The sequence below is a fragment of the Micromonospora sp. NPDC004704 genome (assembly GCF_053601675.1).
Map to the genome: position 1 here is coordinate 1 of NZ_JBSGCD010000036.1, position 57,671 is coordinate 57,671.

General features: G+C 70.1%; 39 protein-coding genes and 1 pseudogene (1 of these 40 running past the window's edge). 12 read left to right on the top strand and 28 right to left on the bottom strand.

Features of this window, described 5'->3' with window-relative positions; all coding sequences use genetic code 11:
* Positions 1–202: hypothetical protein (locus ACWEFB_RS31825; RefSeq protein WP_452291359.1), on the top strand; the 202-nt coding region annotated here is incomplete at its 5' end.
* A gap of 222 nt (positions 203–424) precedes the next feature.
* Here the strand turns inward: ACWEFB_RS31825 and ACWEFB_RS31830 are convergent.
* The 5 genes from ACWEFB_RS31830 to ACWEFB_RS31850 all read right to left on the bottom strand — a co-directional run bounded on the left by ACWEFB_RS31830 (position 425) and on the right by ACWEFB_RS31850 (position 5,595).
* Positions 425–1,819 (bottom strand): endo-1,4-beta-xylanase, encoded by a 1,395-nt coding sequence (locus ACWEFB_RS31830; protein ID WP_452291360.1) that lies wholly within the window; start codon positions 1,817–1,819, stop codon positions 425–427.
* A 585-nt stretch (positions 1,820–2,404) separates the two neighbouring features.
* Positions 2,405–2,566: a hypothetical protein gene (locus ACWEFB_RS31835; RefSeq protein WP_452291361.1), complete on the bottom strand. Its 162-nt coding sequence runs from the start codon at positions 2,564–2,566 to the stop codon at positions 2,405–2,407.
* 23 nt (positions 2,567–2,589) lie between these two features.
* Positions 2,590–4,095: a tripartite tricarboxylate transporter permease gene (locus tag ACWEFB_RS31840; RefSeq protein WP_452291362.1), complete on the bottom strand. Its 1,506-nt coding sequence runs from the start codon at positions 4,093–4,095 to the stop codon at positions 2,590–2,592.
* Between the two features lie 20 nt (positions 4,096–4,115).
* Positions 4,116–4,577, bottom strand: coding sequence for a tripartite tricarboxylate transporter TctB family protein (locus ACWEFB_RS31845; protein WP_326559256.1), 462 nt, complete (start codon positions 4,575–4,577; stop codon positions 4,116–4,118).
* Between the two features lies 1 nt (position 4,578).
* A complete protein-coding gene (locus tag ACWEFB_RS31850) occupies positions 4,579–5,595 on the bottom strand; it encodes a tripartite tricarboxylate transporter substrate-binding protein (RefSeq protein ID WP_452291365.1) in 1,017 nt (338 codons plus the stop codon).
* A 175-nt stretch (positions 5,596–5,770) separates the two neighbouring features.
* Between ACWEFB_RS31850 and ACWEFB_RS31855 the strand changes: the two genes are divergently transcribed.
* Together ACWEFB_RS31855 and ACWEFB_RS31860 are read left to right on the top strand one after the other, a co-directional pair.
* Positions 5,771–6,454 carry a response regulator transcription factor gene (locus ACWEFB_RS31855; protein WP_452291367.1) on the top strand — a complete coding sequence of 228 codons (684 nt, stop codon included), beginning with the start codon at positions 5,771–5,773 and terminating at the stop codon, positions 6,452–6,454.
* Between the two features lie 6 nt (positions 6,455–6,460).
* On the top strand, positions 6,461–7,942 hold the full coding sequence (locus tag ACWEFB_RS31860; protein WP_452291369.1) for a sensor histidine kinase: 1,482 nt from the start codon (positions 6,461–6,463) through the stop codon (positions 7,940–7,942).
* A 37-nt stretch (positions 7,943–7,979) separates the two neighbouring features.
* On the opposite strand, the gene ACWEFB_RS31865 is transcribed toward ACWEFB_RS31860, so the two are convergent.
* Positions 7,980–8,939, bottom strand: coding sequence for a TAXI family TRAP transporter solute-binding subunit (locus ACWEFB_RS31865; RefSeq protein ID WP_452291371.1), 960 nt, complete (start codon positions 8,937–8,939; stop codon positions 7,980–7,982).
* A gap of 141 nt (positions 8,940–9,080) precedes the next feature.
* On the bottom strand, positions 9,081–10,019 hold the full coding sequence (locus ACWEFB_RS31870; RefSeq protein ID WP_452291373.1) for an alpha/beta hydrolase: 939 nt from the start codon (positions 10,017–10,019) through the stop codon (positions 9,081–9,083).
* 295 nt (positions 10,020–10,314) lie between these two features.
* Between ACWEFB_RS31870 and ACWEFB_RS31875 the strand changes: the two genes are divergently transcribed.
* From ACWEFB_RS31875 to ACWEFB_RS31895, 5 genes and pseudogenes are all read left to right on the top strand, one after another.
* A complete protein-coding gene (locus ACWEFB_RS31875) occupies positions 10,315–11,010 on the top strand; it encodes a TetR/AcrR family transcriptional regulator (RefSeq protein ID WP_452291375.1) in 696 nt (231 codons plus the stop codon).
* Positions 11,007–11,207: a ferredoxin gene (locus ACWEFB_RS31880; RefSeq protein WP_452291377.1), complete on the top strand. Its 201-nt coding sequence runs from the start codon at positions 11,007–11,009 to the stop codon at positions 11,205–11,207. Before ACWEFB_RS31875 ends, ACWEFB_RS31880 begins: the two co-directional genes overlap by 4 nt.
* A 47-nt stretch (positions 11,208–11,254) precedes the next feature.
* Complete coding sequence (locus ACWEFB_RS31885; protein ID WP_452291379.1) at positions 11,255–12,424, top strand: NAD(P)/FAD-dependent oxidoreductase; 1,170 nt, start codon at positions 11,255–11,257, stop codon at positions 12,422–12,424.
* A pseudogene (locus ACWEFB_RS31890) lies at positions 12,421–13,630 on the top strand (cytochrome P450). The gene ACWEFB_RS31885 and the pseudogene ACWEFB_RS31890 overlap by 4 nt, the downstream one beginning before the upstream one ends.
* 22 nt (positions 13,631–13,652) lie before the next feature.
* Positions 13,653–13,847 (top strand): ferredoxin, encoded by a 195-nt coding sequence (locus ACWEFB_RS31895; RefSeq protein ID WP_452291381.1) that lies wholly within the window; start codon positions 13,653–13,655, stop codon positions 13,845–13,847.
* A gap of 133 nt (positions 13,848–13,980) precedes the next feature.
* Here ACWEFB_RS31895 and ACWEFB_RS31900 read toward each other — a convergent pair whose 3' ends face one another.
* The gene (locus ACWEFB_RS31900) at positions 13,981–16,089 is read right to left on the bottom strand and encodes an MMPL family transporter (protein WP_452291383.1); all 2,109 of its coding nucleotides are present in this window, start codon (positions 16,087–16,089) and stop codon (positions 13,981–13,983) included.
* Positions 16,090–16,397: 308 nt separating this feature from the next.
* Here ACWEFB_RS31900 and ACWEFB_RS31905 point away from each other — a divergent pair, with 308 nt between their 5' ends.
* On the top strand, positions 16,398–17,663 hold the full coding sequence (locus ACWEFB_RS31905) for a sensor histidine kinase (protein WP_452291385.1): 1,266 nt from the start codon (positions 16,398–16,400) through the stop codon (positions 17,661–17,663).
* Positions 17,664–17,722: 59 nt separating this feature from the next.
* Here the strand turns inward: ACWEFB_RS31905 and ACWEFB_RS31910 are convergent, their stop codons facing one another.
* From ACWEFB_RS31910 to ACWEFB_RS31990, 17 genes are all read right to left on the bottom strand, one after another.
* The gene (locus ACWEFB_RS31910) at positions 17,723–18,568 is read right to left on the bottom strand and encodes an ABC transporter permease (protein ID WP_452291387.1); all 846 of its coding nucleotides are present in this window, start codon (positions 18,566–18,568) and stop codon (positions 17,723–17,725) included.
* On the bottom strand, positions 18,565–19,518 hold the full coding sequence (locus tag ACWEFB_RS31915; RefSeq protein WP_326559270.1) for an ATP-binding cassette domain-containing protein: 954 nt from the start codon (positions 19,516–19,518) through the stop codon (positions 18,565–18,567). The genes ACWEFB_RS31910 and ACWEFB_RS31915 overlap by 4 nt, the downstream gene beginning before the upstream one ends.
* A 34-nt stretch (positions 19,519–19,552) precedes the next feature.
* The gene (locus tag ACWEFB_RS31920) at positions 19,553–20,626 is read right to left on the bottom strand and encodes a class I SAM-dependent methyltransferase (protein WP_452291389.1); all 1,074 of its coding nucleotides are present in this window, start codon (positions 20,624–20,626) and stop codon (positions 19,553–19,555) included.
* A 96-nt stretch (positions 20,627–20,722) separates the two neighbouring features.
* A complete protein-coding gene (locus ACWEFB_RS31925; protein ID WP_452291391.1) occupies positions 20,723–22,396 on the bottom strand; it encodes a phytoene desaturase family protein in 1,674 nt (557 codons plus the stop codon).
* Positions 22,397–22,410: 14 nt separating this feature from the next.
* On the bottom strand, positions 22,411–23,157 hold the full coding sequence (fabG, locus tag ACWEFB_RS31930; protein ID WP_452291393.1) for a 3-oxoacyl-ACP reductase FabG: 747 nt from the start codon (positions 23,155–23,157) through the stop codon (positions 22,411–22,413).
* 20 nt (positions 23,158–23,177) lie between these two features.
* A complete protein-coding gene (locus tag ACWEFB_RS31935; protein WP_452291395.1) occupies positions 23,178–23,699 on the bottom strand; it encodes a 3-hydroxyacyl-ACP dehydratase FabZ family protein in 522 nt (173 codons plus the stop codon).
* Positions 23,699–24,124 (bottom strand): 3-hydroxyacyl-ACP dehydratase FabZ family protein, encoded by a 426-nt coding sequence (locus ACWEFB_RS31940; RefSeq protein WP_452291397.1) that lies wholly within the window; start codon positions 24,122–24,124, stop codon positions 23,699–23,701. The genes ACWEFB_RS31935 and ACWEFB_RS31940 overlap by 1 nt, the downstream gene beginning before the upstream one ends.
* Entirely contained in the window at positions 24,114–25,220 is a 1,107-nt protein-coding gene (locus ACWEFB_RS31945) for a beta-ketoacyl synthase N-terminal-like domain-containing protein (protein WP_452291399.1), read from the bottom strand. The genes ACWEFB_RS31940 and ACWEFB_RS31945 overlap by 11 nt, the downstream gene beginning before the upstream one ends.
* Complete coding sequence (locus ACWEFB_RS31950; RefSeq protein WP_326559277.1) at positions 25,217–26,473, bottom strand: beta-ketoacyl-[acyl-carrier-protein] synthase family protein; 1,257 nt, start codon at positions 26,471–26,473, stop codon at positions 25,217–25,219. Before ACWEFB_RS31950 ends, ACWEFB_RS31945 begins: the two co-directional genes overlap by 4 nt.
* Before the next feature lie 37 nt (positions 26,474–26,510).
* Complete coding sequence (locus ACWEFB_RS31955) at positions 26,511–26,768, bottom strand: acyl carrier protein (RefSeq protein WP_452291402.1); 258 nt, start codon at positions 26,766–26,768, stop codon at positions 26,511–26,513.
* Positions 26,769–26,814: 46 nt separating this feature from the next.
* Positions 26,815–27,027, bottom strand: coding sequence for an MbtH family protein (locus tag ACWEFB_RS31960; protein WP_326559279.1), 213 nt, complete (start codon positions 27,025–27,027; stop codon positions 26,815–26,817).
* A complete protein-coding gene (locus ACWEFB_RS31965; protein ID WP_452291405.1) occupies positions 27,020–30,976 on the bottom strand; it encodes an amino acid adenylation domain-containing protein in 3,957 nt (1,318 codons plus the stop codon). Before ACWEFB_RS31965 ends, ACWEFB_RS31960 begins: the two co-directional genes overlap by 8 nt.
* Positions 30,973–43,407, bottom strand: coding sequence for an amino acid adenylation domain-containing protein (locus tag ACWEFB_RS31970; protein ID WP_452291407.1), 12,435 nt, complete (start codon positions 43,405–43,407; stop codon positions 30,973–30,975). The genes ACWEFB_RS31965 and ACWEFB_RS31970 overlap by 4 nt, the downstream gene beginning before the upstream one ends.
* 4 nt (positions 43,408–43,411) lie before the next feature.
* The gene (gene sbnA / locus ACWEFB_RS31975) at positions 43,412–44,458 is read right to left on the bottom strand and encodes a 2,3-diaminopropionate biosynthesis protein SbnA (protein ID WP_326559282.1); all 1,047 of its coding nucleotides are present in this window, start codon (positions 44,456–44,458) and stop codon (positions 43,412–43,414) included.
* 38 nt (positions 44,459–44,496) lie between these two features.
* Positions 44,497–45,525 carry a 2,3-diaminopropionate biosynthesis protein SbnB gene (gene sbnB / locus ACWEFB_RS31980; protein WP_452291410.1) on the bottom strand — a complete coding sequence of 343 codons (1,029 nt, stop codon included), beginning with the start codon at positions 45,523–45,525 and terminating at the stop codon, positions 44,497–44,499.
* 515 nt (positions 45,526–46,040) lie between these two features.
* Complete coding sequence (locus ACWEFB_RS31985; RefSeq protein ID WP_326559284.1) at positions 46,041–46,685, bottom strand: response regulator transcription factor; 645 nt, start codon at positions 46,683–46,685, stop codon at positions 46,041–46,043.
* A 542-nt stretch (positions 46,686–47,227) separates the two neighbouring features.
* Entirely contained in the window at positions 47,228–47,695 is a 468-nt protein-coding gene (locus tag ACWEFB_RS31990; protein WP_452291412.1) for a hypothetical protein, read from the bottom strand.
* A gap of 649 nt (positions 47,696–48,344) precedes the next feature.
* On the opposite strand from ACWEFB_RS31990, the gene ACWEFB_RS31995 reads away from it, so the two are divergent.
* Positions 48,345–48,572, top strand: a complete 228-nt coding sequence (locus ACWEFB_RS31995) for a preprotein translocase YidC (RefSeq protein WP_452291414.1) — start codon at positions 48,345–48,347, stop codon at positions 48,570–48,572.
* Positions 48,573–48,679: 107 nt separating this feature from the next.
* Here ACWEFB_RS31995 and ACWEFB_RS32000 read toward each other — a convergent pair whose 3' ends face one another.
* Both ACWEFB_RS32000 and ACWEFB_RS32005 read right to left on the bottom strand, forming a co-directional pair.
* Positions 48,680–49,177 (bottom strand): hypothetical protein, encoded by a 498-nt coding sequence (locus ACWEFB_RS32000; protein WP_452291442.1) that lies wholly within the window; start codon positions 49,175–49,177, stop codon positions 48,680–48,682.
* A complete protein-coding gene (locus ACWEFB_RS32005) occupies positions 49,149–49,829 on the bottom strand; it encodes an SDR family oxidoreductase (protein ID WP_452291416.1) in 681 nt (226 codons plus the stop codon). Before ACWEFB_RS32005 ends, ACWEFB_RS32000 begins: the two co-directional genes overlap by 29 nt.
* Here ACWEFB_RS32005 and ACWEFB_RS32010 point away from each other — a divergent pair.
* The gene (locus tag ACWEFB_RS32010; protein WP_452291418.1) at positions 49,828–50,289 is read left to right on the top strand and encodes a winged helix-turn-helix transcriptional regulator; all 462 of its coding nucleotides are present in this window, start codon (positions 49,828–49,830) and stop codon (positions 50,287–50,289) included. The genes ACWEFB_RS32005 and ACWEFB_RS32010 overlap by 2 nt on opposite strands.
* Before the next feature lie 208 nt (positions 50,290–50,497).
* On the opposite strand, the gene ACWEFB_RS32015 is transcribed toward ACWEFB_RS32010, so the two are convergent.
* Positions 50,498–51,412 (bottom strand): sulfite exporter TauE/SafE family protein, encoded by a 915-nt coding sequence (locus ACWEFB_RS32015; protein ID WP_326559290.1) that lies wholly within the window; start codon positions 51,410–51,412, stop codon positions 50,498–50,500.
* Between the two features lie 826 nt (positions 51,413–52,238).
* Here ACWEFB_RS32015 and ACWEFB_RS32020 point away from each other — a divergent pair.
* A protein-coding gene (locus tag ACWEFB_RS32020) for an SDR family NAD(P)-dependent oxidoreductase (RefSeq protein WP_452291420.1) crosses the window boundary here: on the top strand, positions 52,239–57,671 show its 5' portion. It continues 1,935 nt past the right edge of the window; only the first 5,433 of its 7,368 coding nucleotides appear in the window; its start codon is at positions 52,239–52,241; the stop codon falls past the right edge of the window.

Below are 57,671 nucleotides of genomic sequence, written 5' to 3' on the forward strand. Positions count from 1 at the left end.
CATCGATGCACATCTGGTAGCTTTTTCACCGCCCGCCGAGCCAGAACCGGCACTGAGCTGCCAGAACACTCAATTCGCGAAACGCGGCTGGAGTACTAGTGCTGCAACGGCACCGACCGAGTCGAGCCTTGATCACGTTCGTGGGATGCGGCGGTTGCTGCGGTGGGCTGACTGGGACGTCGACGCGGTCCGGCCATCTTGATCATGGCGTAGGCGTAGGTCGCTCGGGCATCCAGGGTCGGCGTGGCCGACCCGACCGCGGGTCGGTACGGAGCGGACGCCTTCACGGTGTCCTGCCGATCGGGCCGAGAACGGTTCACCAGCTCCGGGTGGACGACGATGCGCACCACGGCGCCGGGAGCCGTGCCGGGGCCGCTGGCCGTGCGTTGGTTGCCGCGCACGGCCAGCGGTCGTTTCCTACGGCTCAGCCGGCGGTGCAGGACCTGATCTGGGGTCGGGCGCTGGAGTTGCCGTTCATCATCGTGGTGAAGCCGAACGTGTTGCCGCTGCCGTTGGAGCGCACCGTCATCACGCTGCCGCTGCTGTCCCAGCTGAAGCTGCCGCTCCAGGTGGTGGAGACCCGCTGTGGCGAGGTGATCGCCACGACCACGGACCAGGTGCTGGCCCCGCTGACCGTGACCGAGGTGTTGTACCGGTCGCCCCAGACCGTGCCCGGGGTGATCGACGCCGTGCAGCTACCGCCGGGCGGCGGGGTCGTCGGGGGGAGGGTCGTTGGCGGCGTGGTTGTCGGCGGCGTGGTGGTGGGGTTGGGAGCGCCGCTGTTCAGCGCGGCGAGTACCGCGTCGTACGCCGCTTTCTTGCCACCACTGCTGTTGAACAGCAGCGGACTCTCACCGGACCGCCACGAGTCCGAATCGCGGATACCCCAGACCGTGATGCCGGTGCAACGAGGCACCGCCAGGCAGTCGTTGGTCACGTTGCGGTACGCGTCCGCCGGGGCGTTACGGATGTCCAGCTCGGTGATGTGCACGTCCACTCCGAGCGCGGCGAAGCTGGACAACGTCGTACGGTAGTTGCTCGGATAGTTCGAGCCACCCGTGAAGTGCGACTGCAGACCCACGCAGTCGATCGGCACGCCACGGTTCTTGAAGTCCTGGACCATCCGGTAGACGGCCTGGGTCTTCGCATCGGTCCAGTTGTCGGTGTTGTAGTCGTTGTAGCAGAGCTTGGCGCCGGGGTCCGCCGCCCGCGCGGCACGGAACGCCGCCTCGATCCAGTCGTTGCCCGTCCGCTGCAGGTTGGAGTCGCGCCGGGCACCGCTGGATCCGTCGGCGAACGCCTCGTTCACCACGTCCCACCACGTGACCTGACCGCGGAAGTGGGTAGCGACCTGCGTGACGTGGTTGAGCATCGCGTTGCGCAGCGCCGTACCCGACATGCTCTGCATCCAGCCCGGCTGCTGGCTGTGCCAGGCGAGCGTGTGGCCACGCACCTGCATGCCGCGCGATCGGGCGTGCTGCACGATCCGGTCGGCGTTGCCGTAGCTGAACTGGTTCTGGTTCGGCTCGGTCGCGTCGATCTTCATCTCGTTTTCCGGCGTGACCTGGTTGAACTCCCGATTCAGGATGGTCGTGTACGCCGAATCGCTCAACTTGCCCGCCGCGACGGCGGTACCGAAGAACCGCCCGCCACGCTCGGCGGCCGACGCGCCCAGGGTTGTGGCCGCCTGCGCCGAGGTGCTCACCACGACCGCGGTGCCGGTGGCGAGCAGCAGGCTCATGACGCCCAGCAACAGCCGGGACTGCCGGAATCGTCTCGTCGTCGGGCGGGGACGCGCCTCAACGGGTTGGTTCATCATTCCTGTAAGCCTCTCTGGTCAGTTGACAAGGTCGACGGAGTTTCACCGTGGGCCCGGGGACAGGGCGGCGGTGCAGGCAGCATTTGGCGGGTCCGGCGGGATCGGTCCGGACGCTGACGGATGGCGCCGCCTACGCGCCGGCCAGCTTGCGACGACCGAGGGAGCGGCGGGATCGCCGCGACAGCGGGCACGACTGGGGCCGGTCCGCCGCCGCGCGGTGTGAGACGCCCAACGCGGCCTCCTTTGCAGGGCGAGGGTGGTGGGGTACGGGTGCAGCCCGAAGCCGGTTGAGCCGGGACATGGACCTCAAGCCCACCCGTAGGCCGAGAGGTTACGGAAAAGTTTCGTATGATTCAAGTCTATGAATCTTTGCGTTGACCTGCCCTTCCGCCACAAAAACCCAGGTCGGACAGCGGATAGTCGGCGCCGGCAGCCTGGAAATTTTCGGCCACGGGCTCGCAAGTTTGCGGCCGGGGAGAGTGCGCACCGACCACACGGGAGCAAGCGACTTTTCGCTACCGACGACCGGAGCCGGCGCACCCCGACGGCAACCTGAGCCGCTCCGCCGCCTCCCTACCCGGAGGATCAGATGCGCAACGGATCGACCAGACCGCTACCGGCCGTTCTCACCGCGGGCACGGTGGTCACCGGATCGGTCTGCGGCAGAAGCTCGTCGCCGGCGGCCACACCGTCGACTTCGTCGGCTCCATCGACGACGGCCGCGCCGACCACGCCGCCGCCAACCACGTGCGCCCTTCCGGCGACGGCTCCTACTCCTCCTCGGCGAACACGACTTCGCGGCGCCGGTGAATCGCCGGGAGGACGGCGACGACGAGCGCCGCCACGGCCAGGGCCAGGAGGACCGCGGAGATCGGTCGGGTCAGGAAGACCGACGCGTCGCCGCGGGAGATGATGAGCGCCCGCCGCAGGTTCTCCTCCAGCAAGGGGCCGAGGACGAAGCCGAGCAGCAGTGGCGCCGGCTCGCAGCCGCACTTGATCAGGATGTAGCCCAGGATCCCGAAGAACGCGATCGCGTAGACGTCGTACGCGTTGAACGCCAGGGAGTAGGTGCCGATCGCGGCGAACAGGATGATCATCGGGAACAGCACCTGGTACGGGATGCGCAGCATGCGTACCCAGAGCCCGATCAGCGGCAGGTTCAGCAGGAGGAGCAGCACGTTGCCGATCCACATCGACGCGATCAGGCCCCAGAACAGTGCCGGTTCGTCGGTGAGGACGTTCGGGCCGGGGGTTATGCCGTGGACGATGAACGCGCCGACCATCAGTGCCATCACCGGATGCGCGGGCAGGCCCAGGGTGAGCAGTGGGATGAACGACGTCTGTGCGGCGGCGTTGTTCGCCGACTCGGGGCCGGCGACACCCTCGATCGCACCGCGCCCGAACTCCTGCGGCCGTTTCGAGATCCGCTTCTCGACGGCGTACGAGGTGAACGAGGCCAGCACGTGGCCACCGCCGGGCAGGACGCCGAGCGCGGCGCCGAGACCGGTGCCCCGCAGGATCGGGCCGACGATCCGGCGCCGGTCCTCGCGGGTCGGCCAGAGGCTCGTCACCTTGCTGATGACCGCCGCGCGGGTATGCTCGTTCTCCAGGTTGCGCAGGATCTCGGCCACCCCGAACATGCCGACGGCGACCGAGACGAAGTCGATGCCGCCGTACAGCTCGCGCTGGTCGAGCACGAACCGGGGCGTGCCGGTGTAGATGTCCTGTCCGACCGTGCCGAGCAGGACGCCGAGCGCGATCATCGCCAGTGCCTTGAGCGCCGTGCCACGGGCCAGCGCGATCGACACGATCAGGCCGAGCAACACCAGCGAGAAGTATTCGGCCGGGCCGAACTTCAACGCCACGCGGGCCAGCGGTGGGGCCGCGACGGCGAGCGCGACGGTGGCCACCGTACCCGCGATGAAGGAACCGACCGCGGCGGCGGCCAGGGCCGCGCCGGCCCGGCCCTGCCGGGCCATCTCGTGCCCGTCCAGGGCGGTGACCGCCGCCGACGACTCACCGGGCAGATTGATCAGGATGGCGGTCGTCGACCCGCCGTACTGTGCGCCGTAGTAGATGCCAGCCAGCATGATCAGCGCCGTGACCGGCTCGAAGCTGAACGTGATCGGCAGCAGCATCGCCACCGTCGCCGTCGGCCCGATGCCGGGCAGGACGCCGACCGCCGTCCCGAGCAGCACACCCACGAAGCAGTAGAGGACGTTCTGGACCAGGAAGGCGGTCGAGAAGCCCAGCGCGAGGTTGTCGAGAAGTTCCATGCCTCAATCCGGCGGTCGCGTCAGAACCCGAGCCACGGGCCCCATAGCGGGATCCGCATCTGAAGTCCGACGATGAAGATGAGCGTGCTGGCCAGGGTCAGCCCGGCGGCCACGGCGACGGCCGTGAGCAGCCGTACGCGGGTGCTGGCCAGCGTCGTGAGCAGGGCGGTCACCGCCGCTGTCGGTACGAATCCGAGGCGCCGGACGGTGAACCCGAAGAACAGGACCGCGAGGACGATGACGCCGACCGCACGCCACGGGACCGGTCCGAACGAGATCACCTCGCCGGCGACGAGTCCCTTGACGACGATCGCCAGCCCCAGGGTGGCGACGGTCGCGCCGACCAGCAGCGGAAAGGCTCCGGGGCCCATCCGCAGTGGGGTACCCAGTTCGTAGCCGAGCGCCCCCACCACGAACGCGCCACCGATCAGTACGAACACTCCCCCGGCGAGGACATCCGGGAAGGACCGGCGGCGTTCCACCTCAGGAGGCCTTGACCCCGGCGTCGGCGATGACCTTCGCCCAGGTGCCGAGCTGCTCTTCGAGCTTGGTCCGGTGTGCCTGCGGGGTCGCGGCCTCGGCCTGGACCGGCGCGGTGCCGAGCTTGGCCATCTGGTCGACGACCGCTTGATCGGCCAGTGCCACCTTCAGCGCCTCGGACAGCTTCTGTACGACCTCCTGGGGCGTGTCCGCCGGGACGTAGAGACCGTGCCACACGCTGACCTGGAGTTGGGGCAGCCCGGCCTCGGCGGTGGTGGGCAGGTCGGGCAGGCTCTTCACCCGCTCCGGTGTGGTCACCGCGTACGCCTTCACCTCGCCCGCGGAGATCTGGCCGCTGGTGTTGGTCGTCTGGTCGCACATGAAGTCGACCTGGCCGCCGACGAGGTCGGTCAGCGCGGGGCCGGTGCCCTGGTACGGGACCTCCTGGAGCTTGACCCCGGCGGCGCTCTGGAACAGCAGGCCGCACAGGTGTGATGCCGCGCCGATACCGGCGTTGGCCAGCGTGACCTTGCTGGCGTTCGCCTTGACGTGGGTCACGAGGTCCTGGAGCGTCGCGGGTGCGAAGTCCTTGCGGGCGACAATGGTCATCGGCACCTCGGTGACGAGCCCGACGGTCTCGAAGTCCTCGAGCGGCTTGTAGCCCAGGTTCTTGTACAGGGCCGGAGCAGTTGACATGCCGATGTGGTGCATGAGCACGGTGTAGCCGTCCGGTTCGGCCCGCGCGACCTCGCCGGCGCCGACCGTGCCGCCGGCGCCCTCGACGTTCTGGACGACGATCTTGGCGCCGAGCTTCGCCGCCATCGGCTCGGCGATCATGCGGGTGACCGTGTCCGTCGGACCGCCCGCGCTGAACGGCACGACGAACGTGATGTTCTGGTCCGGATAGCCCCCGCCTCCGCCGGTGGCGCCCCCGTTGCCGGAACAGGCGGCGACGAGCGAGACGAGGCCGATCGCGGCGACCAACCGCGCGGCGGCCCGGTAGCTGCCGGTCGTTTCCATATCGGGGCCTCCTCATCGGCGCATGCGCATTCGTCGGCGAGTGCGCGGCCTCAGTCTCGGCTGGTAGGGACGCGGATGGTGTCAGAGAAATCCCAAGGAACGCTCCGCATGTCAGAGGAATCCAAAGAACTCGGGGCTGACACGATCGTCGATCCGGGGCGTACAATTCGCGGGTATGCGGATCACCGTCATCGAAGATGACGACCGCGTGGCGCGGGGTCTGGTGACCGTCCTTGCCCAGGCGGGCTTCGAGGTCCACCGCATCGCCACCGCCGCGGAGGCAGCGTGTGCGGCCCCGTCCGACGTCGTCCTCGTCGATCTGGGTCTGCCCGACGGCGACGGACTCGACGTGATCCGCAGGCTGCGTGACCGCCCGGAGACCGCCGTGATCGCCGTGACAGCTCGATCCGAAGAGCACGAGCGGGTACGTGGCCTACGCGCCGGCGCCGACGACTACATCGTGAAGCCGTTCGGCGTCCCGGAGTTGCTGGCTCGGATCGACGCCGTCCTGCGACGTACCCGGGTGGCCCGTGCCCTGAGCCACCCGGACGGGCCGCTCGTCCTCGGCCCGATGCGGATCGGCGTCGGCACCCGCGAGGTCACCGTCGACGGCACGCCCGTGACGCTGACCCGCAAGGAGTTCGAGCTGCTCCTACTGCTGGCCCGGCGGGCGCCGAACGTGGTGAGCCGGGACATCATCCTCGACCAGATCTGGGGCGCGACCTGGGAGTCCTCGAGTCGCACCCTGGACACCCACATCGCGGCGCTGCGGCACAAGGTCGGGCCCGCCGTACTCATCCGCACGATCCACGGGGTCGGCTATCGGCTCCTGGCCGACCAGCCGGAGCTGATTGGCTGACGCATCGTGCACCGTCGCCTGCTCGCCGTCCTCGTACCCCTCGCGGTGCTGCTCGTCGCCGCGCTCGGGGCACCGCTCAGTGTCACCGTGGCCGAGCGGGAGATGCAGGAGACCTACGTCGACCGGTTGGGCGACGTCGGCCGGTTCGCGTCGCTGGCCGAGACCGCGCTGTCCAGCGGGCGTACCGAGGCGCTCCACCAGGAGCTGGCGCGCTACCACAAGCTGTACGGCATCCCGGTCGCGCTGATCGACACGTCGGGCAAGGTGCTGCTCGGACCGGCCGCCGCCTACCACGAGGCGGCGCGCGCCGAGCCGGCGTTGCCCCGGATCGTCACCGCGGCGCTGGCCGGAGCGCGGTCCGAACCGTCCGGGAAATGGGCGCCGTGGGACGACTCCGCTCTCGTCGTGGCCGAGCCGGTGGGCCGGGACAGTGAGGTCGTCGGCGCCGTCGTGACGATCTCCGACCTGTCCAGGACGCGCGATCGCATCCTCGTACGCTGGGCCCGGCTCGCCGGGCTCGGGCTGCTGCCGTTGATCGCACTGGTGGCCGTCGCCTGGCCGGTTTCGGCGTGGGTGCTGCGGCCGGTGTGGAAGCTGGACGCAGCGACCTCGCGGATCTCCGAGGGCGACCTGACGATTCGCGTCGACGCCGAGGCCGGCCCGGCCGAGCTGCGGCGGCTCACAGATTCGTTCAACACCATGATGGACGCCGTCGAGAATGCCGTGCAGCGGCAGCGGGCGTTCGTGTCCGACGCGTCGCATCAGTTGCGCAACCCGTTGACCAGCCTCCGGCTCGCGGTGGAGAGCCTCGAGATGCACCTGCGGCCGGAGAGCGACGGGCGACAGATGTACGACGTCGCCGTCGACGAGCTGAAGGCCATGCAGCGGATGCTGAACTCGCTGCAGGCCAGTGCGCGGATGGAGAGCATGCGGACGGCGTCGCCGGTGGATCTCGACGAGGTGCTGACGACCCGGGTGGACCGGTGGCGGGCGTTGACGGCAACGGCGGGGCAGACACTGGTGGTCGACGTGCCACCGGGGCTGCGGTTGCTGGAGCCGCCGGGCGGACTGGGCAGCATCCTGGACGAGCTGATCAGCAACGCGCTACGGCTGTCGGACGCGCAGATGGTGCAGGTGAGTGCCCGAGTCGTCCCCGATGGTGGTGCCGCCGAACACGGCAGCGACTCCGCGACCGGGGGCGTGGTGACCATCGCGGTTCGCGACGACGGCCAGGGGGTCGACGACACCGAGCGGGCCCAGGCACTACGGCGGTTCTGGCGGTCGCCGCGGCACCAGAACGTGCCCGGGACCGGCCTGGGACTGGCGATCTGCGCCGACCTGGTCGGGGCCGCCGGGGGCGAACTGCGGCTGGAGAAGGGCCTGCCGCGTCCGGACGGGTCCGGCAACGGGTTCGCCGCGGTGATCGCGCTGCCGGTCGTACCGCGGGTCGAGTCGCCCTCCGGCGCCCCGGCCCGGTCGCCGATCTGAGGACCCGGCCCCCTCGCCGGCCCGTTGCCGTACCTCGTCAGCGCTTGCGGTCGCGGAACCAGGCGGCCGAGCCCGGATGAAGCGGGACCGATGCGGTGGAGATCCCGGTACGGACGTTGATCCGCCACGCCTCGGGCACGGCCTCGGCGTCGTCGCGGCTCTCGGAGGCGATCGTCCCCGCGTACGTGAAGATCGTGTCGGTGATGGCGTAGACCAGGTCGTCGGGCAGGTCGTTGCGCACGAGGAGCACGTTCGGCACCGCAACGGTGCGGGTGGCCGGGACGCCGGCGTAGGCGGTCGCGGGAACCATGGCCGGAGCATAGGGACCCGGGTACGCCGTGAAGAGCGCGTCTGCCTGCGCGTCCAACGGAACCAGCCGGATGGGTTGCCGCTGCGCCAACTCCGTGATCGCGGGTGTCGGTACGCCGGTCAGGGAGAACATCGCGTCGATCTCGCCGTCGCGCAGTGTCGCCGCCGATTCGGCCTGGCTGAGGAACCGACCGTCGGCCTTCACCGGGCCGAGCCCCAGCACCCGCAGCGACGTGAACTCCGTGCCGGAGTCGCGGGCACCGAGGGATACGCGTTTGCCCTCGAGGTCCCGGAAATCGTCGATCGCCGAACTGGCCATGACCACGAGATGCAGGTGGCTGTCGTAAAGTCGGCAGATCGCCGAGAGTCCCTCGGGCGCGCTGCCGTCGCCGGTGATCAGTGCGTCGAGGCTCGTCAGCCCGAGGTGCACCTCGCCGGCCCGCAGCATCCGGATGTTGTCGGTGGACGCCCCGCTCGGCACGGTGGTCACCACCGCACCGGGCACATGCTCGGAGATGTGTTCGGCCAGCGCACCGCCGATGCGCCGGTACACCGCCCCCGCCGGCCCGGTGGCGAGTCGCAGGTGGACCCTGTCGAAGTCGGGCTGCTGGGAGCAACCAATGAGCAGCCCTCCGGCGGCCTGGAGCACCGCCCGCCGGCTGATCGGTGGCCCCGAGTTCAGCCCCATGCCGAGATGATACGCGGACGGCGTACGTCGGGGCGCCGACGCGAACAGAGATTCGTCGATGCCCCGCACCCGCGCCACCTGCCCATCGCCGCGCGCCACGAGGCCACCATCTGCCTCGCAGCGATCAACGAATGGCTCTGGTCAACCTTGGTCCGAGCCCGGGCCGGTCAGCCGTGCTCCCAGCCAGGCGCGGCTGCGCTGCAGCAGCCCCCGGGCCACACCCGTATCGGGAGCCCATGCTTCGAAGCCGTGCGGAGCACCGGGGACCACGTCGAGCACGCAGTCCACGCCCGCGTCGCGTAGGCGCTGCGAATAGTCGCGGTCCTCGTCAGCGAACAGATCGATGTCACCCACGCTGATCCAGGCCGGTGGCAGACCGCGAAGATCGGCGCGGCGAGCCGCGACCGAGTAGTCGGGGGTACGCGGGCCGCCCGGCTCGCCGCCGAGGTAAGCGCCCCACCCGACCCGGTTCGCGGCGTTGTTCCATATCCGGTGGCGCACCTGGTCGAGTTCACGACGGGCGGCGGTGCGGTCATCGAGCATCGGAGCAAAGAGCCACTGTGCGACCGGCTGGGCGCCGCCGGCGTCGTGCACCCGCTGCACCAGGCAGGCGGCCAGACCGGCGCCGGCGCTCGCACCCCCGACGCCGATGCGGTCCCGGTCGACCCCGAGGGACCCGGCCGATTGTTGCAGCCACTGCCAGGCGGCGAAGGCGTCATCGAGCGCGGCCGGGAAGGGGTGTTCAGGGGCAAGTCGGTAGTTCGTCGAGACAACGGCAACGTCGAGTTCCCGGGCGGTGACGGCGCAGAAGGCGTCGTCCTGGACGGCGTCGCCGATGACGTACCCGCCGCCGTGCACCCACAGCAGCGCCGCCCCCGAACCACCACCGACAGGGGTGTACAGGCGCAGGCCCGCGCCGTGGTCGACCTTGGTGACCTCGACGCCCTCGACCGGCTTGCCCGGCCCGCGCCGGTGGACCAGGGCACGTACCACCCGCCGTCCCCAGGTCCGATTGAGCGGCAGCCGCGGGGTACGCGCGACGGCGCGGCGCAACTCGGGGTCGACCATGGTCAGCTTCATGAACATCTCTCCTCGAATCTGGCACGCGCCTCGCTGCACGCCCGCCCCGACCTCGGACTCCAGCCATGATCCGAGCGGCGCCGCCGTACGGCCGGGGCACGAAAGCCGCGATCGCCATGATCAGGTGAAACCCCCGAGTCGGGACAGGCAGAGCCTCGATCTCGTGCTGCACTCACCGAAGTTTAAGTCAATTGATTGACTTACCGGGAAGATGTCGCCAGGCTGTGAGTCGACCGACATCGCCGAAAAGGACGCTGCGGTGGCTCGGGGCGAGGCGGACCAGGGTGGAATGGCGATGACGAGCAGGACCGCCGGCGACGACGCCGGGAGAACGTTGCGGGCGGAGCGGGCACTCACGACCCGAGAGCTGATCATGACGGTGGCGGAGCGCCTGTTCGCCGAACACGGAGTGCTCGCCGTGTCCAACCGGCAGGTCAGCGAGGCCGCCGGGCAGGGCAACAACACAGCGGTCGGATACCACTTCGGCACCAAGGCCGACCTGGTACGCGCGATCGCACGCAAGCACTCCGCACCGATCGAGGAGAACCGTCAGCGCATGCTGGCCAGGATCGGCCACCACGCGGACATCCGGGACTGGATCGCCTGCCTGGTCCGGCCGGTCACCGATCACCTGGCCGAGGTGGGCAGCCCCACCTGGCACGGCCGGTTCGCCGCGCAGGTGATGACCGACCCCTCGTTGCGCTCGATCATGATCGAGGAGTACGTCTCGTCACCGTCACTGGGACGGATCATGGACGGGCTGCACGGGTCCCTCCCCGAACTGCCGGCCGACGTGCGCGCCGAGCGAACCGACATGTCCCGGCAACTGCTGGTGCACACGTTCGCCGAGCGTGAGCGTGCCCTGGCCGATGGCACCCCCACCCCCCGGCCCAGCTGGCACGACGCCGCGAACGGGCTGATCGACGCACTCGTCGGGCTCTGGCTGGCACCGGTCACGACCCACCCCGACGAAGAACGGGAGCAACCATGAGAGTGACGGTGGACGAGGACAGATGCTGCGGCGCCGGCACCTGCGTGATGCTCGCGCCGGAGGTGTTCGACCAGCGCGACGAGGACGGGATCGTGGTCCTGCTCGACGCGGTACCGCCCGAGGCACTGCACGAGATCATCCGCGAGTCCGCCAGCGTCTGTCCGGCGGCCGCAATCTCGTTGCGCGAGAAGCCGTGAGCGGAGCCCCGGCGGCAAGCCGCCGAACCCGGAGCAACCCCGACAGCGTGCTGGTGGTCGGAGCCTCGGCCGCCGGCCTCGGCACCGTGGAAGCCCTACGCCGCGGGGGTTACCGGGGCCGGCTGACGGTGCTGGGCGCCGAGCCGCACCCGCCCTACGACCGGCCGCCGCTGTCCAAACAGATCCTCGCCGGTAGTTGGCCGGCCGATCGGTCCCACCTTCGGCCACCGGCCGCCCTGTCCGCCCTGGACGCGGAGATCATCACCGGTGACCCGGCGGTCGGTCTGGACACCGCGACCCGCACCGTCCACACCGCCGCCGGACGCACCCTGACAGCGGAGGCGATCGTGGTGGCCACCGGGCTGAGGCCCCGTACGCTGCCCGGTCAGGACGGGCTGGCTGGCGTACACGTGCTGCGCACGCTCGACGATGCGCTGGCGCTCCGGGCGGACCTGCTGCGCGGCTCGCGGGTCGTGGTCGTCGGAGACGGCGTGCTCGGCGCGGAGATCGCCGCCACCGCGCGGGGCATGGGGCTCCCGGTCACCATGACCGGCCCTCAGCCCGCGCCGCTGGCGATGCAGTTCGGCCCGCTGGCCGCTGGCCTGCTCGCGGACCTGCACGCCGAGCACGGGGTCGAGCTGCGGCTCGGTGCCGCGGCGACCGGGCTCACCGGGCGGGACGGGTGGGTCACCGGCGTGTGCCTGGAGAACGGCAGGGTGCTGCCGGCCGACGTTGTCGTGGTGGCATTCGGCGCCGTACCGGCGACGGACTGGCTTGTCGGCAGCGGGCTCCCGCTGGACGACGGGCTGGTGTGCGACTCCCGCTCGCGGGCGGCCGACGGGATCTACGCCGCCGGTGACGTGGCCCGCTGGCATCACGAGCGGCTCGACGTGTCGCTGCGGCTGGAGAACCGGACCAACGCCACCGAGCAGGCGGTCGCCGTCGCCGCCACCATCCTCGGCGACGACCGCCCCTACACCCCCGTGCCCTACCACTGGACCGACCAGTACGACGCCAGGATCCAGGTGCACGGGATCCTGGCGCCGGACGCCGAGGTGTCGGTCGTGGACGGTGCGGTGGCGGACCGCCGGTTCGTCGCGCTGTACCGCCAGGGCGGCAGGACCACCGGCGTCCTCGGCTGGAACATGCCCAAACAAGCCCGCCTGCGCCGACGGGAAATCCTCGGCCCTGCGGCACTCGTGGAGGAGGCATCATGACCAGCACCATCGATTCGACCGGAGCACCGGGGTTCCCGGCGGCCAGGGCGGCGAAGTGCCCATTCGACCCGCCGCCGACCATGCAGGCGCTGCGGGAGCGGACCCCGCTGGCACGGGTCCGACTGTGGGACGGCACCACGCCATGGCTGGTGACCCGGTACGCGGAACAGCGGGTCCTGCTGGCCGACCCGAGGGTCAGCGCCGACATGACCCGCCCCGGCTACCCGAGCCCGGCGCCCATCAGCGACGCGCCCATCAGCTTCATCCTCATGGACGACCCCGAGCACGCCCGACTGCGGCGGATGGTGACCGCGCCCTTCACCATCAAGCGGGTCGAGGCCATGCGGCCGGCCGTACAGAAGATCGTGGACGACCTGATCGACGACATGCTGACCGGCCCGAAGCCGGTGGACCTCGTGCAGGCGCTCGCGCTTCCGATGCCGTCGCTGGTGATCTGCCAACTGCTCGGCGTGCCCTATACGGACCATGACTTCTTCCAGGAGCACAGCAGCACGATGATCAACCGGGATGCGGAACCGGAGCAGCGGCGGGACGCCGCCGGCCGGCTGTTCGCGTACCTGGACGAGCTGATCGGCGAGAAGCTCACCGAACCCGGCGACGACCTGCTTTCCGGACTGACCGAGCGGATCAGGACCGGGGAGTTGACCCGACCGGACGCGGCCCAGATTGGCGTACTCATGCTGATCGCCGGGCACGAGACCACCGCGAACATGATCGCGCTCGGCACGCTGGCCCTGCTGGAGCACCCCGACCAGCTGGAACTGTTACGCGACTCGAACGACCCGAAGCTCGTCGCCGGCGCGGTCGAGGAACTCCTGCGATACCTGCACATCACACACAACGGACGACGCCGCGTCGCGCTCGAGGACATCGAGATCGCCGGCGGCGATCATCCGTGCCGGCGAGGGCATCATCCTGGCCAACGACATCGCGAACCGGGACCCGGAGATCTTCTCCGACCCCGACCGGCTCGACATCCAGCGGGACGCCCGCCGGCACGTGGCGTTCGGCTTCGGGGTGCACCAGTGCCTCGGGCAGCCACTGGCACGGATGGAACTCCAGGTTGTGTACAGCACGCTGTACCGGCGCATCCCCACGTTGCGACTGGCGGTCGAGCTGGACGAGGTCCCGTTCAAACACGACGGCTCGGTGTACGGGGTGTACGAGCTTCCCGTGACCTGGTGACCCTACCTCCGGAGGAGACCCCATGAAGGTGACCATCGACCAGGACAGGTGCGTCGCGTCCGGGCAGTGCGTGACAGCCGCGACGACCGTGTTCGACCAGCGCGACGAGGACGGCATCGTCGTACTACTCGACCCCAACCCACCAGGGGAACTCGCCGACGACGTCCGCCACGCGGCAGCCGTATGCCCGGCACTGGCCATCACCCTCACGGAGTAGCACCACCTGCGACCCGCCCGCCACGCCTGGGCTGACCCGGGCGGACCGGTTGGCGCTGCGACGGCGGTGTGGACCGGACGCGCCGGCCGCCATCCGGCAGCCGGCGCGTCGGATACGCGTACGAGGACAGCGGTCAGCGGGCCGTGGTGACCGGGACGGACGGGGCGTCGACCTCGCGCACCGGCTCCCCCGGATCCGACCGCACGTCGATCCGCGACGGCCACCAGTTCGCCCTGCCGAGCATGGCCATCAGTGAGGGAAGTACCACCCCACGGATGATCAGAGCGTCGAGCAGCACCGCCAACGCCAGGCCCAGGCCGAGCTGCTTGAACTCGATGAAGCTCAGGGTGGCGAAGATGGCGAAGACCGAGACCATGACGACCGCGGCACTGGTGACCACCCCCGCCGACTGGCTGATGCCCGTCGCGATCGCCTGACGGATGTCCCCGCCCTGGCGGGCCGCCTCGCGGATCGAATTGACCACGAAGACGTGATAGTCCATGGAGAGTCCGAAGAGCACCACGAAAAGGAACAGTGGGATCCAGGAGACGATGGCGCCGTTGGACTGGAATCCCAGGAGGTCTTCCGCCCACTCCCGCTGGAAGATCAGCACAAGCAGGCCGAAGGCAGCCCCGGCCGACAACGTGTTGATCACCAGCGCGACGACGCCAACCACCACCGACCGGAACGACACCACCATGACCAGGAACGTCAGCAGCAGGACGAGACCGACCACCCAGGGCAGCTTCTGCTCGACGTTGGCCGCGTAGTCGAGGCTGTTGGGCACCTGACCACCAACCGTGACTTCGGCCCCGGGCACCCTGCCGATCGTCTCCGGCACGATCACCTCACGCAGCTTCCGTACGGATTCCTCCGCCTCGGGCGAGTTGGTGGCGAACCGGGTCGCCACATTCACCACGTGCACGGTGCCGTCGGCAGAGGAGCGCGACTGCGGATCCTGCTCCGCGCCGAACAGGTCGTCCTGACTCACCCGGGTGGTAAGTTGTGCCAGCGTGGCGGCCACCTGATCCGCGCTCGACGCCGGCGCTTCGACGACCACCTGGTGGGTGGTTCCCTTGCTCGGAAACGCCTCGGTCAGCCGGCTGTAGGCGGCGATCGCCGGGATCGACTGCGGATAGTCGTCGACCTCGGCCGACTTGAGCCGCAGGTCCAGCGCGGGCAACGCCATCGCCAGCAGCGCGGCGACGGCGAGGACGAAGGTCAGCGCCGGGAACCGCAGCACCGGACGGAGCAGCGCAGGCCACAGCCTCGGCTCGCCGCTACGACCGGTCAGCCGCCACAGGATCGGCACCCTCGGCCGGTCCAGTCCCTTGCCGAGCTTGGCGAGCAGTGCGGGCAGCACGGTCAGGGACCCCAGGACCGCCACCGCCACGACGATGATCGACCCGGTGGCCAGCGAGGTGAAGACCAGATCGTTGGAGAGGTATAGCGCGGCCATCGACACGATGACCGCGATGCCCGAGACCACCACCGAGTGGCCGGACGTGGCCGTCGCGATCTCGATGGCATCGATCCGGTTCCGTCCGCGCGCCCGCTCCTGCCGCTCACGCTTGAGGTAGAACAGCGAATAGTCGACGCCGACCGCCATTCCCATCAGCAGGATCATGTTGGACACCTGACCCGGATCCGGCACCAGCTGGGACACGAGCGCCCACAGTCCCATCGCCGCGCCCACCGAGGAGAAGGCGAGCAGGACCGGCACGCCGGCCGCGATGATCGCACCGAACGCGACCATCATGATCAGCAGGGTGACCGGCAGGCTCAGTGTCTCGGCCTTGACGAAGTCGGAACCCAGCTGCTCGTTGATACCGGCCTGCACGGAGGCCGGGCCGGACTGCTCGATCCGCAGGGCGGGGAAGGCGTCCTGCACGGCGGAGGTCTCGTCGAGCAACGGAGTCACCCGTTGGTCGGCGGTCCGCGCGTCACCCGACATCGTCACCGCCACCAGGAGCGCCGAGCCGACCGGTGCGGGCACCGGGTCGGCCACCTGGTCCACCTCGGACAGGCCACGCATCCGGCGGGTGGCGTCGGCGGCGGCCCGCTGCGCCTCGGCCGTGTCGAAACCGACGCCACGGGCCGTGATCAGGATGTTCTCCACCGCCGGTGGGGTCAGCCCCGCCGAGTCACGCGTCTGGGTGGCGCGCCCCGACTCTCCCTGGCCCAGTTCGTCGGGGGTGGCCAGGCGGATCCCCGCCGACGAGGCTGCCAGACAGACCGCCACGAACAGGGTCCAGAGACCAATGGCCCACCACGGGTGGAGCGCGCTCCATCTTGCTACGCGAACGGTGACAGATCGCTTGGTCAACGTCTTGGACCTTTCATTTCGACTGGGGGTAACGGGCATCGGATCGACATCTCGCCAGCACCGAGTCTGAGCCGGAAACCTCGCCCGGTCACGGGTAGCACCATCCCCATGGAGGGTGGTCCTACTACCCGTTTATTCGACGACGGCCTACTCGATAATCGGGTCAACGGCGGCTCGTCCGCCGATGGCGCCACCCGGCGGCGGGGCATCGCGAGGGGATCGACATGACAAAGAGCATCGACCGGATGGCCGGACGTTGGGAGCTGCTGGGCTGGGCGTTCATGATGGCCGGGCTCGCCGTGGCCGAACTGCTCCTGCTCACCTGGGTGCTCACCACCCTGACCCTCGCGGCGGTGTGGATCGGTCTGCCGCTCTTCGTCAGCGCTGTGCTCGCGCTCCGTCGGTTCGCGGACCGGCGCAGGCTGTGGGCCGGCGAGAAGATGGGCGTGGTGATTGGCCGTCTTTATCGACCCGTTCCGGAGCGCGGTTGGGTGATGCGCTTCCAGGCGGTGGCCAAGGACCCTGCGACCTGGCGCGACATCCGCTGGCTGTTCGTCGACTGCACAGCGGGCCTGGCGCTCTGTCTGGTGCCGGTGGCACTCTTCCTGGCCGGCGTACTCGGCCTCGCGCTTCCGCTGATCTGGAGTCAGTTGCCCGCCGACGCCGCACTGGACTTTCCCCTGGGGTTGCGGGTCACCGACGTGTCGAGCGCGCTCACCATCGCCGTACCCAACGGGATCCTGTACCTGGTCGGCTGGTGGTGGCTGACCCCCGCGCTGATGCGTTGGTACGCCCGCCTGGTCGAACTCTGCCTGCGGCCCGACGAACGTTCGCGGCTGTCCGACCGGGTCGAGCGTCTGGCCAGCTCGCGCGCCCACAGTGTGGACCACCAGGCCGCGGAGTTGCGCCGGATCGAGCGCGACCTGCACGACGGCACCCAGGCTCATCTGGTCGCCCTCGGTATGAACCTCGGACTCGCCGAGACCATGCTGACCGACGACCCCAAGGTGCAGAGCCTGCTGGCCGAAGCCCGGGCGCACAACAGCCAGGCGATCACCGAACTGCGGGCCCTCGTCCGTGGCATCCGGCCGCCGGTGCTCAGCGACCGTGGCCTGGTCGGGGCGCTGCAGGCGCTGGCCATCCGCATCCCGATGGAGGTGGAGGTCGACATCGAACTGCCCGCACGACCGCCCGAGCCGATCGAGTCGGCCGTGTACTTCGCCGTCACGGAGGCCCTCACCAACGCCATCAAGCACAGCGGCGCCACCCACGCGTGGGTACGTGGCACCTTCGTCAACGGCACCCTCTCGTTCCTGGTCGGCGACAACGGGCGGGGCGGCGCGGCACCGACAACGGGCGGTGGCCTGGAGGGGATCGAACGCCGGCTCGGTGTCTTCGACGGCACCACCGCCGTGGCCAGCCCTCCCGGCGGCGGTACCACCATCAGGTTCGACATCCCGTGCGAGTTGAACACGAGCAACCCGGCCTGATCCCTGCCGCCGTCGCGGGTGCCGGAGGTGCACCCGACGGCGGCGGCGGGAGTATCTCGTCAGCGCGTCGCCGCGGTGCTGAATGCCCGCACCGCCAACGGCACGGTGATCACCATCATCAGCGCCAGCACCACCACGGCCACCAGCACCGGCTGCTCCGATGGAAGACTGCCGCTGGCCGCGATCGGGTTGCCCCACAGGTGGCGGCAGGCGGCGGCCACGCAGCTCAACGGGTTCCATTCCGCGACGGCACCCAGCCAGCCCGGCATCCGTTCGGTGGAGAGAAACGCGTTGGAGACGAACGAGAAGAGTACGAGCACGAGCGAGCCGGTCGACTCGATCGACTCGAGACTGCGCATCACCAGCCCCAGCAGCACGCCGACCCAGAGCGTCGCGTAACTGAACATCAGGAGCAGTGCGAATCCGGCGACGGTCTGGCCGAGCCCGTTGTGCGGACGCCAGCCGAGCAGCACACCCATTCCGGTGACCAGGAGCAGGGTCACCGCCGAGAGGATCAGATCGGCGACCGTGTGCCCGATCAGCACAGCCGCACGGGAGATCGACAGCGTACGGAACCGGTCGACCAGGCCGTTGCGCAGATCCTCGGCCATACCGACCGCGGTCGGACCGATGGCCGTCAGCCCGATCTGCGCGGCGACCCCGGCGAAGATGTACTCCTGGTAGGTGCCGCCCCCCGGCACCACGATGGACGCCTCGAACAGGTAGCCGAGGGCCACGATCATGACGAGCGGGTTCAACGCGACCGCGAGCAGTTTGCCCGGGCTGCGGCGCAGGTGCCGCAGTCGCCGGCCGACCAGCGCGGTCACGTCTCCGAAGATCGGCACGACGTCGTCGAAACGATCCAGGACGGCTACGCGCCCGCCGTCGAGCACACCTGCACTCATGACTCGCCGCCCTTGGTCGTCGGTGCTCCGGTGAGTTGAAAGAAGACGTCGTCGAGGGAGGGCCGGCGCAGGGCGAAGTCGGTGACGTCCAGGCCGGCGGCCCGCAGGGCAGCCGCCGCCTCCGCGATGCTGTCGATGCCACTGATCAACTGTGCCGAAACGGTGTCACCGGCCCGGCTCACCATCGGCGGACCGACCGCGACCGGCACCAGGGCGGCGAGCGCGGCGGGAACCAGATCCGCGCGGACCGAAACCTCGAGCCGCTCCCCACCGACCTTGCGCTTGAGCTCGTCCGGCGTCCCCTCGGCGATCACCCGCCCGCTGTCGATGACCACGAGCTGGTTGGCCAGTTGGTCGGCCTCCTCCAGGTACTGCGTGGTCAGCAACACGGTCACCCCTTCGGCGACCTGGTCGCGTACCAGCGCCCAGAGGGTGGCCCGGCTGGTCGGGTCGAGACCGGTGGTCGGCTCGTCGAGGAACAGCACCGGCGGCTCGGCGATCAGGCAGGTGGCCAGGTCCAGTCGCCGGCGCATTCCACCGGAGTAGGTCCGCACCGGTCGCCGCGCCGCGTCCGTCAGATCGAACCGTTCCAGCAGCTCGGTCGCCCGTTCCCGGGAACGCCGCCGGCCGAGCCGCGACAGCCGGGCGAGCAGGACGATGTTCTCCTCGCCCGTCAGGGTGTCGTCGACGGCCGCGTACTGCCCGGAGAGACCGATCTTCCGCCGGACCTCCCGGGCCTGTCCGACCACGTCGAACCCGGCCACCCGTACCCGGCCCCGGTCGGGGGCGAGCAGTGTGGTCAGGATCCGGACCATGGTCGTCTTACCCGCGCCGTTCGGCCCGAGTACGCCCAGCACCGTGCCGGCCGGCACGGTCAAGCTCACCTCGGAGAGCACAGCTCGGCCACCGTACGACTTGCCGAGCGCCTCAACCTCTATCGCCAGGTCCATCGCTCCCCCAATCGGTTGTTCGCGGGCCACGGCACTAGGCGCGCACGGCAAGCAGGATCCGGTGCATCGGCGTGTCGATCAGACGGATTCGGCGCAGCCCCGCCGTGTTGAGCCACTGGTCGTACTCGCTCAGCGTGTAGGCGTCCCCGCCGCCGGTGGCGAGCATCGAGGCGGCGAAGAGTCGGAAGAACCGGTCCTGGGTCGTACCGGGTCCGGTGCCATCGTCGATGATCTGGTCGATGATGGCGACGACGCCGCCGTCGGCCAGCGACTTGCTGGCCTTGAGGCTGAGGTCCTGCGCCGCGTCCGGGGTCTGGAGGTGGAAGATGTTGGCGAACAGCACCAGGTCGAAGCCGCTGCCCCAGTCCTGTTCCCAGAAGTCCCGCACCACCGCGTCGAACCTTGCCTCCACCCCCACCCGCTCGCTCTGCGACCGGGCGATCGGGACGATCCGGGGTACGTCAATCCCGAGACCGGACATCGCCGGGAACTCCCGCAGCATGAGCTGGCTGTACAGGCCGGTGCCGCAGCCCACGTCGAGCAGCTTCGTGGCCTGGTCCGGGGTCCAGCCGTGTTCGCGCAACGCGCCCGCGAGGGCGGAGACGATCGGCGGCGCCCAGAAGTTGATGCCTCGTGCCAACGACTCGTACTGGACGTCGGAGATCTGGTTGTGCTGCTGCGTCGCGCCGCCGGTGCCGCGTACCTCGTCGGCCAGATTGCGCCAGGCGTCCCACGCCCGCATCCGGTCGTAGCGCATCTTGCCCGCCAGGCTGTACAGGCCATCGGGCCGCAGGCACTCCCGCAGGTCCGACGGGAGCGTGTAACCCACCGCGCCGTCGGTCACCGTACGGTCGAGAATCTCGTACGCGTACAGCGCGTCCAACAGCACCCGCATGCCGCGCGGATTGGTGTCGAGCTCGTCGGCCAGTTGCGCGGCCGTGACCGGCTGGTCCCCGAGTGCCACGAAGACACCGAGGTCGAAGGCGGCCTCGATCACCCCCGGCGCCCAGATCCCGATCAGGTGCTCGTACATCCGGTGCGCGGCACGGACGACACCGTGGTCGGCACCGGACGCCGAGACGAGATCCATGTCGACGAGGCTGGTCATCTCCTCCGCAGTACCCACCGCTGCGGCAGTCGGCTGTGGTGTGGACAGTCTCACGGTTCGATCCCCATTCGTTCGGGTGAATGTGTCGGGCGTTGATCAGCCAATGCGGGCGAGTCCCCGCGCGTCTCGTCGGGCGGTGCCTCGGGACACGGCCAGCGGATCCCAGTCCGCCGGGCGGTCCGGAAGGACGGCCGGGTCACCGATCACCGTGCCGGACCGGGCCTGGGCGAGCAGCGGCCGGTCGAGGATCTGTCCGGCGCACATGGCACCACCGACCATCACCCCGCCGATCCCGCTGCCGTGCCGGGTGCTCTGGCCGACCACGTACAGCCCCGGCACGGTGGTCCGGGTGTCCGGTCGGGTACCGACGCCGGCGCCCCAGCGGCCCAGGCCGTAGGGGGTGCCGCCGGTGGACCAGGTGTAGCGCTCCTGACTCAGCGGCGTCGCCGTCTCGAGATGCACTATCCGGTCCCGGAACGGACCGAGTGCCTCCTCCGCGGCGTCGAGCATCGCGTCCGTCACCCGCTGCTTCTCCCGCTGGTAGACCTCGTTGCGGCGGTAGCGTCCGCCCTCCGCCGGGCCGGTGCTCACCCCCCACCGCTCGTATCCCGGTGGGCAGAGGGTCATCAGTTGGAAGTTCGAGTGTCCGGGTGGACACACCGCGCGGTTGTGCGGATCCTTCAGCGACGCGAAGGAACAGAACAGGTAGTCCACCGTGTCGAACGAGCCGGCGGCCAACCGGGCGTAGAGCCCTTCGATGTCGTCGTCGCGCAACCACCACAGGTTGGCGTTGCGCCGCTCCGGCAGCGGCGTGTCCAGTGCGACGTAGAGCACCGTCAGCGCCAGGGTCGGCACCGCCCGGTCGGTCTTCTCCACCACCGCCGTGGTGAAGGCGTCGCTGCCGCCGGCCAGTTCCAGGACGGTCCGGCGGTAGTCCGCGTTGCACACCACCAGGTCGGCCCGGATGGTCCGGCCGTCGGCGAGCGTCACCCCGGTCGCCCGCCCGCCCTCGACCAGGATTCGGGACACCGCACAGCGCGTCCACAGCTCGCCGCCGTTGGATTCCAGGGACTCCACCAACGAGGCGGCAAGCATCTGCCCACCGCCCTCCGGGTAGTAGGCGCCGTGCAGGTAGTGGTCGATCATCCTGACGTGCACGCCGACCGAGGCGGCCGACGGCGCCAACCCGTAGTTGCCGCTCTGCGCGGCCAGCACGGACCGCGCCGGTCTGGAGAGCCGGCAGTGGTCGAACAGATCGGCCAGGGTCCGTCGGTGCCACGCCACGGTCGTCGACGCCTCGATCCGGTGACCGCCGCCGGGCGTCGGGGGGGCACCCGGCGCGGCCCGCACCACCTCCGCGCAGACGTCGAAGTACCGGAGCAAACCTTCGGTCTCGGCGGGGAAGGTGGCAAGCAGCCGGTCCCGATAACGGTCCCAGCCCGCCGGTACGTCGACCGACCGCCCCGGCATCACGATGTGGTCGAAACCGTCCTGGTCCATCGGTCGGAACCGGACCCGATCACGCAGACCCAGACCGGCGAGGATGGCGGGAATGGTGCCGCCCGGCCCGCAGTCGCCCAGATAGTGCACGCCGACGTCGAACTCGTACGCACGCCTGCGCCGGAAGACGTGCCCGTTGCCGCCGGCGACGTCGTGCTGTTCGAGAACCAGCACCCGCCGGCCGCTCGCCGCGAGGTAGCCGGCGCAGGTCAGGCCCCCGAGTCCGCTACCCACGACAACCACGTCCCACGACAGGTCGTCACCGCGCATCGATTGTCCCGGCATCAGATCGATATCCCGCCGTGGATCTCGACGACCGAGCCCGTGATGTAGGTGGCCCGGTCCGAGGCCAGGAAGGAGACCAGGTCGGCGACCTCCTCGGCGGTACCCATCCGACCCAGCGCGACCGAATCGCGAATTCGCTCGCTGACCGAACCGGACAGGGCGTCGGTCATGTCTGTGTCGATGAAGCCGGGTGCCACCACGTTGGCCCGGATCCCGTAACGGCCGACCTCCTTGGCCAGCGCCTTCGAGAATCCGATGATCCCGGCCTTTGCCGCGGAATAGTTGGTCTGCTTGGCGTTGCCGTACACGCCGGAGACGGACGAGATGTTGACGATGCAACCACGCCTGCGCTTCATCATGCCGAAGGCCGCCGCACGGCAGACGTGGTAGACGCCGTCCAGGTTGGTGCGCATCACGGCACCCCAGTTGTCGTCCGACATCGTCACCAGAGGGCCGTCGCGGGTGATGCCGGCGGAGGTCACCGCCACCGAGATCGGACCCACCTCGCGTTCCGTCCGGCTGATCCAGGCGCGCACCGCATCGGCGTCGGTCACATCGACCCTGCTGGCGACCACCCGGGTGCCCCACTTGCCGGCCTGGACCGTCACCTGGTGCGCGGACTCCTCGTCGGCCCGGTAGCAGAAGGCGACGTCGAATCCCTCCTCCGCCAGCCGCAGCACGGTCGCCCTGCCGATGCCCCGGGACCCACCACTGACCACCGCGAGCCGCGATGCGCCCTCGTCCATGATTCCGTCTCCCATTCCCGTCACCGATCCACCGAAGCGCCGACACTCGTCGGGTCACTCCCCTGCCGGGCCGCCGGGCTCCCGTACTCCGGGACCCGCAACTGCACCCGTGGGCGCATCGTCACCACCGCCTGGCGTACGGTCAGCACCCTGGTGGTACCCACCAGGCTGTGGCCCTCGAGGATCGCGGTGTCCGCGACCTCCCGCACCAGCCGTGCGTGATGCTCGACCAGGTCACCGGGGAGAACCGGGTCGCCGTACCCGACCCCGGAGATCGCACCGAGCAGCATGACGCGATCCGAACCGACGTCGGCGGTGGTCAACAACAGGCCCGCGGCCTGCACCCACGACTCCAGCAGCAGGGTCTGCGGGTACGCCACCCGGCGCTCGTCGGTGTCCAGAGCCGTGCCGGCGTACCACGGCTCGTTGCGCGTCACCGCCTTCACGGCGACGATCCGGTTACCCGGCTCGATCGTCACCACCCGGTCGATCAGCAACATCGGGTACCGGTGTGCGAGCGACGGCTGCGGCGTCGTACCCATCACCGGTCACCTTGCCGCAGCCGGAGCCGGACCAGCGCGGCGAGCCCGCGCTCTGTCGACACCCGGGCGGCGCAACCCGTCCCCTGGTCGACCCGGTCCCACTCGACCTCGATCGCCAGGGTGTCCCCCGGATAGACGGCGTCGCGGAAACGGGCCGATTCGACCGTGTCGAGGCGGAGCGGGCCGAACTCGGGCGGTGCCGTACGCGTCGCCGCCTGGAGCACCGACTCGATGACGCACACTCCGGGAAAGATCGGGAAGCCCGGAAAGTGTCCGGCGAGGACGGGCTCGTCCGGGCGTACCCTGAAGCTGGCCGCCGACCGCCACCCGCCATCGACCAGGGCCGCCCGCCGGACCACCCGGACCGGTTCCCGCAGCGGACTCAGCGGCTGCCGGACCGACGTCGAGGTCGCCTCAGGATGCATCGCAGAGCCTCAGCAGGGCGCAGGCCACGGTGCCGTCCCGATCCACCGAGGTGACCAGCGCGACCCTTCCGCCGAGACCACCGGCGGTGTGCGCGGTCGCCAGCACCGAACCGATCTGGAAGGCTCCGGACACGCACGCGGTCTCGCCGAGCAGACCCGACACCGACGGCAGCACCGTCACCTCCTCACCGAGGGTCTCGGCGACCACCTGCCGCTCGTGTCCCCCCAGCGGTCCGGGCGCGTCGCTGAGCGCCACGAGGTCGACATCGCCGGTGCCGAGGCCGGCGGCCTTCAGCGCCGCGAGGATGCAGGCCGCCAACTCCGCACGCGGGTCCGCGTCGAAGAAGATCCGCGACTCGACGACCAGGACCTCGGCCAACGGCCGACGATCCGCGCCGACCGCACCGACCGGTTCGACCAGCATCATCAGCGCGCCCTCGCCGAGCACCACCGGAGTCTCCGGCGCCGCCTGCCGCCACAGCCACGACCGGCTCCGGGAGTAGTCCTCCGTCGCCCCCACCAGTGCCCGCGCCGCCCGGCCGTTGGCCAGCAACCGGCGGGCGTAACGCAGACCGAGCAGCGCACTGCCCCGCCCGCCCGCCATGGTGGTGTTCGGTCCCCGCAGCTCGTACCAGATCGCGCACTGGCCTGCGGCGGCGTTCATCACCGCGTACGGCATCATCGCCGGGTCGACGTAGAAGGGCTTCTCCTCGGTGAGCGAGGCCCGGGTGAAGTCCATCATCGTCTGGGTGCTGCCGAAGGAGGTACCGAGTACCAGGGCGGTGTCGTCGCGTCCCCGCACGCCCCCGTCCGGGCCGAGATCCGTCAGCAGCGCGCCGACGGCCGACAGGGCGAGAGCGGTGCCCCGGTCCATCGCCCTGGTTCCCTTCTTGCCCAACATCTCCCGGATGTCGAAGCCGGGTACCAGGCAGGCCCGGTCGTCGGGCACGTCCCACTGCGGGGCGCGCACCTCGGTGTCCGTCGGCCGCTGCTCCCGCAGTCCCTCGACGAACGCCGACCGGCCGACCCCGTACGGGGAGACGGCCGCCCAGGCCGTGATGACCAAACGGTCCGCGTCGACCCCCGTGGCACTCACACCATCACCCCGTTGTCCGCGTCCTCGTAACGGCCGAGCATGACTATCGCGTTGTTCCCGCCGAAGGCGAGCCCGTTGTTCTGCACCACCCGCAACTGCGCCGGCACCGAATGGTTCGGTACGCAGTCGATATCGCAGTCGGGATCGGTCTCGACGTGGTTGATCGTCGGCGGGATGAAGCCCTGTTTGATGGCGAGCGCGCAGGCAATCGCGCTGAGCGCGCTGGCCGCCCCCATGGTGTGACCGAGCATCGACTTCAACGAGACGGTGCGTGGTGTGTCTGCGCCGAAGACGCTGCGGATGGCCCGGGTCTCGGTCACGTCGTTCGCCTTCGTACCGGTGCCGTGCGCGGAGATCAGGTCGACCTCCGCCGGTGTGACGCCGGCATCCGCGAGGGCCAGCGCCATGCAGCGGGCAACGCTGCTCTCGTTGGGTGCCACCTGGTGGTAGGCATCGCAGTTGAGCCCGTAACCGCGGATCTCGGCGTAGATCCGGGCGCCGCGCCGCTGCGCCGACGCGAGTGACTCCAGCATCAGCACCCCCGCGCCCTCACCGGTGAGGATCCCCTTGCGGTTCTTGTCGAACGGTTGGCAGAACTCCGGCGCGATGGTGCCGAGCCGGTAGAACCCGGTGAAGGTCTTGCGACACATCGCGTCCGCGCCGCCGCAGAGCGCGAAGTCGACCTCGCCGGAACGGACCGCGTCGAAGCCGTACCCGATGGCGTAGTTACCGGCCGAGCAGGCCGTCGCCATCGTGATCGCCTCCACGTCGGACAGGCCGAGCTCACGGGCGACCGACATGGCCAGACGGGACGCGGGGAGGCGACGGGCACGGGCCGGTTCCATCCGGGTCGGCCCGCCGGCCACGTCCTGCCCCACCAGGTGATCGAGGTCGTACGACTCACCGTCGGTGGTACCGATGGAGATGAGTCCGCGTCGGGCCTGGAGCGTCTCATCGTCCAGACCGGCGTCGGTCACCGCCATCCTGGCCGCCGCCACCGAAAACTGACTGGCCCGACCGAGTTGCTCGATCGGGGTGTTGCGGATCCACGACTCCGGTTCGAAGCCGACGACCTCGCAGCCGTTGGTGTGGGCGAACCCGGTGGTGTCGAAGACGCTGATCGGCCGGACACCGGACCGTCCCGCACGCAGGCCGGCCGCGAACTGATCAGCGCCCACGCCGATGCTGGAGAAGACCCCGACACCGGTGAGCACCACGCGGTGCGCCGAACCTGTTTCCCTGCTAGCTGACATGACCGCTCCCGTCCGATCGTCGCGTCGCCTGATCCGGCTACCAGTTCGCTGCTTTGGCCACGACGTCGTAGACACCGCGCAGGTTGGTCATCCGGGCCATCTCGGCCTGGTCGATCACCACGTGGTAGCGGCGTTCGAGGGCCGACAGCACCTCGATCGCGCCCAGCGAGTCCGAACCGTGCTCCTCCTGGAAGAGGCTGCTCTCGGTCACTTCCTCCGGTTCGAGCTCCAGGGTCTCGCAGACGATCTCCTTGATCTCCTCGAAGCGTTCGGTGTCGATTGCGGATGCGCTCACGGTTCCTCCAGATGGTGTCGCGACGGACGGTGGTGGTGCGTACGACTCAGCTGCGGGTCGCCTCGATCAGGCTGTTCGGCCGCATGTCGACCCAGTGCTCCTCGACGTAGGCCAGGCAGGCATCCCGGTCGGCGGCGCCGAAGACCGTCGACCAGCCGGCGGGTACCTCGGCGAACCGGGGCCAGATGCAGTGCTGCCCCTCGTGGTTGACGAGAACCAGGAACACACCTTCGGGATCGTCGAACGGGTTGTTACTCAACACGGGCCTCCCGCTGATATTCGGCAAGTTGGTTCAGTTCGGTGGCGAGGATCCGACCGATCTGCGTGAGCGGCTCTGCGGTGAGCATGAAGTCATGCGCGCAGGGCACGTCGTGGCGCTCGATCGGGCCGTCGACGTGTGGGCGCCACAGTTGCGCGTTCGACCCGGGTACGGCGTCCGACTCGGTGGCGCTGAAGTAGACGAGCTTTCCGACGTACCCGGCCGGCCGGTACGCCCGCCGCAGGCGTGCGTTGTTGCGGCACACCCGCAGCAGGTTCGCCAACTGCTCCTCGGTCATGGCCGACATCAGGTGCTCGTCGCGGTGGAACCGGGCGACCAGGTCGGCGAGCACGATCGGACCGGCCAGCAGTTCGTCCGGGTCGTAGCCGAGGTAGGTCAGGACCTGCCGCAGCAGCTCGCGGTCGTCGGGCAGTTCCTCGTCGGGAGTGGCCGGTGCTCCGTCGAGGCTGACCAGCAGAGCGACCCGTTCCTGTGCCCGCTGCAGCTGTACGGCCATCTCGTACGCCAGCACTCCGCCGAACGACCAGCCGAGCAGGTGGTAAGGCCCGTCCGGCTGGATCTTCCGAATCTCGCCCAGATACTCGGCGGCCATGTCCGGAAGCGTCTCCGGAAGAGACTCGCGCCGCATGATCCCGCGCGCCTGCAGGCCGTACAGCGGGTAGTCGGCGCCGAGATGGGCCGTCAGCCCCCGGTAGAACCAGCTCAGTCCGCCGCCGGGGTGGATGCAGAAGATCGGTGGCCGAGTGCCCCGCGGGCGGAGCGGGATCATGGTGGCGAACGAGTCGGATTCCGACAGCTCCGCCAGCCGCTCCGCGAGTTCGGCGACCGTCGGAGCCTCGAACAGCGCGCGGATCGGCAACCGCACCCCGAGCTCGGTCCGAATCCGGCCGGCCAGTCGGGTGGCGAGCAACGACTGGCCGCCCAGGTCGAAGAAGTCGTCGTGGACGCCGATGTCGGGCACCCCCAGCACCTCGGCGAACATCGCGGCCAGCCGGCGTTCCCGGGCATCGCGGGGAGGGGTACCACCGACGGCCGGCCGATCCGGTGCCGGCAGTGCCGACCGGTCGAGCTTTCCGTTGGTGGTCAACGGCAGCGCGTCGAGCCCGACGTAGGCGTTCGGCAGCATGTAGTCGGGCAGCACCTCGGCGAGGTGCTTGCGCAGCACCTGGATGCCGGCGCTGGACGCCGCCGACGCCGGAACGAGGTAGCCGACGATCCGCTCCTTGCCCGACGGGTCCACGCGTACGCCGACCGCCGCCTGGTCGACGGCGGGATGGCCCATGAGCACGCTCTCGATCTCACCGAGCTCGATCCGGTAACCGCGTACCTTCACCTGGTCGTCGGTCCGGCCGAGATACTCCAGCTCGCCTACGGAGGTCCACCGGGCCAGGTCGCCGGTCCGGTACATCCTGGCGCCAGCACGGGCGGAGAACGGGTTGGCCACGAAACGCGCCGCGGTGAGCGTCGGTCGGGCGACGTATCCCCGGGCGAGGCCGGCCCCGGCGAGGTAGAGCTCCCCGACCACGCCGTCGGCCACCGGCCGGAGCATCGAGTCCAGCAGGTACACCTCGGTGTTCCAGATCGGACGGCCGATCGGTACGGCGCCGGCCGGAGCCGGTGCGCCCGGCGCCAGGGCGTAGACCACCGAGCCGACCGTCGCCTCGGTCGGTCCGTACTCGTTGACCACCGTCATCGCCGGCCGACGTCGCCGCAGCTCGCTCAGGTTCTCCCCGAGTAGTTGCTCACCCCCGACGACGAGGTCACCGGTGGGTGAGAAGCGGCCGGACACCTGGTCCAGCAGGCGCAGGTGGCTCGGGGTGGCCTTGAGGAAGGTGCACACCTCGCCGGTCGGGACGGGGCCGTCCGGCACCGCCGACTCGGCGGTCAGGTCGGCCGCCACGATCCGGCCGCCGGAGACCAGCGGCGCGTACAGCGTGGTCACGGTGAGGTCGAACGTCACCGGCGAGTGCAGGATCGCCATCGTCGCGACGCTGGGATACGCCCGAGCCGCGAACCGGACGTAGTTGACCGCCGACCGGTGTTCGATGAGGACACCCTTCGGGCGCCCGGTCGAGCCCGACGTGTAGATGACGTACGCCGGATGCGCCGGGCGCAGCGGGGCGGTCCGGTCGTCGTCGCCGGGTGCCCGTTCGTCCTCCCCGTCCCACGCCGCACGGAAGTCGGGCTCGTCGAGGTGCAGCACCAGGATGCCACCGGTGTTGACGTCGGGGAGCACCCCGCTGGTGGTGATCAGCAGGACCGCGGACGAGTCGGACAGCACGTACTCGATCCGGTCGACCGGGTGGAACGGGTCGAGGGGGACGTACCCGGACCCGGCCTTGAGCGTGGCGAGCAGCGCGACGACCAACTCGTCGGACGGTGCCAGTGCCACGGCGACCAACCGCTCCGGGCCCGCCCCGTGGGAGATCAACCGGCGCGCGAGCCGGTTGGCCCGCCGGTCGAGTTCGGCGTAACTCAGGGCACGCGCGCCGCAGGTGACGGCGATGGCGTCCGGGGTCCGGGCCACCTGCGCTTCGATCGCCTCGGGCAGGGTCTGCGCGACGACGTCGTGGTGGGTGTCGTTACGGGTCACGAGCAGGTCGTGCCGCTCGGCCGGGTCGAGGAGGTCGAGCTGGGCCAGTGGCCGTTCGTCACCGGCGGCCACCTGGTGCAGCAACGTGACCAGCCGGTCGGCGATCCGGCGCACCCGTGCCCGGTCGAGCAGGTCGGGGCGGTAGTCGAGCCGCATCGTGAGCCGGTCGCCGGGGACCACGAGCAGGGTCAACGGATAGTGGTTGGCGTCCCGGCCCTGCGCGCCGGTCAGACGCAATCCCGGTACCAGGTCCGCCAGGCCCGACGGGTCGAGCGGGTAGTTCTCGAACACCAGCACGGTGTCGAACAGTTCGCCCTGGCCGGCCACTTCCTGGAGTTCGCCGAGCCCCAGGTAGCCGTACGACATCAGGGCGGCCTGCTGGCTCTGGAGCGCCGCCATGGTCTGACCGAGTGAGGCGGCCGGATCCAGCCGGACCCGGACCGGCAGCGTGTTGATGAAGAACCCGATCATCGATTCGATGCCCGCGACCTCGGCCGGGCGGCCGGCGGTGACACCGCCGAACACCACGTCCCGCCGGCCGGTCAGGGCACCGAGCAGCACCGACCACACACCCTGGAAGACGGTGTTCAGGGTGACCGAGCGGGCCCTGGCCCACTCCGCCAGCCGGGCCGTCTCGTGCTCGCCGAGTTCGACGACTATCTGCTCGGGGAGGGTCGGTGTCCGCCGCTGCTGCGACGGGGCCAGCCGGGTGCCCTCCGACAACCCGTCCAGTGCCGAACGCCAGGCCGCGCGGGCCGACTCACGGTCCTGCGCGGACAGCCAGTCGAGGTAGTCGCGGTACGGCGTCACCGTCGGCATCGCCGAGTCGTCTGCACCGTTGGCGTAGAGGGTGAACAGCTCGCGGGCCAGCAGTGGCATCGACCAGCCGTCGGCGAGGATGTGGTGGATGGTCAGGATGAGCCGGTGGGCCCGGACGTCGGTACGCACCAGCGTGGCCCGGATCAGGGGTGGGCGGGCCAGGTCGAACCGGGCGAGGCGGTCCTCGTCGGCCAACCGGGTCAACGCCCCGTCCCGCTCGACGGTCCCGAGGTCGGAAAGGTCGTGTTCCCGCAGCGGTAACGGAATCGGGTCGGGAATGAGCTGTACCGGCTCACCGGACTTGCGGTAACGAAACGCCGCGCAGAGGTGGGGATGCCGGGCGAGCAGCGCGTCTCCGGCGCGACGCAGGGCCACCGGGTCGAGGGGACCGGCCAGGTCCAGGATCAGCTGTACGGCGTAGACGTCGGCGCCCGAGGAGTCGTACTGGGCGTGGAAGAGCATGCCCTCCTGCAACGGCGACAACGCCAGGACGTCACGGAGTCGGGTACGGGTCATGTGGCGGCACCCCAATCGGCCAGATCGTTCTCGAACTCGTCAATCTCGGCCTGGCTGATCGAGGTGTGGGAGACGTCCGACGGGGTCAGCCCGCCCGCGCCGCCTCCGCTGGTGTGCTCGACGATCACCTCCAGCAACCGTGACCAGTTCTGGGCGAGGTCGTAGACCTGCGACTCGGCCAGGATCTCGCCGGCCCAGACCCAGCTCGCGACCAGTTCCGGCCCGTCGACCCGCTCGACCACCACGACGTCGACGGTCAGCGCGTGTGGCAACGGCAGACCGGGGTCGGTCGCGCCGTGCAGCGCCTCCTGCGAGGTGTCGACCGACCAGTCCGACGCTGTTCCCGTGCCGAGCCGGCCGAGGTAGTTGAAACCGATCCGGGGCACCTCGTACGCACCGAGCACCGGTGCGGTCTCCGGATTCAAATAGCGCAGCAGGCCGTAGCCGAGCCCACGGTCGGGGATGTCCCGCACCTGCTCCTTCACCCGCTTGAGGGCGCGGCCGACGGATGGTCCGGCGGCCCAGATGTCCGCCCACTGCGGTTCACCGACGTCGAGGTGCAACGGGAACGAGTTGGTGAACCAGCCGATTGTCCGGGACAGGTCGATGTCGGCCCGGATCTGCTCCCGGCCGTGGCCCTCGATCATCAGTGAGACGCCCGTCGGGTGCGCCCCGTGCTGGGTGCGGCCGTGGGCGACCGCGAGGACCAACGCGGTGAGCAGGACGTCGTTGGTCTCGGCGTGGAAGGCCGCCGGGGCGGTTGTCATCAGCGACCTGGTCAGCTCCGGGCGGAGGCGCAGGTCCAGTCGGCCCGCCGTCGAGGTCAGATCGATGGCCGGGTCCAGCGGTCGCTTGCCCAGCGGCTCTTCCGGCTGGTCGAGCATCCTGGTCCACAGTGCCAGCTCCGCGGTCCGGCTCGCGGTCCGCGCCTCCGCCCGGAGCAGCGCCGCCCAACTTCGCAGCGAGGTGCCGACCGGTGCGAGGGTGGGCCGCGTACCGGCGGTCAGGGCGTGCCACACCTCGGCCAGATCCTCCATCAGCACGCGCCACGACACACCGTCCACCGCGAGGTGGTGCAGCATCAGCAGGAGTCGCCCCGGACGGTCCCCGCCCGCGTCGAACCAGACCGCCTGCAGCACGACGCCGCGCGCCGGGTCGAGCCGGTCCCGGGCCGCGGACTCCTCGACGCGTACGGTCCGTGCCACCGCGTCGTCGTCCAGCCCACGGATGTCGGTCCGGTGCAGGAACGCTCCCGGGCTGCCGCCACCGGGGGCTGCCACCCGCATCGACCATGTGCCGGGTCCACCGGCCAGCGACAGCCGCAGGGCGTCGTGGTGGTCGACGAGTGCCTGGAAGGCGGTGGTCAGCAACTCGCCGTCGAGGGCCGGCGGGGTGCGGAGCAGCAGCGCCTGGTTGAAGCCCGCGAACTCGCCTCCCCGGTCGAGCAGGTCGGCGACGATCGGTGTGAGTGCCACGTCGCCGACCCCGTCGTCGGGCGCGGCGGCGGGTCCGGCGTCGACCGCCGTGGCGACCGCCGCCAGTGTCCGGACGGTCTGGTGGGTGAAGACGTCACGGGGGCTGAGCAGCAGCCCCGCCTTACGTGCCCGGCTCACCATCTGGATGGAGATGATGCTGTCCCCGCCGAGGTCGAAGAAACTCTGCTCGACGCCGACCTCGGCGAGACCGAGGACATCCGCGAAGATCGCCCGCAGTGTCCGCTCCGCCTCGGTGTCCGCGCCGGTCGGGGCGGAGGTGGTGGTCGCGGTGGGTGCCGGCAGCGCACCCTGGTCGATCTTGCGATTGCTGGTCAGCGGCAGCGCCGGCAGGGCCACGAAGAGGCCCGGCACCATGTAGTCGGGCAGCGTCTGCGCGAGATGTGCCCGCAGGGTCGGGACGTCGACCCGGTCCGGACGCCGACCGTGCTGTTCGGTGGGCACCACGTAGGCCACCAGTCGTCGGTCGCCCGGGCGGTCCTCGCGCGCCACCACGACGGCGTCCTCGACCGTGGGATGCTGGCGCAGAACGGCCTCGATCTCGGGCAGTTCGATCCGGAAACCCCGCACCTTGACCTGGCGGTCGGCCCGGCCGACGAACCGCAGCTCACCGTCGGCGGTCCAAGCGGCCAGGTCACCGGTGTGGTACATCCGGGCCCCGGGTTCGTCGGCGAACGGGTCGGCGACGAACCGCCCCGCGGTCAACGGAGCCTGGTTCAGATACCCACGGGCCAGTCCGAGTCCGGCAATGAAAAGCTGTCCGACAACTCCCGGCGGCACCGGCTCCAGCCCTCCGTCGAGCACGTAGAGCCGGGTGTTGGCGAGCGGACCACCGATCGTCGGTGCCCCCGTGCCGGTCACGCGCGCAGCGCTCGACCAGATCGTGGTCTCGGTGGGGCCGTACACGTTGGTGACGCTTCGGGCCGCCGGGTGCAGCAGGCCGGCGAGTTCTTCGGTCAACGCCTCCCCGCCGACCAGGACCCGTACGTCCCGGAAGCTGTCCGGGCCCTCCCGCACGAGCGCGTGCCACAGCGTCGGCGTCGCCTGCAGCACGCTCACCCGGTGCCGGGCGACGAGTTCCACGAGCAGCGCCGGGTCACGTACCTCGGTCTGCTGACCGAGGAGCATCGTGGCGCCCGTCGCCAGCGGCGCGAAGATCTCCAGGTTGGAGATGTCGAAGCCGAACGTGGTGACCGCCAGCCACCGGTCGTCGCGGGTCAGGGAGATCCGGCGGCACATGTCGTCGAGTAGGTTGACCAGGCCGGCGACGGAGACCATCACGCCCTTGGGACGGCCGGTCGACCCGGAGGTGTAGATGACGTACGCGAGGTTGTCCGGGGAGAGCACACCACGCCGCTCGTCGGCGCCGAGATTGGCGCCGCTGCGCTCCCCCAGTTCCACGGCGACGGTCGGGTCGTCCAGCATGAGACGCGGTACGGCGGTGTCCGCGATCTTGTCGTGGACACCGTCGCGACGGGTCAGCACCAGCATCGGCCGGGCGTCGGAGATCATGTACGCGATCCGGGACGCGGGATAGTCCGAGGCCAGCGGCAGGTACGCCGCCCCGGCCTTGATCACGGCGAGGGTCGCCACGATCAGCTCGACCGACCTCCGCAGGGCGATTCCCACCACCCGATCCGGTCCGGCTCCCCGGGCCACCAGTGCCCGGGCAAGCTGGTTGGCGCGGGAGTGCAGCTCCCGGAAGGTGACCGAGTCCGGGCCGCAGGTCACCGCGACGGCGTACGGCGTCCGTTCGGCCTGCCGTTCCACCAGGTCGACGAGGGACTCCACGCCGAGCGGCCGACCAGTGTCGTTCCACCCGGTGAGAATCCGGTGCCGCTCGTCGTCGGCGAGCGCGCTGACTGTCCGCACCGGGCGGTCCGGCTCCGCCACCAGCCGTCCGAGCAGCCGGACCAGCCGGTCGGCGAGTTGCCGGACCGTGGCCCGGTCGAACAGGTCGGTGCTGTACTCGACGTACCCGTCGATGCCACCCTCGGCCCCGGCCCGGCCGGGCAGTTCCGACATCTCGAAGGAGAGGTCGAACTTCGCCGTGCCGGTCGGCACGGGGGTGACCACGCTGCGCAGGCCGGGCAGCTCGATCGCCCCGGCGTCCGCGTTGTTGAACGACAGCATCACCTGGAAGAGCGGCTGCCGGGCCAGGGAACGGTCCGGCTTCACCACCTCGACCACGCGTTCGAACGGCACGTCCTGGTTGGCGTACGCGGCCAGGTCGACCTCCCGCACCCGGCCGACCAGTTCCCTGAAGGTGGGATCCCCGCTGGTGTCGGTACGGAGCACGAGCGTGTTGATGAAGAACCCGACCAGATCGTCGAGGGACTCGTCGGTCCGCCCGGCCAGCGGTGTGCCGAGCGGGATGTCGGTACCGGCGCCCATCTTGGTCAGCAGGGACGCGAGGGCCGCCTGTACGACCATGAAGACGCTCGCGTTGCTCTCGCGGGCCAGTGCGAGCAGGTCGTGGTGCAACGGGGCGGGCACCCGGAACTCGACCAGGTCACCGTCGTAGGTGGCGACCGCCGGTCGCGGACGGTCGTAGGGAAGGTCGATCTGGGCCGGTAGGTCCGCCAGCGCGGCATGCCAGAAGCGAAGCTGCTGACTGGCACGGCTGTCCTGATCCTGCTCCCCGCCGAGCAGTTCGCGTTGCCAGAGCATGTAGTCGGCGTACTGCACGAGCAGCGGCGGGCGCTCGGGGGCGGCCCCGGCACGCCGGGCGGCGTACGCGTGCGCCAGGTCCCGGAACAGGGGCGCCAGTGACCAGCCGTCGCCGGCGACGTGGTGCAGCACCAGGAGCAGTACGTGCTCGTCGGCGGCCACCTCGAACAGCGTCGCGCGCAGTGGTGGATCGACGGAGATGTCGAACCCGTGACCGGACGCCTCGATCAGGGCGGCGTCCAGACCGTCGGCGTGCTGCGCGACGACGACGAGTTCCGGCCGGCACTGTCGGGCGGCGAGGATGACCTGACGTGGCTTCCCGTCGTCGTCGGGGAAGATCGTGCGAAGCGATTCGTGCCGTGCCACGAGGTCGGCGAGCGCCTCCCGCAGCGCGTCGCGGTCCAGGACGCCGGAGAGCCGGACCGCGGTGGGAATGTTGTACGCCGGGTTCGGCCCTTCCAGCCGGTTGAGGAACCAGAGCCGGAGTTGGGCGGAGGAGAGCGGCAGTACGTCCGGGCGGGTGGCCGGCAGGACCGGCGGCCGGGCCTGCCCGGCCGAGTCGAGCAGTCGTCCCAGCTGTTCCGGTGTGGGCGCCTCGAACAGCGCACGGACGGACAGTTCGACACCGACCTCGGTACGGATCCGGCTGACCAGCCGGGTTGCCAGCAGCGAGTGGCCACCGGTGGCGAAGAAGTTGTCGTCGACACCGATCCGGGGCACCCCGAGAACCTCGGCGAAGAGCTCGCAGAGGAGTTCTTCGCGGGGTGTGGCGGGCCGGCGGTGGATCGTCCCGGCGTGGTAGTCGGGCGCGGGAAGCGCCTTGCGGTCGAGCTTGCCGTTGGTGGTCAACGGCAGCACCCCGAGGGCGACGAAAGCGGCCGGCACCATGTGTTCCGGCAGTAGCGACGCGACGTGGGCGCGGATCTCGCCCAGGTCGGTCCCGCCGGCCCCGGGCACCAGGTAGGCAACCAACCGGCGGTCGCCCAGCCGGTCCTCCCGCACCACCACCGCCGCCTGCGCGACCTGCGCCGACGTACGCACCGCCGCCTCGACCTCGGCCAGTTCGATCCGGAACCCGCGGACCTTCACCTGGTCGTCCGAGCGGCCGAGGTAGTCCAACTGCCCGTCGGGCGCCCACCGGACCAGGTCGCCGGTGCGGTACATGAGGGAGCCGTCCGTTGGTGCGAACGGGTCGGCGACGAACCGCTGCGCGGTCAGGGCGGGCCGGTGCAGGTAGCCACGGGCCACCTGTCCACCGGCGAGGTAGAGCTCGCCGGTGGCTCCCACCGGGACCGGCCGGAGGGCGTGGTCGAGCACGTACAGCCGGGTGTTGGCCAAGGGGCGGCCGATCGGCGGGCGACCGGCTGCGCGCAGCGGGTCGCTCATGGTGACGCAGACCGTCGCCTCCGTCGGACCGTAGGCGTTGATCATCATGCGGTCGGTCGCCCAGCGGGCGACGAGTTCGGGCGGGCACGCCTCGCCCGCCACGATCAGCACCAGGTCGCGCGGCAGTGTGGTGTCCGGGGGGAACGCGGCGACCACGCTGGGCGGAAGGCTCACCAGGGTGATGCGCTGCCGCGCGATGAGGTCGGCCAGTGCGGCGCCGGCCTCCCGCTCGTCGTCGCCTGCCAGGACGAGACATCCGCCGCCGAGCAGGGCGACGCTGAGTTCCCAGGCCGCCGCGTCGAAGCTCAGCGAGGCGAACTGGAGCAGCCGGGTGTCCGGGCCGACCCCGAACCGCTCGATCTGGTCGGCCACCAGCCGGAGCACGCTCGCGTGCTCCACGACGACCCCCTTGGGCCGCCCGGTGGAGCCGGAGGTGTAGATGACGTAGGCGGCGTCCCGCTCGGTCAGCGGTCGGGTCCGACGCGCGTCGTCGAGGTCGCCGTCGGCCCGACTGTCCAGCACCGCCCGGTGACCCGGGTCGTCGAGCAGCAGCGTCTCGATCGGCGTCGCGGACAACCTCGCGCCCAGCGACCGGGTCGTGACGGCCAGGGCCGGTCGCGCGTCGTCGAGCAGGAACGCGATCCGATCGTCCGGGTAGTTCGGGTCCACGGGCAGGTAGGCGGCGCCGGCCTTGAGTACGCCCAGCAGGGCCACCACGGTCTGCACCGACCTCGGCACCAGCAGCGCGACAACGTCCCCGGGGCCGATCCCCCGCTCGACGAGCAGCCGGGCGAACCGGTTGCTCCGGGCGTTCAGCTCGGCGTAGCTGAGCACGGTGTCGCCATGGCGCAGCGCGGCCGCCGCGGGGGTGCGCCGGGCCTGCGCCTCGAACAGGGCGGGGACCGTACCGGCCGGGACGGCACGAACGGGCCCGTTCCAGTCGACCAGTACCCGCTGCCGCTCCGGACCCTCCAGGAGGTCCACCCGCGCGACCGGTTGGTCGCCGTCGGTCACCATTGCCCGCAGTATTCGCAGCAGCCTGTCGCCGAGCCGGTCGACATCGTCGCGGTCGAACAGGTCCGGCCGGTAGTCCAGGCGGAACCGCATCCGTTGCCCGGGTACGACGAGCAGGCTGACCGGGTAGTGCGTGGTGTCGCGTACCGCCATGTCGACGATGCGCAGGTTGTCGTCCAGGCGCCGGAATCCGGCTAGGTCCAGCGGGTGGCTCTCGAACACCACCACGGTGTCGAACAGGCTGCCCAGCCCGGCGAGCTGCTGGATCTCCGCGAGCCCGAGGTGCTGGTGCGGCATCAGGGCCGCCTGGCCGTCCTGGAGCCGCCCGAGCAGGTCCGTGAGCGTCAGAGCTGGTTCCACGCGCAGCCGTACCGGCACGGTGTTGATGAACATGCCGACCATCGACTCGATGCCGGCAACCTCCGGTGGCCGTCCCGCGACGGTCGCGCCGAACACCACGTCACGCTGCCCGGTGACGGCGCTGAGCAGGATCGCCCAGGCGCCCTGGAACACCGTGTTCAGGGTGAGCCCGTGGGCCCGCGCCCACCGGGTCAGGGAGGTGGTGAGCGGCTCGGTGAGTTCGACCTCGACCTGTCGGGGCAGGGCCCCGAGGGGTGCGTCGTCGGTCGCGTGCACGCGGGTGGGCAGGTCGAGCCCGGCCAGCGATTCGCGCCAGGCGGCCCGTGCCGCGTTGCGGTCCTGTTCGGCCAGCCAGGTCAGATAGGCACGGTACGCGCCCGGCCGGGCCAGCCCCGTGTCCGATCCGCCGTTGGCGTAGATGGCGAAGAACTCGTCCAGCGCCAGCGGCATCGACCAACCGTCGGAGACGATGTGGTGGTTGGTCAACAGGAACCGGTAGCGGCCGTCGCCGAGCCTGATCAACGTCGCGCGCATCAGCGGCGCCTCGGTCAGGTCGAAGCGGCGGGTACGGTCCTGCTCCGTCAGTCGGTCGACCTCGGCCTGCCGGGTCCGCTGGTCGAGACCGGACAGGTCGTGATCGACCCAGCCCGGCGCGATGCCGGCGGAGATGACCTGTAGCGGATGCCCCGACCGGTTGTACCGGAACGCGGCCCCGAGGTTCGGGTGTCGGGCCAGCAGGGCCGCACTCGCCGATCGCAGGAGGACGGGGTCCGCTTCACCTTCGAGGTCGACCACGACCTGGACGTTGTAGACGTCCAGTGCCTCCTGCTCGTACCTGGCGTGGAAGAGCATGCCCTCCTGCAACGGTGCCAACGGCAGCACGTCGGACAGTCGCGGATGCTCGGCCTCGATCGCGGTGATTTCGTCCTGGGTCAGCGCGACGAGCGGCAGGTCGGACGGGGAGCGACCACCGGTGCCCGGCTGCTCGGCGTGCACGCGCAGGCCACGCAGCGCGGCCACCCACCGGTCGGAGATGTCGCGCACCTCGTCCTCGGTGAGCACGGCGCCGGCCCAGGACCAGGTGGCGGTGAGTCGGGGCCCGTCCGGGCCGTCCTCGGTGATGGCCCGCAGGTCCAGAACGTACGGCAGCGGCATGTCCGGGTCGCCGTCCTCGCCGAGCGTGCCGAACTCGTCCGCCACGGCCCAGTCGGCACCGCTGGCCGTGGTGGTGAACCGGCCGAGGTAGTTGAAGCCGACCTGCGGCATCGGGTACCCGGCCAGCACGGCGGCCGTGTCGGGGTTGAGGTGACGCAACAGCCCGTACCCGAGCCCGTGGTCGGGCAGCGCGCGCAACTGTTCCTTGACCCGGCGCAGGGCGTGCCCGACGACCACACCACCGGCGTCGACCTCGGCCCGGTCGGCGGTACCGGGATCGAGGAAGACCGGAAACACGCTCGTGAACCAGCCCACCGTCCTCGAGGTGTCCAGGTCTTCCCGGAGCTGCTCACGGCCGTGTCCCTCGAGCCCGAGCAGCACGCCCGAGCCGCTGCCCCGCCAGCCCGCCAACGCCAGCGCGAGAGCGGTCAGCAGCACGTCGTTGGCGGTGCAGTGGAAGGCTGCCGGGATCCGGGTGAGCAGCGGCGCCGTCTCCGCGACCGGCAGGCTGATCTCCACCCGCCGTGTCGTACGCCGCAGGTCGACGCCCGGGTCGAGCCGTCGACGGCCGAGCACCGGGTCCGGCTGCCCGAGAATGTCCGTCCACAACGCCAACTCACCGGTGCGCCCCGCTGACGCCTCGGCGGTCAGCGACTCGCTCCACCGTCGGAACGACGTGGGTACCGGGTCGAGCACCGGACGGGTGCCGGTGGACACCGCCCGCCAGGCGACGAGCAGATCGGGCACCAGGATCCGCCACGACACACCGTCGACGATGAGGTGGTGCAGCATGAGGATCAGTCGGCCGGCCCGACCGGCGCCGGCGTCGAGCCAGACGGCCTGCACCACGACACCCGCGGACGGGGCGAGGCGGGCCTGGGCGGCGAGCCGCTCGTCGGTGACGACCGTCGTGAGCCGCTCGTCACCGAGGTGCGCCACGTCGACGCGGGTCAGCATCTCGGCCGCGGAGACCGTGCCGGACGCGGCGACCGTCATCGACCAGGCGCCGGCCGACCCCTCGATCCGGGCTCGCAGCAGGTCGTGGTGGTCCACCAACGCCTGCAACGCGGACGCGAGATGGTCGGGGTCGAGGTCCGCCGGTACCCGGAGCACCATCGACTGTTGGTAGGCCGCCATCGGCCCACCGTGCTCGCGGAGCCAGTGCATGATCGGGGTCAGCGGGACCGGTCCGGTGCCCTGCTGCGCCAACTCCACGCCGGTGGGGTTTGCCCGCCGGGCAACGGCGGCGAGTCCACCCGCGGTCTTGTGACGGAAGATCTCCTGCGGCGTGATCAACAGGCCGGCTCGACGAGCCCGGCTGACCAGCTGGATGGAGACGATGCTGTCGCCGCCGAGATCGAAGAAGCTGTCGTCGATGCCGACGTCCGGCACCCCGAGCACCTCGGCGAACAGGTCCCGCAGCACCTGCTCGCCGGGAGTCCGTGCGGCCCGGCCGGTGGTGGTACGGGCGCTCGGCGCCGGTAGGGCCTTGCGGTCCACCTTGCCGTTGGCGGTCAACGGCAGCGCGTCCAGGGCGACGAAGACCGCCGGCACCATGTAGTCGGGCAGCACCCCGGCCGCGTACGCCCGCAGCGTCGACGGGTCGGTGACTCCGACCACCCACGCGACCAGACGCTTCTGCCCGTTGGCGTCGGGCCTGACATCGACGACAACGTCGCTGACGTCGGGCAGGCCGCGCAGCACGGCTTCGACCTCGCCCAGCTCGATCCGGTGGCCCCGGACCTTGACCTGGTTGTCGCGGCGCTCGACGAACTCCAACTGCCCGTCCGACCGGGACATCACCCGGTCGCCGGTGCGGTACATCCGGGCGCCGTCCTCGTCGGCGAACGGGTCCGCCAGGAACGTCGCCGCCGTCTTCGTCGGATCGCCCAGGTACCCGCGTCCGACACCGACCCCGCCGACGTACAGCTCTCCCCGCCCGCCCGGCGGGACCGGTCGCAGACTGTCGTCCAGCACGTAGAGCCGGGTGTTGCGGACCGCCCGGCCGATCGCGACCCGGCCGTCGGGCAGGTCGTCCGGACCGGCAATGAACGCGTGGGTGACGTCGTCGGAGCACTCGGTCGGCCCGTAGGCGTTGACCATGACGATGTCGGGATAGCGGGCCAGCCACCGGACGCAGAGGTCGGCCGGCAGTGCCTCGCCGGTGACCACCATCCAGCGCAGCTCGGGCAGCCCGATCTCGGGCGCTCCGCTGTCCCAACTGTCCAGCGCCGCGCGCAGCAGGGACGGAACCACCTCCAGTACGGTGACCGCCTCGCGCCGGACCAGGTTCATCAGCAGTTCGGGGTCTGCCGCCGTCTCGCGCGGCACGACCCGTACCCGACCGCCGACGATAAGTGCGGCGAACATCTGCCAGATGGCGATGTCGAAGGTCAGCGGTGCGTTCTGTACCACCAGGTCGGCGGCGGTCAGCTCGAGGTCGTCGACCTTGGCGAGCAGGTGGTTGACCATGCCCCTCCGGTGCACCATCGCACCCTTGGGACGACCGGTCGACCCCGACGTGAAGATGACGTACGCGAGATCGTCCTCCCGTCCCCACAGGGGGGTGAGCGCGCCGGCCGGGTCGACGGCGTCGTCCGCCATGATCAGGTCGAGGTGGTGCGCCGAGGACGTCACGATCTCCTCGGCCAACTCTCGGCATTCCGGGCCGACCAGGAGGGTCCGCACGCCGCTGTCCGCCAGCAACCCGGCTGTCCTGCCGACCGGCGCACGGGTGTCCAACGGAATCATCGCGGCGCCGGCGCCCAGTACGCCCAACGCCGAGACGATGAACCGCACACCCGGGTCGCCGAGCACCGCGACCAGCGAGTTCGACCCCACCTCGTGGGCCCGTAGCCGCCGGGTCAGCGCGCTCGCCCGACCGACGAGGGCGGCGTACCCGACCGCCTGACCGTCGTCGACGACCGCCACCGCCTCCGGGCGGGCCTCGGCGTGGGCGCGGATCCGTTCCACCAGACCGGCGAAGCCGCCGTGCCGGTCGGTCCGGTTCCACTCGACGAGCACCTGTCGCCGCTCCGCCGCGTCGACCAGATCCAGCCGCCCCAGCGGTACCCCGGACTCCGCCTCGCACAGCCCGGCCAGCAGGGTGCCGAAGTGCCGGGCGTGTCCGGCCAGCTCGTCATCCCGGTAGAGCTCGGGGTTGCCGGTGAAGTGCAGCCCCAGGTCGCCCGACGCGTCGTCGAAGGCGGTGATCTGCAGGTCACTCACCGGGCCGCTGGAGACCTCGTGCATCCGGGCGACGCACGGGCCGAAGCGGTATTCGACGCCGTACGGCAGGATGTTGATCGCCGGGCCGAACGGGCGCCGATCGTCACCCGCCAGACCGAGGTGGCGCCGCATCTGGTCGCCCCGGAAGCGCTGGTGCCTGAGGGTGTCGCTCAGGGCCCGTCCCACGTCGGACAGCAACTGCGTACGCGTCATCGCCGGGTCCAGCCGTACCGCCAGCGGCACGAAGTTGGCCCGCAGGCCGGGAATGCTCCGGGCGAGTGCGCCGACCCGGCTCGCCACCGGGAGGGTGAGCAGCACCTCCCTGGCACCGGTGACCCGGTGGGTGTAGAGCGCCGTGGCCGCGATCACCAGGGTCGGCTGGGTGACCCGTGACTCCCAGGCCACCTCGCGCAGCCGTTCGCCGGACGGGTTTGTCACGGCGTTGGTGACCCGGCGGAAGCCACGTCCCGGTACGAAGGGGCGGGTCGACAGGCTGAGTGGTTCCTGGGCCTCGGTCAACCGGCCGACCCAGTGGTCCCGGTCGCGCCCGGAGCGCTCGGACCGCTCGTACGCCTGCTCGTCCTCGATCAGCGCGCGCAGGGGCGGAAAGGGAGTGCCGGTGTCCGGCAACTGCTCGGCGAGGGCGGTGTAGATCTCGCCCAGCCGGCGGGCGAAGAGCCCACCGCTGAACGCGTCCCAGAGCACGTGGTGCACGACGACCAGCATCAGGGACCGGTCTTCGGCGAGTTTGGCCAGGCAGAAGCGGTAGAGCGGCGGACTGACCAGGTCCATCGGACGACCGAGGTCCTCGTTCACCTTCGCCCGTGCGGCCGCCTCGGGATCCGGGAACGCGCGGAGGTCGACCGTGCTGAAGGGCAGCTGGTCGAGCGGTGCCACGATCTGGCGCGGCACACCGAGCTCCGGGACGAAGTGCGCCCGTAGGCAGTCGGTCTCGATGACGGCCTGACGCAGTGCGTCCTCGAACAGCCGCTCGTCGAGCGGGCCCCGGATGTCGAGCCAGCCGCCCATGTTGAACGTGGGGTCGCCGACGTCCAGTTGCTGGGCGTGCCACATCTCCCGTTGCCCGGCGGACAGCGGCAGCGCGAACACTCGGTCGTCCGTCATGACCTCACCTGCTCCTCGGTTGACCTGACGCCACCGGTCCTGCTGCGACCGGTGCCGGCACGCTCGCCACCAACGAACGTGGCCCACCCTCGTGGACGTCGCTCAGCGCGTCGCCGTACATCTCGCGGAGCCAGGTCTTGTCGTAGACCGACTCCAGGTAGCGGTCGCCGAGATCGGGCGAGATGGCGACCGCGGTCAACTCGTTGTTCGCATCGTGTTCGGCCAGCCAGGCCAGCGCGCCGCTGACCACCGTGCCGGTGGAGCCACCCATGAGGAAGCCGGCCCGGACCATCTGGTGACAGGCCCGGACCGTGTCGACCTCCGCCACGTGCACCACTCCGGCCAGGGCCGAGGTGTCCAACATGGGCGGTCGCACGCCCGCACCGAGCCCGGGGATCATCCGGTTGCCGGCCGGTCCGCCGAAGGTCACCGAGCCGTCGCTGTCGACGGCGACCACCCGCACCGAGGGCCGCTGCTCCTGGAAGTAGCGGACGCACCCCATCAGGGTGCCGGTGGTGCCGGCACCGACGAACAGCACATCGAGTTGCGGGAAGCTGCGGGCCACCGCCGCCGCGGTGACCCGGTGGTGCGCCCGCCAGTTGTTCGGGTTGGTGTATTGGTTGAGCCACACATACCGCTCGTCGCGGTCGCACAGGTCACGTACGTACCTGAGCCTGGCGCCGAGGAAGCCACCCACCGGATCGGGCTCGGTGATGACGCATACCCGACTCCCGAAAGCCTCCATGGTGCGGATAACCGACGCGTTGCTACGTACGTCGGTGACGCAGACGAACCCGTATCCACGGCTGGCGGCAATGGCACTGAGCGCGACTCCGAGATTCCCCGACGAGGATTCGACAAGTACGGATCCACGACGGAGCAAACCCATCCGCTCGGCTCCGGCGACCATCTCCGCCGCAGCTTTGAGCTTGATTGATCCCGCGAAGTTGAAACCTTCACACTTGAGATAAAGAGAGCGTCCAAAGATTTGCTCAAGGTTGATGAACAGCTCTTCTTCGTTATAGTCCTGCGGCGCGGTGATGACCTGCACTCAAGGCCCCCGTCAAACAGAAGTAGTTTGAAGCCGCATCAACCGTACCTACGGAGTTCGGCGAAGAAGTCGTCGATCACAGCCAGTTCACCGGACGCCCGAACCTGGTCGTAGACGTATTTGCCCACCGCCAGATCGAGTATGCCCAGCCCAAACGGCGAGAAGACAACAGAACGGTCGGCAGGCACCGATACGTTGCCGAACACCACGTCGCCGAGCGTGCCCAGGATGAATTCCCGGCCGCCACTGATCTGCTCGGCCAGGTGCGGCGAGGTGTCCGCCTTCAGGCAGTGCTCGATGTCATCGACGATGTTCGTGGCGTCGAGAATGAGCTCGGGCGCCAGGTCGCGCAGGGAGAGATGCAGCACCAGCGGGTGGTGGCTGAACCATGCTGCGTCATGGACGTGCGGCCGCCCCGCCACTGTCGCGAACACGACGATGTCGGAGGACCTGATCAGATCCTCGGTCTCCTGGTAGACCGTCACCGGTGCGTCATCCGCCCTGGTCAGGTACTCGCGGAAGCCCTGCGCGTGGGAGTCGACCAGGTCGCGTACGCCCACCTGCTCGAACGTCCAGCCGCTGCCGATCAGGTAGGTGTGGGTGAATCTGGCGATCAGCCCCGCACCGACGAACCCGATGCGCGCCGGTCGCCCACGTCCTCTGGTCAACCAGTCGGCGGCCAGTGCCGCGGAGGCGGCGGTCCGGACGGCACTGATGACCGAGGCTTCGAGACAGGCGAGTGGGTAACCGGTCGCCGGATCGTTGAGAATGAGCACGGCAGAAGCGCGTGGCAACCCGCTCTCGACGTTCCCCGGGAAACTGGAAATCCACTTCAACCCGTCCACAGGATCCGCACCACCCATGGAAGCGGGCAGGGCAATGATCCGCGAGGTCGGACGATCCGGGAATCGCAGGAAGTAGGAATCCGGATTCACCGTCTCGCCACGACGGTGCGCACCGTACGCGGACTCGACGATCTGTATGACCTGCCGCTCTCTCGATCGGAGAGTGCCACGGACCTGACTGCCCGGAATCACCGCGAAAGACGGCGCCATGGACTGACCCACCCGATCCCCCCAGATCGCACGAGAACGGCCGGCACTATTACCCGACCGAGCGGTTCAAACGGCAAAACCATAATCCACGGTCGAGCATCGAGCAAGCCGCTACTCAACGGTAGCGACCCGTACCGTGGCTTTGATCTTGACCGCTACTTGCCAACTGCACGACAAAGACCGGCTTCGTTTTATGAGGCCGTGAGCGACGCTACACGAGACAAGCCCCACTCGGGAGGGACACATCGATCCGCGTGCCGGGATCGCCGGTTGCAGCAAGCTGCAAAAGTTAGTGCTTTATCCGACTTGGACACACCGCCAAACGGGCATACCCCCGGCAACCAACGCCCGACGCGTTACCGCGTCACAATTGATTTACGAAGAGTAGTCTTCCGAACACACTGTTTGTACCACCGTGGCCACCCCTGTTCAGAGCCGGCAGGCTGACCGAACAGCCGAGGTGTCCCGGATGACCAGGCTCACCGACCCGGCCTGCCGGCGCGGCCCCGCTGGCAGACAAGCTCCGCCTAACTGTCCAAATAGGCCAGTACGGCGAGCACCCGCCGATTGTCGCTGTCGGACAGTTGCAGCCCAAGCTTGCTGAAGATGTTGTTCGTATGCTTGGCGACGGCCTTCTCGGTCACGAAGAGCTGACCCGCGATGGCACTGTTCGACCTGCCCTCGGCCATCAACGCGAGCACCTCCCGCTCCCGGGGCGTCAGCACATCGAGCGAGTGCCCACGGGCGCGCCCGGTCAGCAGCTCGGAGATCACCTCGGGATCCATCACGGTGCCACCGGCGGCGACCCGACGTACGGCGTCGACGAACTGGCCGACCGCGGAGACCCGGTCCTTGAGCAGGTAACCCACCGCGCCACGGCGATCGGAGAGCAACTCCCGCGCGTAGAGCGGCTCCACGTACTGCGACAGCACCAGCACCGGCAGCCCCGGCACCCGCGCGCGGGCGGCGATCGCGGCGCGCAGACCGTCGTCGGTGAGGTCGGGCGGCATCCGGACGTCGACGATCGCGACATCCGGTCGGTGCGTGACCAGCGCCTCACGCAACTCCGGGCCGTTGTCGACGGCGGCGACAACGTCGAAATCGTACGCCTCGAGCAGCCGGATCAAACCGTCTCGCAGCAGAGCCAGATCCTCACCAAGGACAACCCGCACCAGAGACTCCATCGTCAAGCTTGATGGACCGTCGGGCCCGTCCAACGCACGCACACTACTACGGATCCGGGTCCGGCCGAGGTGCGATCGGACCGCGCGAAGGCCCGGTGCAGCGGCGGAGCAGGGCGTTCCACCGGGCGATCCCCTCGCCCCGGTCGTCCGCCGACATCCCCGTTCGCACCTGCGGTCGCGGTCAGGTACGTGGCTCAGGAGTACAAGGCCCAGCCCATGACGCCGAACCAGCGCGCCGACATCGACCACAACAACGCCAGGCCTCTGTTCCCCGGGCTGTTCGGCGCTCGAACTCGGCACTGCTCGCTGTGCCGTGGCGGTGGAGGGTCTGGAGCAGACGGGTCGCGGCCACGACACCGCCGCCGACGAGCAGGCCGGGCGGCGCCCAGTGAACGGGAATTCAGGTCCCTGCCCCACACGGCGTGTTCGTCCTGGTACGCGCGACCGGCGGTCATCACGTGCAACGGCAACTCCACCGCCAACATGAGCAAGGACAACCCACCCCACGAGGAGCCGAGCCCGGCCTCGCCTCAGGCTCCGGACTCCCGGACCGGCTCGTCGCACTTCCTGAACCAGCTACGCCACCCGTTGTCCCGGCTCCCGTGGTAGATCACGAGCGCGGCGCGCTGGTCGTCGTCCCACTCGATCCCGAACCCCACGCCCTCGGTGACGGTCTTCTCGTCGAGACGCTCGAACTCCAGTCCCACGAACGGCAGACCCTGAATGCTGCGGCCGTAGTCCCAGCTACCACTACCCGAGGTCGGGGCCACGTTGCCGAACTCCGTCCGGAGACGGTAACCGTCAACGTAGTCCCCGTCCCCCAACATCTCGTCCACGTACGTCTTCGAAATCCGCTCCATCCCGAAGGTGCCGTCAATCCGAAGATCGAGGAGCTCGTTCTCGGTACCACACCAGACACCGGGCATGCCCGACTCCACGGGTGGCGGCGGCGGCTCCGAGAAGCAACCCGTGGCCACCATCGCGACCAGGACCAGCACAAACGGCAACGCACGCTGGACGCCGTGCCCTCTCGTCCGCCGGCAGGCACTGGCCGGAGACACCACGAATCCTCCTCCCGACGGGACGAGCCGAAGATCAGCTCCGGCTCCAGCATCACCCATACCGGACGGCTCCCGCCGCAGAGGTCGCTCGGAAGAAGCGCTTCCCCCGCCGCGAGGTGGGGAGGGTCGCCCCGACTCTGCCCACCTCGCCTAACAACCCGGCGCCCCTAGCCGACGGACAGCCCGCCCGGCGGGCGAATCGGAGGCCAACCGCATCGGCCTGACTCGCGACAGCGAACGACATGGTCAGCAAGAACGCTGGGCTTCGACGTGGATTCCGTCCGACCACGCCAGGCGCTGGACCTTCCAGTGGACGCAGCAGGGCGTTCCTGCCCGAGCTCGCCGCCGACCGTATGAGCGTTGGAGCGATTACCTCCGCGCCGCGGTCGTGGTCGTGGTCGTCGTTAGTCTGCGGCGATGGTGGTCCGGGACAGCGCCGCACCGCCGCGAGGCTGACCCCCGTACGGGCGCACCGCGGTCAGGTGCACGAGCCGCAAGCCATCCGGTTGGCCGTACGCCGGATGTTTCGCCCCCGCGGTCCGGGGTAGGCGGCCCGAACGGACATCGGTGAACGCCGGAGGCGATCGTGGCATACCAGGCACGCGACGGTGAGCAGCCCGCACCCGCCGAGAACGATGCCAACCGGGTCGCACTGCCCCAGGTGACGGCGGACACCGACGTGCCGGCGCCGGACGACACCGACGAGCAGCCGGACATCGTCACCGGAGACGACGGCGCGGGCATGGCCGGCGGCTCCTCCGGCAGCAGCAGTGGCGGTTCCAGCATGCCGGGACATCCGGACGCAGCCAACTGACTTCTCGCACGGCAGGCCGCACGACCGAACCCGGCCCACATGGCGGCGGTGAGGACGGATTCGGCCACGGGCCAGTGACGCGCCACTGCCGACGCCGCGGCGATCAACTATGCCGGCAGAAGCCCGTCCGGTTCCGGGTAGCTCGCCGGGCCGAACGGGGGCGGATCGAGCACGTCGGTGTCGACGTGCAGGTGCCGGAGAACGTCCGCCGCTACTTCAAGCCGTCGCCAGAGGCGGTTGCCGAGCTCACGAGCCTGCTCCCGCCCGGCTTCAGCAACCGCTGAGCCGCGCCCTGATCCTTCTCGGTGGCAACGGCGGAAGCGGAGAGGACTGCGTGCTCCCCGGTCCAGCCATCGGCCGACCGCGGGCATGCACACCAGCCCTATGACGATGCCGACCGTCATGGCGATGCCGGTCGCCGACGCGGACAGCCTCAGCACCGTCACTCCGTAGAGCAGCAGAAAGGGCCGCAGCAGGCCGGTGCCGAGCGCGTCCACGGCCAGGGCGACGACATAGCGGGGGCCTCCGGAGGCCCGGACGAGGGCACGCGGTTGGATCTTGATGTTGGTTGCCATGTCAGCGGTGCCGTGCGCCGCCGTCGACATGGACCGTCTCGCCCGACACCCATCCCGCACCCAGGAGCCACAGGGCGCTGTCGGTGACGTCCTCGAGCGTGCCGACCCTGCCTGCGAGGGAGGCCGCCGCGGCCTTGTCGTACAAGGCACGGCGACGCTCGTCCGGAAGCCGGTCCCAGGTGCCGGAGTCGGTGATACCGGGCGCGATGGCGTTGACACGCAGCGGCGCGAGCTCGACGGCCAGGTGGGTGACCAGCGCGGCCAGGGCAGCATTCGCCGTACCTTTGACGACGGTGCCGGGCTTGGGCTGCCAGCCCACAATGCCGGAGAAGAACAGGAACGATCCGCCCGCGGGCATCCGTGGGGCGAAGTGCTTGGCCAGCAGCAGCGGGCCGACGACCTTGGCGGAGAACGCGGCCTGGATCTTGTCGTGTTCCAGGTCGGGCACAGGAACGTCATGGTGAGCCGACGCGGTGGAGATCACGTGGTCGAAGGCGCCGAGCGACTCCGCGGCCCGCGCGATGGTGGTCTCGTCGGTGACGTCGATCCGGACCTCGGGGCCAGACCGTGTGGCGACGACGACGTCGGCGCCGGCCTGCCCGGTGCGCCGGACGATCTCAGCGCCGATACCGCGGGCCCCGCCGACGACCAGGATCCGCTTGCCTGTCAGGTTCTCTCTCATGACCGCGACGGTATACATTTGCTACCGGTATCTTCAACGCTACCGGGAGGACCCCATGGGCAAGGCGTACAACGTCATGGCGGCGACGTGCCCGAGTCGCACCGTGCTGCACCGCATCGGGGCGCGTTGGACGGTGTTCGCCGTCAACGCACTGGAGGACGGACCGATGCGGTTCACCGAACTCAAAGCGCACATCCGCGGGATCACCCCCAAGGCCCTCACCGAGACGCTGCGCGCCATGGAGGCCGACGGCCTGCTCACCCGTACCGACCTGGGCGGCAACCCGCCCCACGTCGAATACGCCCTGACCGAACTCGGCCGCTCCCTGCTGGTTCCGCTGCGTGCCGTACGACAGTGGGCCGAGACGCACGTCCCGGACATCCTCGCCGCGCGCGAACGAGCCGGCGTCCGGGAAGGCCTCACCCTGACGACGCCTTCCCGGACGGCTGAGAACCACTAACCAAGATCGCCGGAAACACTTTTCACGAGGCAGACCCACCTGACGTGCTCGTCTGATGAGCCGACAGTGGCAAGTCAGCATGCCAGCGATGGTGGCGAGAGTTTCGAGGTGACCCCTCCTCCCCAACAGCGCTCCCGTGTCGACCGGTCCTGCCGCTGTCACCTACCGGCACCTCCCCGACCGCGGACCGGGAGATGCCGGCATTGGGTCAACTGGGCCGAGATTCTGAGTCGCTACCGATCGCGACCGGATGCCGTTGCTGCTCCGTCAGGTGTTGACGGATCGAGTGGGCGACGGCCGCCGCCCATACCGCGCAGACGACCGTGTAACAGCTGTAACGAACGGTGGCCGGGGCATCGAACCAGTCACTGCGAAGCAGGGTTCGGCTGTTGGTGAGCACGATCATGCCGCCGACCGCGGAGCCGAGCACCCGGGGCGGGACCTTGCGTACGAGCCAGGCCGCGACCGGCGCGGCGACCACCCCGCCGATGAGCAGCGCGGTGACCCAGCCGAAGTTGATGTTCTCCGCACCGATCCCGAGCAGGAAGCCGAGGCTCGCCGCGACCGCGACCAGGAACTCGCTGGTGTCGATCGATCCAATGACCTTGCGTGGTTCGAGCCTGCCGCTGGCCAGGATCGCCGGGGTGCCGATGGGGCCCCAGCCACCGCCACCGGTGGCGTCGACGAAGCCGGCGAGCAGGCCCAGTGGACCGAGGAATCGCTTGCGAAGCGGCTTACCCACGTTGCCCTGCGGCAGACCGAAGGTGGTGAAGCGAACCAGGAGGTAGCTACCGAGGGCAAGCAGGATCAGCGACATGATCGGGGCCGCCGCGTCGGTGGAGAGGCTGGACAGGAAGGTCGCGCCGGCGAAGGCGCCGACCGCACCCGGAATGCCGATCCGAGCGACGACCTTCGCGTCGACGTTGCCGAACCGCCAGTGGGCGGCACCCGAGGCGAGGGTGGTGCCGATCTCGGCGAGGTGCACGGTGGCCGAGGCAGCGGCGGCATGGACGCCGACGGCGAGCAGCAGGGTCGTCGAGGTCACGCCGTAGGCCATGCCGAGGCTGCCGTCGACCAGTTGGGCGCCGAGACCGACCAGGGCCAACAGGAGGATTTTGCGCATGAGGGACCACCAGTTCGTCGGAGGAGGTGGAAGCGGGAAGTTGAGGGCTCGGGTTGGACAGGCGGGTGGGCCGACCGTCCGACAAGGCCTTGCCGGTCCGGTCACCGCCGACGCGCACCCGGCGTCGCCGCTGGGCACGCGCAGGCGTGGCGGCCCGTCGGTACCCGGGGGTGTCGAGGAACGGGCGTACGGGGGGGTCGCGTCGGGCTTCCGCCCTGGGGGATTCGCGAGGCACTGCGACGCGGCCCGGTGGAGCGGACCGGCCGTGTCGGCGGTGGTCGGTTCAGTGACGGCGGCCGGGCCGCCAGGTGCAATGACGAGGCCTTTTGTGAGCCGATTTCCCTCCTCTCCGGTCGGTGTTCCGACCCATTCGACAGGCCCCGCCCGGACCATTTTCATACTCACTAGATAGGAATGGTTCCGCGAACCAAACCGACCAGACAAGAGTGCTTTCACAATTCAGATCGGCAAGAAGATAGTGATAGACGTCACTCTTTTCGGGTGGCAGGCAACATCTTGGCAATCAAAGTAGGTCGATATTTAACACGATGACCCGATGCCGGACAGAAACCTGCCAGCTTCCTGCCCAGGTCAGGCCGACGCGTCGTCGACCGACGGCAGATATCCGGCATACCGGCGGACTCACCGGAAAAACCCGCAGGCCCACGCTCTAGTTAGAGAGATTTAACTGAGCCGTAACTAAGCTGGCCTAACTTAATTGGAGCCCGAGATCGATTAGCGCCAATTATCTACGGGTCACCTCGGTTGATCGTTTGATTGATTCGGTCGCATCCGAGAAACCGCCGCCCCATGAAGTGGGAGTCCGATGAGCCCTGCACCGAACACGCGCGATCTGGTGATCGCGATCAGCGCCGGTAGCCTCCTCGAACCCAGTCCCCGGATCGCCACAGCCGCCCGCCACGGCGGCGGTCACGGCGTCCTGGACCTCGCCTCCGGCGACAGCTGGACACTCACCGGCCTGGCCCAGGCCACCGCCGGATCAAGCGAGCCGATCGGCGTACGCGTACCGGCCGGCTGCACCGCCACACCGGCCGATGTGGACCGGGCGGGGCACGGTCGGGTCGACCTGGTCGTCGTACCGCTGGACACACCCTGGCCACTGGCCGAGGTGGTCGACAGGTACCGGGTGCTGGTCGAGGTGACCAGCCTCGACGACGCCCGGCTGGCCGCCGCCGCCGGGGCGCACGGGCTCATCGCGCGGGGCATGGAGGGCGGCGGCAGGGTCAGCGAACTCAGCTCGTTCGTCCTGCTCCAGCAACTGGCCGCGGCCGACGGCATCGACCTGCCGATCTGGGTCGCCGGCGGCATCGGTCCCCGCACCGCCGTCGCCTGCGTCATCGGCGGGGCGACCGGGGTCGTCCTGGACAGCCAGCTCACCCTCATGCCGGAGTCCGAGCTGCCGGCGGACGTACGGGGCACTATCCGCCGGCTGGACGGGTCCGAGACGGTCCTGGTCGACGGCGTACGCGGGATCCGCCGGGGCGGCCCGCACGACAGCACCTCGCAACTGCTGCCGATCGGCCAGGACGGCTGGCTCGCCGCCGTCTTCGCCCAGCGTTGGCCCGACACCGCCGCCGCCGTACGCGGAATCCGTGCCACCCTCCTCGAAGCGATCGCCGAACCGGCCGCCGGGGACGCCCTGGCGCCGGGTGCCGCCCTCGCCGACGCCCTCAACGTCCGGATACCCGTGGTGCAGGGCCCGATGACCCGGGTCAGCGACGAGGCCCCGTTCGCGGCCGTGGTCGCCGCCGACGGTGCGCTGCCCTTCATCGCGCTCGCCCTCTCCGGCGCCGAACAGTCCCGTCGGGTGCTCCGGGAGACCGCCGACCGGCTGGGCGACCGGCCCTGGGGCGTCGGGGTGCTCGGCTTCGCGCCCGACGAGCTGCGCGCGGCACAACTCGAGGCGATCCGCGAGATCAGGCCCGCCTGCGCGATCATCGCGGGCGGGCGCCCGTCCCAGGCCACGGTCTTGGAGCAGGACGGGATCAACACCTTTTTGCACGTACCGTCACCGGGGCTGCTGCGGCAGTTCCTCCGGTCGGGTGCGCGCAAGTTCGTCTTCGAGGGCGCGGAGTGCGGCGGCCACGTCGGGCCACGGGCGAGCTTTCCCCTGTGGGAGGCGCAGCTGCTGGTACTGGAGGAGTTCCTGGCGGACGAGCCGGACGACGCCGGGCGGTTGCAGCTACTGTTCGCGGGCGGCATCCACGACGCGCGGTCGGCGGCGATGGTCGCCGCCATGGCCGCGCCCCTGACCGGGCGCGGGGCGCAGATCGGGCTGCTGATGGGGACCGCCTACCTCTTCACTTCCGAGGCGGTCGAAGAGGGCGCCATCCAGCCCCTGTTCCACCAGCAGGCCATCGCGGCCACCGGTACGTCGCTGCTGGAGACTGCGCCCGGACACGCGACCCGGTGCCTGCCGAGTCCCTTCGTCGACGACTTCCACGGCGTACGGGAGGAACTGGAATCGGCCGGGGTGGAGAACCGCCAGGTCTGGGAACAGCTGGAGCTGCTGAACGTCGGCCGGCTGCGGATCGCCAGCAAGGGCGTACGCCGGGAGGAAGACGGCCTGGCGCGGGTCGACGAGGCGGTCCAGGCGGTCGAGGGGATGTTCATGGCCGGCCAGGTTGCCGTGCTGCGCCACGCGCCTACCACGGTCGCGGAACTGCACGCACAGGTCACCACCGAGGCACGGGAGTTCCACGCGGTACGGGCCGCCGCGCTGCGCGCCGAACTCACCCCGCCGGCCACACCGGTGGAGGAGCCCCCCGCGCCGCTGGACATCGCGATCGTCGGCATGTCCTGCATCCTGCCGGGCTCCCCCGACCTGCACAGCTTCTGGCAGACCGTGCTCTGCGGCGCCGACGCGGTCACCGAGGTGCCGACCGACCGGTGGGACGTCGACACGTACTACGCACCCGAGGTCGGCCCCGGACAAGCCGGCCGGATCAGCGTCTCCCGGTGGGGCGGGTTCATCGATCCGGTCCCGTTCGACGCGATCCGCTACGGGATCCCCCCGGCGGCGCTGAGCAGCATCGACCCGACCCAGTTGCTCGCGCTGGAGGTGGCGCACCGGGCGCTGGTCGACGCCGGATACCCGTACGACGCGGCCGGCGCGGACCACAGCCAGACCGGGGTGGTGTTCGGTGCCGAGGCCGGCAGCGACATGGGCCACGCCCAGACGCTGCGGACCATGCTCCCGGCCTACCTGGGTGACGTGCCGGCCGAGTTGGAGGACCAACTTCCCACGGTCACCGAGGACAGCTTCCCCGGCGTGCTGGCCAACGTCATCGCCGGCCGGGTCGCCAACCGTCTCGACCTCGGCGGCCCCAACTACACCATCGACGCCGCCTGTGCCTCCTCGCTGGCCGCGATGGACGCCGCCTGCAAGGAACTCAGCGCCGGCAGCAGCGACCTGATGATCTGCGGTGGCGCCGACCTGCACAACGGCATCAACGACTACCTGATGTTCACCTCCGCGCACGCCCTCTCCCCGACCGGGAGGTGCCGTACGTTCGACAGCACCGGCGACGGCATCGCCCTCGGTGAGGGGGTGGCGTGCGTCGTACTGAAGCGGCTGGCCGACGCCGAACGCGACGGCGACCGGATCTACGCCGTGATCAAGGGCGTCGGGAGCTCCAGTGACGGACGCGCGCTCGGGCTCACCGCGCCGAGGGCGAGCGGGCAGCGGCGTGCCCTCGACCGGGCCTACCACCGTACCGGCGTCTCGCCCCGACAGGTCGGCCTGGTCGAGGCGCACGGCACCGGCACCGTGGTCGGCGACCGTACCGAGCTGGAGACCCTGACCCGGTTCTTCGACGAGGCCGGCGCGGAGCCCGGTAGTTGCGCGCTGGGCTCGGTGAAGTCGCAAATCGGGCACACCAAGTGTGCCGCCGGCCTGGCCGGCGTGATCAAGGCGAGCCTGGCGCTCTACACCGGAGTCAAGCCACCCACGATCCACCTGACCCGCCCGAACCCGGCGTGGAGCCCGGAACGCAGCCCGTTCGCGTTCTACACCGGTGCCCGCCCGTGGACGTCGCCGGCAGCCGAGCGGCTGGCCGGGGTGAGCGCGTTCGGCTTCGGCGGGACGAACTTCCACACCGTGCTCAGCGCGTACCCGAACGGCCCGGAGCCACGGCACACCCGGCAGTCCTGGCCGGCGGAACTCTTCTGCTTCCGCGGCGCCGACCGCCCTGCCGCACAGTTGCGGGTACGGCGGCTGGTGGAGATGCTCGCGACCCGCGACGAACTGGGCCGACCGTGGTCACTGCGTGACCTGGCCGCATCCCTGGCCGGCGAGGCGGATCACCGGGCGGGCGCGGTCCGGATCGCCGTCGTCGCCCGTGACCGGGACGAACTCGCCAAGCTGTTGGACCGGGCCCTGGCAGGCGAGCACGATCCGGCGCGGGGACTGGTCCAACCGCCGGACGACCCGGAGCCGGGCAAGGTGGCCTTCCTCTTCCCCGGTCAGGGCAGCCAGCGACCCGGAGCGCTCGCCGAACTGTTCGTGGCGTTCCCCGAGTTGCGGCACTATCTGCGCCTCGGTGACGAGTGGGCGGACCTGCTCTTCCCGCCGTCGGCGTTCGACCCCGAGACAGTGCGCGAGCAGGAGGACCGGGTACGCGACACCCGGGTCGCCCAGCCCGTACTGGGCATCGGCGGGCTGGCGGTCGACCACCTGCTGCGGCGGCTGGGCGTGCGGCCGGACCTGGCCGGTGGACACAGCTACGGGGAGCTGGTCGCGCTCTGCGTGGCCGACGCGTTCGATCCGGAGACCCTGCTCGCGCTGAGCCGGCAACGGGCCGACGCGATCCTCGCCGCGACCGGCGACGATCCGGGCACCATGGCGGCGGTCACCGGCACCGCCGAGCAGGTCGGCCGGGTACTCGCCGAGGCGGGACTGGCCGGCGAGGTGGTACTGGCCAACCGGAACACGCCGACCCAGGTGGTGATCTCCGGTCCGACGCCCGCGGTCGGATCGGCAGTGGCGGCGCTGCGCGAGGCCGGGCTGACTGCCCGGGGACTCTCCGTCGCGTGCGCGTTCCACAGTCCGGTGGTGGCCGGCGGCACCGCACGTTTCGCCGAGGCGCTGGCGGCCAGCACGGTACGCGAGCCGGCGATCCCGGTCTGGTCGAACCACACCGCCGCCCCGTACGACGGCGACGCCGACCGGGTACGTGAACGACTCGCCGCGCAGATCGGCGCACCCGTGCGTTTCGTCGAACAGGTCGAGTCGATGTACGCCAGCGGCGCCCGGATCTTCGTGGAGGCCGGCCCCGGTCAGGTCCTCACCAAACTGGTCCGGGCCGTCCTCGGCGACCGGCCGCACCTCGCGGTCGCTGCCGAACCGCGCCCCGAGGAAGGGCTGCGCGGCTTCCTCGTCAGCGTCGCCCAGCTTGCCTGTGCCGGCGTACCGGTCCGGACCGGTTGGTTGTTCCAGGGCCGGGACACGGCGGACCTCGCGACGGTCGAGTCGGCCCGGCGCCCGTTCTGGACCGTCGACGGCCAGCTCGTACGCGACCAGTTCGGGAACAGCCTGCCCGGCGGGATGACGCCCCCACGACGGATCAAGGAGTTGTCGATGACCGCATCGAACGAGACCACTTTCGGCGGCCGGGACGGCCGCGACGAGTTGTTGAGCGAGTTCCTGCGCACCAGCCGGGACATGATCGCCTCGCAGCGGGACGTGATGCTCGCGTACTTCGGCGAGGGTGCCGGTGGGCGGCTCGTGTGGCAGCCCACTGAGGCGTACCCGCCGGTGGTGCTTCCCGGTCATGGGAACGAGGTCGCACCGGTCACGACGACGGCGCTGGTGGCCGTGTCTCCGGCCGCACCGGCGGGCGCGGTCGACGTGGCTGCCGCACCGGTCGCCGCGTCCGGTCCCGACTTCCAGACCGCGATCCTCGACGTGATCAGCGAACGCACCGGCTACCCGGTCGACCTCATCGAACTCGACCTCGACCTCGAAGCAGACCTCAGCATCGACTCCATCAAACGCGCCGAAGTCGCCGGCGAGGTCGCCGCACGACTACGCCTCGCCGTCGAAGGCGACGAAGCCGAACTCGAAGACCTCGTCAAAGCCCGCACCGTACGCACCATGGTCGACTGGCTCAACCAGAAGATGCGGTCGACGGCGGGCACGACCGTGATCCACGCGACCGCCGTACTCGGACCGGCGAGCGGGTCGGCGCACTCCGGCGGTTTGGTCGCGACCGGCACGGTCGTGGTGACCCGACCCGAC

What these genes read in the sequence shown, in the direction of transcription:
- ACWEFB_RS31940 (WP_452291397.1), bottom strand. Translation starts at nt 24,124, where the DNA reads ATGCATCCTGAGGCGACCTCGACGTCGGTCCGGCAGCCGCTGAGTCCG.
- ACWEFB_RS31915 (WP_326559270.1), bottom strand. Translation starts at nt 19,518, where the DNA reads ATGGACCTGGCGATAGAGGTTGAGGCGCTCGGCAAGTCGTACGGTGGC.
- ACWEFB_RS32000 (WP_452291442.1), bottom strand. Translation starts at nt 49,177, where the DNA reads ATGTCGACGGCGGCGCACGGCACCGCTGACATGGCAACCAACATCAAG.
- ACWEFB_RS31905 (WP_452291385.1), top strand. Translation starts at nt 16,398, where the DNA reads ATGACAAAGAGCATCGACCGGATGGCCGGACGTTGGGAGCTGCTGGGC.
- ACWEFB_RS31935 (WP_452291395.1), bottom strand. Translation starts at nt 23,699, where the DNA reads ATGGGTACGACGCCGCAGCCGTCGCTCGCACACCGGTACCCGATGTTG.
- fabG (WP_452291393.1), bottom strand. Translation starts at nt 23,157, where the DNA reads ATGGACGAGGGCGCATCGCGGCTCGCGGTGGTCAGTGGTGGGTCCCGG.
- ACWEFB_RS31965 (WP_452291405.1), bottom strand. Translation starts at nt 30,976, where the DNA reads ATGACCCGTACCCGACTCCGTGACGTCCTGGCGTTGTCGCCGTTGCAG.
- ACWEFB_RS31920 (WP_452291389.1), bottom strand. Translation starts at nt 20,626, where the DNA reads ATGACCAGCCTCGTCGACATGGATCTCGTCTCGGCGTCCGGTGCCGAC.
- ACWEFB_RS31970 (WP_452291407.1), bottom strand. Translation starts at nt 43,407, where the DNA reads ATGACGGACGACCGAGTGTTCGCGCTGCCGCTGTCCGCCGGGCAACGG.
- ACWEFB_RS32015 (WP_326559290.1), bottom strand. Translation starts at nt 51,412, where the DNA reads ATGCGCAAAATCCTCCTGTTGGCCCTGGTCGGTCTCGGCGCCCAACTG.
- ACWEFB_RS31870 (WP_452291373.1), bottom strand. Translation starts at nt 10,019, where the DNA reads ATGAAGCTGACCATGGTCGACCCCGAGTTGCGCCGCGCCGTCGCGCGT.
- ACWEFB_RS31895 (WP_452291381.1), top strand. Translation starts at nt 13,653, where the DNA reads ATGAAGGTGACCATCGACCAGGACAGGTGCGTCGCGTCCGGGCAGTGC.
- ACWEFB_RS31910 (WP_452291387.1), bottom strand. Translation starts at nt 18,568, where the DNA reads ATGAGTGCAGGTGTGCTCGACGGCGGGCGCGTAGCCGTCCTGGATCGT.
- ACWEFB_RS32005 (WP_452291416.1), bottom strand. Translation starts at nt 49,829, where the DNA reads ATGAGAGAGAACCTGACAGGCAAGCGGATCCTGGTCGTCGGCGGGGCC.
- ACWEFB_RS31830 (WP_452291360.1), bottom strand. Translation starts at nt 1,819, where the DNA reads ATGATGAACCAACCCGTTGAGGCGCGTCCCCGCCCGACGACGAGACGA.
- ACWEFB_RS31850 (WP_452291365.1), bottom strand. Translation starts at nt 5,595, where the DNA reads ATGGAAACGACCGGCAGCTACCGGGCCGCCGCGCGGTTGGTCGCCGCG.
- ACWEFB_RS31925 (WP_452291391.1), bottom strand. Translation starts at nt 22,396, where the DNA reads ATGCGCGGTGACGACCTGTCGTGGGACGTGGTTGTCGTGGGTAGCGGA.
- ACWEFB_RS31840 (WP_452291362.1), bottom strand. Translation starts at nt 4,095, where the DNA reads ATGGAACTTCTCGACAACCTCGCGCTGGGCTTCTCGACCGCCTTCCTG.
- ACWEFB_RS31875 (WP_452291375.1), top strand. Translation starts at nt 10,315, where the DNA reads ATGACGAGCAGGACCGCCGGCGACGACGCCGGGAGAACGTTGCGGGCG.
- ACWEFB_RS31855 (WP_452291367.1), top strand. Translation starts at nt 5,771, where the DNA reads ATGCGGATCACCGTCATCGAAGATGACGACCGCGTGGCGCGGGGTCTG.
- ACWEFB_RS31950 (WP_326559277.1), bottom strand. Translation starts at nt 26,473, where the DNA reads ATGTCAGCTAGCAGGGAAACAGGTTCGGCGCACCGCGTGGTGCTCACC.
- ACWEFB_RS32010 (WP_452291418.1), top strand. Translation starts at nt 49,828, where the DNA reads ATGACCGCGACGGTATACATTTGCTACCGGTATCTTCAACGCTACCGG.
- ACWEFB_RS31865 (WP_452291371.1), bottom strand. Translation starts at nt 8,939, where the DNA reads ATGGGGCTGAACTCGGGGCCACCGATCAGCCGGCGGGCGGTGCTCCAG.
- ACWEFB_RS31880 (WP_452291377.1), top strand. Translation starts at nt 11,007, where the DNA reads ATGAGAGTGACGGTGGACGAGGACAGATGCTGCGGCGCCGGCACCTGC.